The organism is Paenibacillus solanacearum, from assembly GCF_910593845.1.
Lineage (GTDB): Bacteria > Bacillota > Bacilli > Paenibacillales > NBRC-103111 > Paenibacillus_G > Paenibacillus_G solanacearum.
This window is the reverse complement of the sequence record NZ_CAJVAS010000010.1, coordinates 171,400-217,338: the sequence shown is the minus strand read 5'-3', so window position 1 is coordinate 217,338 and position 45,939 is coordinate 171,400. Positions and strand designations below refer to the sequence as shown.

Here is a 45,939-nt window from a genome sequence, read left to right as displayed (position 1 = left end):
GCGTGATTTGTAGTGTGCTGATATCTCTGTATCTCTAGAATACAAGAGAACCGCTCAAGGCGAACGGATTTCATTCCGTTTTGTGCCTTGAGCGAAGCGAAAGGAATGGAAATAATCATGAAGAGAACGATATCGAAAGGCCGCCTCTGGACGGCACGCGTCATGTACGGATTGGCCTTGCTGTTTATGCTGTTCGACAGCATCACCAAATTTATTAAACCGGCCCCCGTCGTCGAAGGAACGGTGCAGCTCGGATATGCGGAGCATCATCTCGTCGTGATCGGAGCGCTGGGGTTGATCGCCACGATTTTGTACGCGATTCCCCGGACCACGGTGCTTGGTGCGGTGCTGCTGACCGGATATTTCGGCGGTGCGATTGCGACCCATGTTCGCCTGGATAACCCGCTGTTTTCCCATGTGTTATTCCCGGTGTATATCGCCATCCTGGTATGGGGAGCCATCTGGCTGAAGGATGACAGCGTGCGCAAGCTCATTCCGCTGCGTCAGAAGGAAGATTGAGCCTCGCATGGGGAACATCATTTTGTATTTGCATAAGTCGCTGGACGGCGTCGTTTCCGATCCGCAGCGGTGGATGCGCTTCGGCGACGATATGTTGGAAGACGCCCTTGCGTACTACGATACGCTCGATACGGTCGTAGTCGGCGGCCATACGTACCGGTCCATGGCCGAATATTGGCAAGCTGCGGAGAAGACGTCCGTATCCCTGTTAGAGCGCGCGTTTGCGCGAAAAATAAACCGCATCAACAAAATCGTACTGACGCGTTCCCCGATGGAGCTCGTGTGGAATCATTCACAGCAGCTGCTCCTCAGCGACCGCGAAACGTTGATCCGGGACATGGAGAAGCTCAAACGGGAAAGCGGCGGCAAGCATATATCCGTGGAGAGCGGGATTCGAACGTGGCGCTTGTTTTTGCAAGCCGGGCTGTTCGACGAAATGCGGCTGTTCGTCCATCCGGTCATCGCTGGGCAAGGCGAGAAGCTGTTCAGCGGCTTAGAACCGGAGGTTTCCATGCGTCTTCAGAACAGGATCGACTTTGAGGGCGGTGTCGTCCTACTGCACTATCGCAGAGCATGAAACCGGAATGCAAAGAAAGGCTGAGGGGCTGTCACGGAGCGGCTTCGTGCACGCTTCGGGCAAGTACAAGAGAAGCTCGCTTCCTAAGAGACACTCTTATCGAAGCCTCAAAGCCTCGAAGCCTGAGGCCTTCACGATGCAGGTCCATTCGTGGTTTAGCAGAAGTTTTTCTTGCGAGCAGAACGTCTATTCATCGCTGTAGCGCTTTAATGAAATTAGACTTTCCTTATGCTAAAAAAGTCAAGGATACGCGATGCGTATCCTTGACTTTTTGGCGCGCCCCCGATTCCTTACAGCGAATCGGCGATAACGACCTCGACGCCTTTCAGCTGCTTCAAAAACTCCGGATTCGCTCCGGGATCGGTAATCAGCGTATCGATCTGGGACATCTCGGCAAACGTGGCGATCGACCGGCGGTTCAGCTTCGTATGATCCAATAGCGCGACGACTTTGCTGACATTCGAGACGATCGTCTTCTTCAGTTCGGCTTCGTATACGCTGAAATCGGTCAACCCTTCGGCAACGGTGAATCCGCGCGCGGAAGTGAAGAGAATATCGGCGTGAATTTGCGACAGCAGCCCTTTACCGAGCAGCCCTTCCAGCGAGCTCGAGCCGGGCCGCAGCACGCCGCCCACGACAATGACGCTGATATGCGGGTTGCGGGTCAATTCCTGCGCGGTGGCGAGGCCGTTCGTGACGACCGTCAAATAATCGTATTGAACCAGATGCTTGGCAAGCTCGAGCGAGGTGGAGCTGGCGTCCAGGATGATGCACTGGCCGTTCTGCACGAAGTTGGCCGCCGCCTTGCCGATCATCATCTTCTCCGTCTGATTGACCTGGCTGCGGGAATGGAACGTATATTCCTGCGTCGGAGGCTTGGGCAGCACCGCTCCGCCGTGCGTTCGTTCCAGCAGGCCGTCTTCCTCCAATATTTTGAGGTCGTTTCGGAGCGTACCCTCGGAAACGCCGAGCTCAAGCGATACATCTTTGACCAGGAGCTGCTTATGTTGATTCAATATGTGCATAATCCGGTTCCGGCGTTCAGGTGCTAACATCCATCGCATCTCCCATAACTGAATATTTATTAAAATTATAACAAAACAAAAATGGTCAATCAATAAAATAATACTGAATGCAGCGTAAATAAAACATTTTAAGTATCGTTTTTATTATAAAATAATGATAAATGAAAATAAATCACAATAAACATCAGTAAAAAGCAAAATATTTATTGACAAATACAGGGTCTGATGCAAAAATGGTAATAAATAACCGTACTGTCATACCAAGCGCCAGACACGGATTTATTATCGATCATTCAAGGAGGCAGCCTTATGAACCATGTTGAAATCCCAGAACGAATGAAAGCGATCGTCGCTTACGCTCCGGGCGATTACCGGCTGGAGGAGGTTGACGTGCCGCAGGCAGGGCCTGGCGAAATCGTCATCAAGGTGGAGGCTTGCGGCATTTGCGCCGGCGACATCAAGGCTTACGAAGGAGCACCCAGCTTCTGGGGCGATGCGACGCAGCCGGCGTATATTAAGGCGCCGATGATTCCGGGCCATGAATTTATCGGCCATATCGTGCAAATCGGCGAAGGCGTACAAGGCTTCCAGCTCGGAGAGCGGGTCATCTCCGAACAGATCGTGCCTTGCTGGGACTGCCGCTTTTGTAAGCGTGGTCAATACTGGATGTGCGAGAAGCATGACCTGTACGGATTTCAGAACAACGTGAACGGCGGCATGGCGGAATATATGAAATTTACGAAGGAAGCGATCAACTACAAGGTTCCGCCCGATCTTCCGCTGGAGCAAGCGATCTTGATCGAGCCGTACGCATGCTCTTTCCATGCCGTGCAGCGGGCGCAAATTCAGCTCGGCGACGTCGTCGTCCTGTCGGGTGCGGGAACGCTCGGTCTCGGGATGGTCGGCGCCGCCAAGATGGCAGGTCCAGGGAAGCTGATCGTGCTCGACTTGTTCGAAGATCGGCTGGAGCTGGCGAAGCAGTTCGGAGCGGATCTCGTGCTCAATCCGAAAGAAGTGGACGTCGTCGCCGAAGTCAAGCGGCTGACGGGCGGCTACGGCTGCGACATATATATAGAAGCGACAGGTCATCCGAAGTCGGTGGAGCAGGGACTCGCCATGATCCGCAAGCTCGGCCGATTCGTCGAATTCAGCGTATTCAAAGATCCGGTGACGGTGGACTGGAGCATTATTAGCGACCGGAAGGAGCTCGACGTTCTTGGTTCGCATCTGGGTCCTTATTGCTATCCGCTGGTCATCGATGGGATCGCCAGCGGGAAGCTGCCGACCGAGGGGGTCGTGACGCACCAGCTTCCGTTGGAAGATTACGTCAAAGGCTTCGAGCTTGTGAAGAAGGGCGTTAATTCTTTGAAGGTCATTCTGATTCCCTAGCGGCGAGGCTTGCCGTTAGGCGGCGGCGAAGCCGGACCGGATTGGGGAGCATGCATTCATCCGGGCTCGCGCGTCGCGGTTCGATACGCATGATCCGGGCGAGCAGCACATCGTTCATTTGTCCCGGTCCACCCGGCTGCGCAGTATCGCCTCATGGTTTACGTTTCAAGCTGATTTTCCCTATATTACCTGATGGAGGCTATCGAGATGAGAATAGCGATTGGGGCCGACGAGGCCGGTTATACATTGAAGGAAATCATTAAAAGCTACCTCGGCGACAAAGGCGTGGAATGCGAAGACTTCGGCCCATCCGACGGCAATGAGCAGATCGATTATCCCGATGTCGGGTTTGCGGTAGCGGAACAAATTATGCAAGGGCGGTTCGACAGAGGCATTCTCGTCTGCGGAACGGGAATCGGCATGACGATCACGGCGGACAAAGTGCCGGGCATTCGCGCTGCGCTTTGCCACGATACTTACTCGGCCGAACGTGCAAGGAAGAGCAACAATGCCCAAGTGCTGACGATGGGCGCCAGAGTGATCGGCCCGGAGCTGGCTAAGCATGTCGTGCAGGCATGGCTGGACGCGGAATTCGACGGGGGAGCCTCCGAGCGGAAGGTGCAGAAAATTATGGAAGGCGAACAGCGCCTGAATCAATCGAGGGGGCCGCAATCCGAGAACTCGTGTTCCTGAGCCGGACGAATCTATAACGAAGCTAAAGGCGGTAGCGGTATGAAACAACTGGCCTTGGAGTTTTTGCGCGTAACGCAGACGGCGGCGATCGCCGCCCTGCCGTGGGTAGGGCGGGGCCGCAAGCATGAAGCGGATGAAGCGGCGACGGCGGCGATGCGCCGGGTGCTGCGGCAAATTCAGATGGACGGCGTCGTCGTTATCGGCGAAGGCGAGATGGACGAAGCGCCGATGCTGTATATCGGGGAGAAGACGGGAACCGGGCAAGGACCGCAGATCGACATCGCCGTCGATCCGCTCGAAGGGACGAATCTCGTCGCCGGAGGGCAGAACAACTCGACGGCTGTCATTGCCGCCGCTCCTAGAGGCGCGCTGCTGCATGCGCCCGACATGTATATGGAGAAGCTTGCCGCAGGCGCGGGGGCCGGCGGCGTGATCGATATCGGCCTGCCTGTGGCCGATAATGTGCTTCGCGTCGCGGCCGCACTGGGCAAACCGCTGCGGGAGATGACGGTTTCGGTGCAATCCCGGGAAAGGCATCAGGCGGCGATCGATGCGATCCGAGAGACCGGCGCGAAGGTGCGGCTGTTCGACGACGGCGATGTGACCTGCGCGATTGCCGCCGCCATGGAGGAGAGCGGCATCGACCTGTTCTACGGCATCGGCGGCGCGCCGGAGGGCGTCATCTCGGCCGTCGCCGTCAAATGTCTCGGCGGCGACATGCAGGCGCGTCTGCTGCCCGCAAGCGAGGCCGAACACGAGCGGTGCCTGCGGATGGGCTTATCCGATCCGTGCGGAAGGCTCACGCTGCAGGATATGGTCGCTTCCGACGAATGCGTGTTTGCCGCGACGGGAATTACGCCGGGACCGCTGCTGAGTGGCATTGCGCACGCTTCGGGCGGCAGGCTGCTGACGCATTCACTGCTGACGTCCGGTCCGAGCGGCGTTCACTTCATTCGTTCGATGCACGCAGGCAGTATGGCCGGATAAGCTATAGCTATGGCTCCGGAACGATGTGCGGCGTAAGCGGGCATGCTGTGAACGCGCCCCGCCGAAAAAGTGTGACCGGATAAGGAGGGAGCCGTGTCTGCTTTCCGGACCTATGTTCCAGATATAGACAAAAGGGGAGAAACATCCATGAGTTCCATTCGCTTAATCGTCAGCGATCTGGACGGAACGCTGCTGTCGGAAGACAACCGGCTGAACGATTCCGTGATCGACGCCGTACGCCGCTTTCGGGCGTCGGGCGGGCTGTTTACGATCGCGACCGGCCGGTTCGGGCCTAGCGCTCGTCCGATCGTCGACCGTCTGGATATCGATATTCCGTATATTTTGTGCAACGGCTGCGTCATTGCCGACCGCGACAAAATATGGGAGATGGCGCAGCTGACGCTGGAGGAAATCGCGCCGTTTCTGCGCGAGGCCGATCAGGCGGGCGTAACCGTCCTGCTGTTTGGCGAGGACGGCATCCGGACGCTGCGGTCGACGCCGGAGACGGCGTATTTCGAACAGCGGGAAGGGCTGCCTTGCGTACCGCTCAATCCCGGGGACGAAGCCTGGACGGAACGTCCGGTTCAGAAGGTCGTTCTGATCGGCGATATGAGCCAGATCAGGCCGTTATGGGATCGCTGCCGGAGCGGGTACGCGAGGGAGTATGCGGCCGTCCAGTCGGAGGATCATTTCTTCGAAATTATTCCGGCTCGACAGAGCAAAGGGGAAGCGCTCAAAAAGCTGATGGCGCATCTGGGCGTCGCGCCGTCGGAAGTCATGAGCATCGGCAACCAGCTGAACGATCTGGAGATGATTGAGGAGGCCGGCATCGGCGTCGCCGTAGCGAACAGTCACGATGAGCTGATACGGCACGCGTCGTACGTATGCCGCAACGGCTATGGAGAAGGCGTCGTGGAAGCAATGGAACGGTTCGCCGCCATCGGCGCCGGCTCGAAGGGAGGGAACACATATGTCGATTAGAGGCGTAGCGCACCGGGGCTACCCGAAGCGTTATCCGGAAAATACGCTCGTATCGTTCCAAGCGGCGGTCGAGCTGTCGTATTCGCATTTGGAGCTGGACGTTCAGCTCAGCAAGGACGGCGTTCCCGTCGTCATTCACGACACTTCCGTCGATCGGATGACGGATGGCAAAGGCCGGGTCAACGAGCTGACGCTGGCGGAGCTGAAGGAGCTGCGCATCGCCGGAACCGAGCCCATTCCAACGCTGGAAGAGGCGCTGCTGCTGCTCAAGGACCGGTTGATTGTCGATATCGAGCTGAAGCAGATGGGCAGCTTGTACCCTGGACTGGAGCGCGAAGTGCTGAATACGGTGAAGCGGCTCGATATGCGTGAGCAGACGTTTCTTACGTCATTCGACCATTATGCGCTGTCCCGGGTCAGAGAGCTCGACGACCGTATCGGGCTCGGCGTGATCAACAGCGGCGCGTCGCCGGCGTTGTTCCCGTTCATGAAGGAGATTCGCTGCCGGTATATTTCTGTCCATCATCCGTATATATCCGATGAGTTTCTGCAAATTTGCCGGCGCGAAGAAGCGGTGCTGATTCCGTACACCGTCGATCGAGAGAGCGATATGGCCCGCTTCAGCCGGTATCCCGAGCTGCTGATTTGCACCAATGAGCTGGAGAAGTGGGCGGCATTCGCGCAAGGCGGCTCATAACATTTTTCCCGCACGCGGGTTCGAAACCCGCTCTGTTACATACCGATCCATCCCGGCCCCCGGTAGAAGCGGCTTGCTTCCATCCGCCAAAGGCCGGATTTTTTTGCGTTAAAAAGAAAAATTACGCCACTTTTTTAAATAAATATGGAGAAATATTTCTTTTGGTGCTATACTTTTGACAGGCGCTCATACCATTTATTGTCATGGTCATGGTTAGCTAGTGTTTGATGGAGGAAGCGGAATGAGGAGAAAAATCGTCTATGTGCCGCTGGATGAGCGGCCTTGCAATGATGCGTTTCCCGCGCTGCTTGCCGAAGGAACCGATATTCATCTGGTTCGGCCGGAGGCCGGGCTGCTCGGGCTCAAGAAACGGCCGGCGCCGGTCGACGGGCTGTGGCAGTGGCTTCTGCATGAGGCGGCAGACGCCGACGGGGTAATATTGTCGCTCGATATGCTGCTGTACGGCGGCATCATTCCTTCGCGCCTGCATACGCAGTCGGCGGAAGCCTGCGCGGAAAGACTAGAAGGGCTGAAGCGTCTGAAAGCGCGCAATCCGCGGCTGACCGTATTCGCCTTTCAACTGATTATGCGCTGTCCGCGCTATTCGTCCAGCGATGAAGAGCCCGATTACTACGAGCATTGGGGAAAAGACATTTTCCGCACCGGGTACATTCGGCATAAGCTGGATGCCGGGGTGGCCTCGGAGGAGGAGCGCGCGGAGCTGGTTGAGATCGGCAAGCGGCTGCCGCAGCCGTACCTGGACGACTACTTGCGGCGGCGCGCCGTGAACCGCGAGGTGAACCGGCGGGCACTGAGCTTCGTACTGGACGGGACGATCGATTTCATGATCGTGCCGCAGGACGATTCGGCTCCTTACGGCTGGACCGCGATCGACCAGCAGATGGTGCGCTCGCGCATTCAGGAGCTGAATGTGGAGCTGCGCGCCTATATGTACCCGGGAGCGGACGAGGCGGGCTGCACCCTGCTCGCCCGCATGGCTAATCTGCTGCATCGCCGCGTGCCAGCCGTGTATCCTCGGTTTTCCAGCTTGCAGGGACCGTTTGTCACGCCGCTCTATGAAGACCGGCTTCTGTACGAAAGCCTGAAGTATCATATATTGGCCGCTGGCGGCATGCTGGCCGAAAGCGCGGTGGATGCCGACCTCGTGCTGCTCGTCAACACGCCCGGCCAGACGATGGCGGAAGCCGAAGTGCAATCGGCGCCGAACCCCGGCTATCATGTGCAGCGCAATATCGTGGAGCTGGCCGAGTATGCCCATTACGCGTTGGATAGGCTCGGCAAGCCGTGCGCGGTCGCCGATGTCGCGTATGCGAACGGGGCGGACCTGCAGCTTGTCAAGCTGCTGCGGCAGAAAGGACTGTTGTTCCGGCTTGCCGGCTACGCGGGCTGGAATACGAGCTCGAATACGATGGGCACCGTGCTCGCGCAAAGCATGTTATGCCTGATCTACGGCCATACGGCGAGGCATAACGATTTTCTCGCGCTTCGCTATACGGAGGACGCCGGGTATTGCGCGTACGTCCGGAGCAAGGTGACCGAAGGCGCTGTCAAGGAGCTCGGGCTCAGCTACTTTGGCGTGGACGGAACGAGAGGCCGGGTGGCGTCGATCGTGGCCGCCGAGCTGAGCCATTTCGTAAGGGAACATGTGGACGACGGGCGGCACCGCGTCGTCATCGAAGATTGCTGGCTGCCGTGGAACCGGATGTTTGAAGTCGGGTTAACCGTCCGTCTGGACACGTTGCCGCCCTTGCCGCCGGACCGGCAGGCGCAGGGAACGGGATAAAAGCGACATACAGGAGTGAAACCGAATGAACGATTCTTTATTTGAACAAATTCGGGCGGGGCTGATCGTATCGTGCCAGGCGCTGGAAGATGAGCCGCTGCACGGGGCTTCCGTGATGGCCAAGATGGCTCAAGCGGCCGCTGTGGGGGGCGCCGTGGCCATTCGCGCCAACGGAGCGGACGATGTGCGCGCGATTCGCCAGGCCGTCCTGCTGCCGGTGATCGGGCTTGTGAAGCGGGACTATCCGGATAGCGACATCTACATTACGCCGACCCGGCGGGAAGTCGACGAGCTGATCGAAGCGGGCGCTTCGATGATCGCTTTCGATGCGACGCGCCGGCCGCGGCCTTCCGGGGAAACGCTCGAGCGCCTCGTTATGTACATGCGCTCCCGCGGGGTAATGACGATGGCCGACGTCTCGACGCTGGAAGAAGCGGTCTATGCCGCTTCGCTCGGGGTCGATTGCGTCTCGACGACATTGTCCGGCTACACGCCGTATTCGCCGCAATCCCCGGAGCCGGACTTTCCATTCATCCGCGAAGCGGTCCGCGCGCTGTCCCTTCCCGTCATCGCCGAGGGGAAAATATGGGAGCCGTCGCAAGCGGCTCAGGCGTTGGAGGCCGGGGCATACGCTGTCGTTGTCGGCTCGGCGATTACGCGGCCGCAGCTCATTACGGAGCGCTACGCCTCCGAAGTCCGGAAAGCGGCGGCTGCGGCGCAGGCGGGGCAGACGCCTAGAGGATAGCCGGCCATGAAGCGCCGGCGCATTCGTGCAAGTACAGAGCAGGGCGCGGGCGGCGCCGGGAGGACTGCTCCCGCGCGGCCGCCGTGCACCCGGTCATGAAGGAGCGGGATCGGATGAAGGTGATCGGAATTGACATCGGGGGAACGTCGGTCAAGGGAGTCGTGTGCGACCGGGAAGGCCGCTCGCTGGCCGAAACGAGGCGTCCGACGGATGCAAGGGCAGGACGCGAAGCGATTCTGGCGTCCGTCGCGTCGACGGTAGAAGCGCTGCTCGGCGATCATCCCGAAGCAGCGGCAATCGGTATCGGCACGGCGGGCAGGGTGAATGCGGCCGACGGCATCGTCGTGTACGCCACCGACAATCTCCCCGGCTGGCAAGGAATGAATTTGAAGGCATGGGCGGAAGCGGCGTTCGGGCGCCCCGCCTTCGCCGATAACGATGCCAACGCCGCGCTGCTCGGCGAGTCATGGATCGGCGCCGCCCGCGGCCTGCGGGACGTTGTCATGCTGACGCTGGGCACCGGCGTCGGCGGAGCCAATATGGCCGGGGGCGAGCTCATCCGCGGCGCGAATTGGAGCGGGGGCGAGTGGGGCCATGCCGTGCTTGTGCCTGAAGGGACGGCATGCAACTGCGGGCGAAGCGGCTGCATCGAGCAGTATTTGTCGGGGACGGCGCTCGTCCGGCTCGCTTCGGAAGCAGCCGGCCGCCCCTATCCAAGCGGACTCGACGTCCTGAACGCCGCAGCCGCCGGAGAGCGCCCGGCCCAAGAGACCGTCGACCGGTTCGTCTTCCGTCTGGCGGTGGCCGCAGGCAATATCGCCAACGGCCTTGATCCGGAAGCGATCGTCATCGGGGGCGGCGTGGTCGACGCCCACCCATTGTGGTGGCCTGCGTTTCGCTCGGCGCTCGCGCACGCGGGAAGCCACGCCGACGTTAGGCCCGCGCAGCTTGGCAATCGGGCCGGCACGCTGGGTGCGGCGAAGCTGGCGCTGGACGGGCTGTCGGGAGGACCGGCTGCGTAGCCGCAGTCTGCTCACGGCCGAAGACGGTCGTAAGCCAATTCCGTCATGGATGTGCATTGACGAACCTTACCCGATATGTTATGGTACTACAAATGAGGCATTCCGTCCGGTGTTACGGGCGGGGTGCCTCACTGCTTACCGGCAGATTTTTACATTAAATGTATAAACTGCGGGCGTAAGCGACAACACATTTGGAGGCGAATACTATGATTCAAGTGAAGGAATTTGTCGATTCGGACAGCAGCCTGGCCGCGAACAAAGCGAATGAATTTTTGGCAACGATCAAGGAAGAGCAGTTCATCAGCATCAGCTACGGCACTTTGCTGAAAAGCAAGCCGGATAAAAGCGAATACCAACGAGGCGCCATTCTTATCGTATATAAAACACTGCATAATACTGGGGATTAGTCGAAAATGAAATTTCGTTTGCATCGCAGGGGCAGCGGAGGCCCGGAGTACGTGTACCGGATGTTTTTTCTTTATCTTTCGATCGCATCGGCGGCCGCTGCCTTATTACTGCTGATCGTATTCCTTCTTTTCAAATGAGCGCATGTCAAAAAGGAGAACCGTAAGGCGACGCGAAGCGTCCCTGGAACGGTTCTCCTTTTTCATTTGCAATGCGCAGCACGCTACACTTTGGCGAAGCCGCCGATATAAGCGAATTTGACCTCTTCGATGCGAACGTCGTGCCGGCCGACCGGCGTCTCGAGAATCATCCGCTCACCGGCCGTAGAGAACAGCAGTTGACTGCCGATCGGCGATAGAAACGAAATCCGGTTCTGATCGGGATCGATCTCGGTCGGGAACACGATGGTGAACGATTCCTCGTACCCGTCCTCCTCATAGACGAGCTTTGCCTTGCTGCCGAGCAGCGTAACGGAATGAAGCGACGCCAGCAGCTCGGAGTCGCTTTGCTCCAGCACCGTTTCAAGCATGCCCGCGTATTTGCGGATCAGTTTCTCCATGCCGGCGCGCTGCGAGCTGTGCTGCGGGAAGTATTGATGAATGAAGTCCGTATATTGTTCGTCAAAAAATATGAGCTGATTGATGAGATGCGAACGGGAACCGCTGACGATCCTAGGGTTCATAGTAGATATCCCCCCCGATTTGCTTTTCCATGCTCCGTTTGATGCGATCCATCGTTGTCATGCAAACGACCTCCTTAGAAAAATAAGCTCCCGCAGGAGCTTTCCAAACATTGTATCAGATTCGAATCGCTTATTCCATGCGTTTCCGGCAACGATTGCATAATCTGTGGCGACCGTTGGAACGCTATACAGAAAATACCTGCCGAGGTGCATTCATGCTATCTTTCCTCCGGTTTCCGAAGCGGCGCAGAGGCAAACTGAACGGCTCTCCCCCGAATGCTGCGGCGCCTGCGCCGATCGGCTGCGATCTGGCGATGCGGATCGGGTGGTTTCGGGTGACGTTCGACCACAGCGACGACTTCAAGCTTCATGAGGTTCAACTGCCGGGAGATATCGCCTGCGCGTTTCTGTATATCGACAACATCATCGATCAGACCATGCTCCAGGAGCAGGTCATCGCTCCGCTTCTGCTGGAGGAGCGGTTCGATTCCCCGGAGCGCCTCGTTTCGCATGTAGCGGATCAGGGGCAAATCCCCGTTACCGGCATGAGGACGGTAACGGACCTTCGTCTGGCGACCGACGCCTTGTTCGAAGGAACCGTCGTCATGCTTGTTCATAACGAGCCGCGCATGCTGCTGTTCCCGATGCGGAAGGTAGAGAAACGGCAGATCGCCGGATCGGAGAACGAGAATGTCATTCGCGGACCGAAGGCGGCATTTGTCGAAGATTTGGCGACGAACATGACGATGGTGCGAAGAATTTTGAAGCATCCCGATCTGAAGATGGAACATCGCCAATTCGGCACGTACACGAAGACGAACGTGACCGTGTGCTACATTGAAGGCATTTGCGAGAAGAAGCTGCTGGATGAAGTCAAGGAGCGTCTCTCGCGAATCGACATTGACGGTGTGTTCGGCAGCAGCTATATTGAGGATTTTATCGAGGACAATCCGTATTCGCCCTTTCCCCAGGTGCAGTACACGGAGCGGCCGGATACGTTCAGCGCCTCGCTGCTCGAAGGCCGGGTCGGCATTATGGTGGACGGCACGCCGATGCCGGTTCTCGTTCCGGTCACGCTGTACATGCTGCTGCAATCGGCCGAAGATTATTATCAGCGTTTCGTGGCGGCGACATGGATTAGGTGGATACGTTATTTATTTTTGCTGATCTCGTTTTTGCTGCCCTCCATCTATATCGCAGTGACCACCTTTCATCCGGAGATGCTTCCTCCGAACTTGCTGATCACCGTGGCTGCGGCGAGGGAGAATGTGCCGTTTCCCGCCATCGTCGAGGCGCTGATTATGGAGATTACGTTCGAGGCGTTAAGAGAAGCGGGCATTCGCATTCCGAAGCCGATCGGGCAAACGGTCTCCATCATCGGGGCGCTGGTCATCGGGCAGTCGGCGGTGCAAGCGGGGATCGTGTCCGCCCCGATGGTCATCGTCGTATCGATTACTGGCATCGCATCGTTTATTATTCCGCACTTCGACCTGGGGCTGACGTTTCGGCTGCTGCGATTTCCGGTGATGATTCTTGCCACCAGCTTCGGCCTCTACGGCATCATCATCGCCATTATTTTGATCTACGTCCATCTGGTTTCGCTGCGCTCGTTCGGCACCCCTTATTTGTCGCCGACTGCGCCGCTGGTGACCAGCGATTTGAAGGATGTGCTCGTTCGGGCTCCCCATTGGGCGATGAAGCACAGGCCGCTGCTCTACGGCACGACCAATCGGAAGAGACTCGACGCCCGCTCCAGACTGCCCATTCGACATGATGACGGAGACTGATTCTGATGCTTCTGCGCAAATTAACCTGGCGCCTGCTGCCAGCCTCGCTCTGCCTGCTGCTGCTTCCCGGCTGCTGGTCCCGGATCGAGATTAACGATAGAGCCTTTGTGACGGCGATGTATATGGACAAATCGGAGGAAGGGATCTACGAAGTGTCGCTCGGCTTTCCTTTGCCGAATCGGCTGTCGATCAGCGGCGGGGAAGCGGGCATTTCGACCGAAGGGGGCAACCCGTACACGATTGTGACCAAAACGGCGGAGAGCATTCCCGTCGCCATTCGGAAAATTCGCTCCGACCTGTCTCGGGAGCTGTCCTGGGGGCACTGCCGCGTCATTGTCGTGGGCGAGACCTTGGCGCGGCAAGGCTTGGACCCGCTGATGGAATTCGTTGCCCGTGAACCGAACTTTCATACCAAGAGTTACTTGATGGTCGCTCCCGGTCTGGCCAAAGACATCAGCAAGCTGACACCGGTCTTCGAGCGGTTTCCGAACGAGGTGCTGCGCGAGTTCGCCAGAAGAAGAGTGACGCTTGACACCAGCGTCAAAGATGTATTGGAGGCGGCGGTCAAGGGCGGAGATAGCGCAGCGGCTCTGCTCACGATCGGCGTGTCGGAGATGCTCAGCGAGAAGGGGAAGCGGGGCCCCTGGGTCGGTACGGACGGCGCCGCCTTGATTAGAGGCGGCCGAATGATCGGTAAGCTGAATGTGCAGGAGATGCGGGCAGGACTCTGGATTCAAGGCAAAATGAAAAATTCGGTCATCTCGCTGGACTCGCCGACCGACGGTAAGCCGATCAGCTTCATTATTTTGAGCTCCCATGCGAAAATCCGGCCGGTCTTTGCAAAAGGCAAGCTTCACTTCGAAATTACGATCGAAGCGGAGGACGATGTCATGTCGTCGGAATCGACGATCAATCTCATGGACCCGGATCAGGTCTCGAAGCTGGAGACGCTGCTGTCCGAGCAGCTCATCGAAAGAATCGAAAGAACGCTTAGGAAAACAAGGGACGAAGAAGTGGACGCATTCGGCTTAGGCTGGTACGTCGATTGGCGTTATCCCAAAGTATGGGAGCAGTACAGAACGGATTGGCGCCATATCTATAAGAACACGCCCGTCCATGTAACGGCTCATGTGGTGGTGAAGCGCACAGGCGTGGAGAGTAAATCAATTACTCGTCAGCGCCTGGAACAGAGGGAGATTACGGAATGATCGTCATTACACTTGTTTATGCGGCAATGGCGTGGCATGAATGGCTGTATTTGAGTCAGCGCAACCGGAAAAAAAGAACGTATTGGATCGTCGGGAGCTTTATTGCGGCCGCTTTCCTGTATACGTCGGCGGTATTTTGCTTCAAGGATTTCGCGAGTCCGAACCGGTTGATCGAATATGCGCTGCGTCCCGTGCTGAACATTATTCGCTAATAGGAGAGGGCGCTCGATGCAGCGAATTACCCAGCTACAGCTCGGATTGCTGATCATCATTTTTCATTTTACGACGATCGTCGGGTTTATTGTCCCCATGCTGGCCGAAGTCGCTTCCTATCAAGGGTGGCTCGCCTTGCTGACAGCCAATAGCGCCGGACTGGCGGTGACCTATATTTCGATCGCGCTGGCGAGACGCCGCCCGGGCGAGTTTCTCGTTCATTACGGCAAGGCACTTGTCGGCCGCTGGCTGCATATTCCGCTGATGGTGTTGTTCGGCTTCTTCTTCTTGCATTTGACCAGCATAATCTTGCGGAATATTACCGATTTTCTCGTGCAAATTTATTTGCCGTCGACGCCGCCCTGGATGGTCAGCGCCATCTTTGCCTTCGTCATCTGCATCGGGGTCCGATCGGGAATGGAGGTCATCTTCCGCTGCGCGTCGGGCTTTTTCTTCATTATTTTCAGTGTTGCCTCGCTCAATCCGATCTTTGTGGGCAGAGAGCTGAATTTCGATCGGGCGATCGCCCTGATTACCCATCTCGAGCCGGGCCGGCTTGTCAGCGATACGTATCCGTACATCGGCATGTTCGGGGAAATGTTCGCCGTGCTGTTCATTTTCCCCTATTTGAGCCGGTCGGAGCGAACGTTCCGGACGCTGGTCTGGTCGTCGTTCACTTCGCTGCTGTTCATTGAGACGTATTTCATTATGTGCTTGCTGCTGCTCGGCGAGCATTTGACGTCACAAATGACGTATCCCGTGCTGGAAATGATCCGATTCATCCGGATCGGAGACTTTTTGGAAAATTTGGACCCGATTGTCGTAGCCATCTGGATTTCCGGACTGTTTATTAAACTCAGCTTTCTTCTCTATATTGCCGTGCTGATCGTATCGCAGCTGTTCGGCTTGAAGGATACGAGACCGTTCACCTTCTCGTTCGGCGCGATCATGCTGACGCTTTCCGTTCATGTCGTGGGCAATTCGACGGAACTGAACCATTTCATCATGTTCGTTTGGCCAGCGTATTCGCTGATCGTGGAGAGCTTGCCTGTGTTCTACTTGTTGATGTCCATGCTCAGGAACCGCCGTACGGCGCCTTCTTGATAGGGCAAGGGTCAGATTGCCACATCGCGACATTGTCACATCGTGCGGGAAGCGACTCCTCCCGGCGCTTGGTTAAGGCTCACGGCGGCAGAGGCCCGGGCGAGATCAATATCGGCCTATTGTATTGTCCAATGTTCATCTATACATCCGGCGGCGGCTTGGGTACAATGTAGGGCGTATGGACTGGCAAAGCTTTCCGGTCGTTATCGAGGGGAGAAGGGGATGGGATGATGAAGGTCGTATTGGCTGGACTAGGCGTAGCGGGCTTCGGCATGTACAAGAAATTAATCGGCAAAGGCGGTTTGAGCGTAGCCGTTGCAGAGCCGGACGCCGCGATGAAGAGCAAGCTGGAAGGGCACGACACGCCTTTTTATTTATCGTTTGAGGAAGCGCTTCAGGTGGAGAAGCCGGATTTCGTCGTGAACGTCACGCCGCCGATGGTGCATACGGCGATCAATAACCGGGCGTTCGACCTCCGGCTGCCGGTGCTGTGCGAGAAGCCGATCTCGTTCGACTACGGCGAATCGCAGCAAGTGGTTGAGCGGGCGATGCGGGAAGGCATCCCGTTCATGATCGCGGAAAACTACAGGAGATTTCCGTATGTGCGCAAGCTGAAGGCGCTGCTCGATGAGGGGATCATCGGACAGATGACGACGATCGATGTGCAGTTTTACCGGTATCATCATACCGAGCGCAAATATACGGTCAGCCTACTCGACGATATTGCGGTGCATCATCTCGATATGATCCGCTATTTGACGGGGTGCGAGGGCGCGCGCATTTTTGCCCGCAACTATAACCCGATCGGCAGCTGGAGCAGCGAGCCGGCGGACATCAACCTGCATTTTTTCCTGGAGCTGGATGGCGGCATCACGGTCGGCTATACCGGTTCGATCACGTCGAGAGGGCCATCCACCGAGTGGGGAGCGGATTGGCGGATCGAGGGAACCGAAGGCGTCGTTCAAGTGACCGGCAAGCAGTTTGCCGTATATCGGAAGGACGGCAGCGAGCCGGTGGTCTATAGCGATTTCAGCGGTCTACGGGTGACCGATACGCTGACGGAGTTTTTAAACAGTCTGGAAGAAGGCCGGGAGAGCGAATCGAGCGGCCGGGATTATTTGAAGACGCAGGCACTCGTTCATTACGCCAATGAATCGAGCCTCAGCGGCCGGGTCGCCGACATCGTGCTGCCCAAGTGGTAGGCTGTGCCGGGGAACAGGCGCAGTGCCGCCTGGTTATGCTTCGGTTTCCGTCGTTTTCTCCGCGAATGATCCGCTTCTATTAGTCCAAGGCTTGGCGGTTCTGAGCTTCCATCGAAGCCGCTTATGTTGAAATCGTTTGCTTCTCCATTCTGAACGGACTGCTCGCTGCCGCTTCGTCCTGTTCGGGGATGAGGGAACATCGCTCCGCAATGCCCGATACGGTACGTCCATTCGCTCGCGGTCGCAGCTTCGTCTGGTGCTGGGCCGTCTGCCGGCTGTTAGCTGCAGAGCCGCTTCGAAAAGAATCGCTTGACTCTGACCTAAGGGGAGCCTTTATCGTCAATGTTGAAAGGAGGCAATCCGCTTGCTGTATACGGTAAAAGACGTTTCGGAGCTGTCCGGCGTCACGATCAAGACGCTGCATCATTACCATAAGATCGGCCTTCTGCTGCCTTGCGAGATCAGCGAAGCCGGGTACCGGTTGTATGGACGGAAGGAACTGGAGCGTCTGCAGCATATTTTGTTTTACCGGGAGCTGGATTTTCCGCTGGAGAAGATCAAGCGGCTGCTGGAGGGCGCGGACGACCGTTCCCGGCTGTTGGAGGAGCAAAAAAGCGAGATGACGGCGCGCAAGCACAGGCTGGAGCGCCTCCTTCAAACGATGGACGAGGCGCTGGCGTGCGCCGCGAAAGGAGAAGCGATGGATACGAAGAACATGTTCAGCGGGTTTCAAAGCGAGGAAGAATGGAAAGCGGCGCTGGAGGAGCAGAACAGGCACCTGAAGCAGACTTACGATTACGACATGCTCGAGGAAAACGCGATCAACGTGGAAGAGATGAACGAGAAGGCCAGAGAAGCGATGCAATTTATGAAAGGCATGGCCGATGCGCTCGTCAGCGGAGTCCGGTATGACCATGAGGAGGTCCGGCTGCTGATCCGCGATCATTTGCAGTATATGAACGGTGGCGGAACAGCGCTTACGGCTTCCGAGTTTGCGGCGCAAACGCGTTTCTTCTTGGGCGACGAATTTCACCGGTCGATGCTGGAGTCGCAGCAAACCGGGCTCGCGTACTATATGTGCTTCGCGGCCGAAGCGTTTGCCGCCGGGTAAGCGTGGAAAGGGGCCGATCTGGCCCCTCTTTCCCGTATACTGAACATATCTTTTCGAAAGCCTGGCTTGTCATGACAAGGGCAGGGCAATGAACGAAGAAATGAGGAATGTTTATGAGAATCGACTCGCATCAGCATTTTTGGCGGCTGGACCGCGGCGATTACGACTGGATCACGCCGGAGATGACGGCGATATACCGCGACTTTTTGCCGCAAGACTTGGAAGCGCATCTGGATGCGAACGGCATCGACAAGTCGATTGTCGTGCAGGCTGCGCCGACGCTCGGCGATACCGAATTTATGCTCGGGCTGGCGGACCGATCGGACCGCATCGCCGGCGTCGTCGGGTGGATCGATCTGGCTGGGGCCGACTATCGGCAGCAGCTCGAGACGTTTCGGAGTCATCCGAAGTTTGCCGGCTTCCGGGTCATGATTCAGGAGCTGGAGCGGGCTGAAGACGTGCTGGAACCGGCATTCGTGGAAGCGCTGCGTTACGCTGCCGCGGAGGATGTGCCGGTCGATCTGCTGCTGCGCTCAGGCCAGCTTCCCGCCGTACTGCAACTGCTGGAACAGGTGCCGGGGCTGCGCGGCGTCATCGACCATCTGGCCAAGCCGGAGATCGCCAGCGGGCAATGGGATCCTTGGAGCCCGCAAATGGTCCAAGCGGCGTCGCATAAGAACATCTACTGCAAGCTGTCGGGGATGGTTACGGAGGCTGACGCCCGAAGCTGGAAGCCGGAACAGTTCGTCCGCTACGTGCGGCACATCGTTCAGGCGTTCGGTCCGGACCGCGTCATGTTCGGCAGCGATTGGCCGGTTTGCTTGCTGGCCGCAAGCTATGATCAGGTCGTGGACGTTTTTGCGCAAGCGCTGCCGGAGGAGCTGAGCGAAGCCGATAAAGCGAATATATACGGGGGCAACGCGCTCCGATTTTACAAGCTGGAATCATCCGTTCTTTAATGGGCGTTACGTGTTCTGCCGTCATCCCGAGCACCGGGAGGCGGTATTTTTTTAACCTAAATGAATAAACGGAAGAAAACAAAAATAAATATACAAAAACAAAGACGGGTGTTATGATGTGAATAAGCCATAATCATATAAATCCAACATATCGGGAGGAAACAGAAGTGGTTGCACATTTGTGGGATAACGAAAAGGCGGCTCAGGCGGGCCAAGGGTTGGGGGAGCTCGTATACCGTTCCAATCTGCTCGGCACCGACCGTTCCGTCGCGAACTGGGGCGGCGGGAATACATCGATGAAGACGGTGGAGACCGACTTCAGAGGCCGCGAAGTGGAAGTGATGTGGGTGAAGGGGAGCGGCTCCGATCTGGCGACGATGAAGGCCGGCAATTTCACCGGGCTGCGGATGGAAGACATTCGCCCGCTGATCGAGCGTGAATCGATGTCCGACGAAGAGATGGTGGCATACTTGTCCCACTGCATGATCGACGCCAAGCATCCGCGCGCTTCCATCGAGACGCTGCTGCATGCATTTTTGCCGTTCAAGCACGTCGATCACACGCATCCCGACGCGATTATCAGCCTGTGCTGCGCGGATAACGGCAAAGCGCTGGCGAAGGAAATTTACGGCGACCGCTTCGTCTGGGTGCCTTACGTACGTCCCGGCTTTACGCTCTCCAAGATGATCGCCGAAGGCGTGAAGAGCAATCCGAAGGCCGAGCTCGTGCTCATGGAGAAGCACGGTCTTGTCACTTGGGCGGATAACTCGCATGATTGCTACTTGAAAACGCTTGCGATTATCCAGGAGGCGGAATCGTTCATTGAAGCCCGCGTCAATGAAGGCGCGCTGTACGGCGGTGCGAAATACGAAGCGCTGTCCAAGGAAGAGCGCCTCGATGTATTGGCGCAAATGATGCCGGTAGCCCGGGGCGCGGTAAGCGAAGGCAAGAAGATGCTTGTGACGTTCGACGATGCGGACGACGTGCTGAAGTTCGTGAATAGTCAGAATGCGGCCGTGCTGTCGCAGGTCGGCGCCGCTTGCCCCGATCATCTCGTACATACGAAGATGAAGCCGCTGTTCGTGAACTGGGATCCGGCCGCCAAGGACGTCGATGCGCTGGTGCAGGCGCTGAAGGACGGCATCGCCTCCTATAAAGAAGAGTACCGGGCGTATTTCGAGCGCAACCAAAACGACGGCGACCAAATGTTCGAAGCGTCCCCGCGCGTCATTCTCATTCCGGGCATCGGGATGCTGAACACCGGCAAAAGCTGGGCGATGGCGCAGGTCAGCGGCGCGCTGTATCACCGGGCGATTGCCGTCATGCGCGGCGCGACGGCGCTGGGGCAGTTCGTATCGCTCAGCGAGAACGAATCGTACAACGTCGAGTACTGGCCGCTCGAGCTTTACAAGCTGACGCTGGCTCCGGCGGAAGCGGAATTTTCGCGCAAGGTCGCGTTCGTGACCGGCGGAGCGGGCGGCATCGGGAGCGCGACGGTACGCCAGTTCCTGAAGGACGGCGGGCATGTCGTCATCGCCGACCTGAACGTCGAGGGCGCGCAGAAGCTGGCTGCTGAGTTGAACGCGCAATACGGCGACATGCGGGCGCTGGCCGTCAAAATCGACGTGACGAAGGAAGAAGAGGTCGTTGAGGCGTTCCGGGAAACGGTGCTCGCTTACGGCGGCGTCGATATCGTCGTGAACAACGCGGGGTTGGCCACATCGAGCCCGTTCGACGAAACGTCGCTGAAGGAATGGAACCTGAATATGAATGTGCTCGGCACAGGCTATTTCCTCGTGGCGCGCGAAGCGTTCCGCATCATGAAGAAGCAAGCCGTCGGCGGCAATATGGTATTCGTCGGCTCTAAAAATTCAGTGTACGCCGGGAAAAACGCATCGGCTTACAGCACGGCCAAGGCGGCCGAAGTGCATTTGGCCCGCTGCATTGCGGCCGAAGGCGGCGAATACGGCATCCGCGTCAATTCGGTATTGCCGGATGCGATTTTGCAAGGCTCGCAAATTTGGAATTCCAACTGGCGCAACGAGCGGGCGGCCGCTTACGGCATCCAGCCCGATCAATTGGAAGAGTATTACCGCAAGCGGACGACGCTGCTCGTCAACATTTACCCGCAGGACATCGCTGACGCCATCGCGTTCTTCGCTTCGTCGAAGTCGGAGAAAACGACGGGCTGCATGCTGACGGTGGACGGCGGCGTGCCGGCGGCGTTTACAAGGTAACCATCGGAAGGAGCTGACGCTCGGATGAGCGAATTACAAAAAGGTCACCGCCTGTGGTACATTCCGGACGGATACATTCCGCCGGAAAGCACGGGCTCGCTGGAAAGCCATGAATCGATTTGTGTGCTCAACTGCCATCAAGAAGAAGCTCAGCTATGGATTACGATATACTTTGAGGATCGTCCGCCGATCGAACGCATCGAAGTGCGGCTGGAAGGCCGGAGAACGAAGCATATTCGCACCTCCGGTCTTGCCAAGGACGGGGAGCGCATCCCGGCAGGGGTGCCTTACGCGATGGAAGTGGAGAGCAGCGTTCCGGTCATCGTGCAGTACAGCCGGCTGGACACGACGCAGGCGGCCAACGCGCTGATGTCGGTCATCGGCTATCCGCTGGTTCAACAATAAACAAGTAAAGGGTGAAGGTACAATGAGCTATAACGACCGCGCATATGCATTGTTTGAGGAACGGCAAAACGAAAGAGGCATTCGTCTGGACGAAGTGAAGGCGAAGCTGAAAGCGTTGAAGGTGGAGACGCCTTCGTGGGGATACGGCGATTCCGGCACGCGCTTCAAGGTGTTCAAGCAGGCGGGCGTTCCGCGCAACGCGTTCGAGAAGTTCGAGGATGCGGCCCAGGTGCATAAATTGACTGGCATTTGTCCTTCCGTAGCGATACATATTCCTTGGGATAAGGTCGACGATTACAGCAAGCTGCAGCAGCATGCGGCCGAGCTCGGCGTATCGATCGGCGCGGTCAACCCGAACTTGTTCCAGGAAGACGAGTATATATTCGGCAGCGTGACGAACTCCGACCCGGCGATTCGCCGCAAAGCGACCGACCATTTGCTCGAGTGCGTGGACATCGCGAAGACTGTCGGGTCGCGCGACCTGAGCCTTTGGTTCGCCGACGGCTCGAACTACCCGGGACAGGTGGACATCCGCAAGCGCAAAGCGTGGATGCTGGAAGCGCTCACGGAAATGTACCGCGCCCTGGACCCGAACATGCGGATGCTGATCGAATACAAGTTTTTCGAGCCGGCGTTTTACCATACCGATCTCGCCGATTGGGGCATGTCCTTCAATATGGCGAACAAACTGGGGCCGCAAGCGCAGGTGCTCGTCGATACGGGTCACCATGCGCAGGGCACGAACGTGGAGCATATCGTCGCTTACTTGCTGGATGAGCAAAAGCTCGGCGGCTTCCATTTCAACAGCCGCAAGTACGCCGACGACGATCTGATCGTCGGGGCGCACAACCCGTATGAACTGTTCCTTATTTTCTATCAAATTCTCGATGCGGCGGCGGATGCGGATGCCGGCGTGCGCGCCACGGCGGATCAGATCGCCTATATGATCGACCAGAGCCATGCGATCGAGTTGAAAATTCCGGCGATGCTCCGCTCGGTGCTGAACGTGCAGACGCAGTATGCGAAGGCGCTGCTCATCAACTTCGATGAAGTTCGCGACGCGCAGGAGAAGCAGGATGTGCTGGCCGCCGAACAGGCGGTACGCGAAGCGTATGAGCAGGACGTCACGCCGCTGCTGCTCGCCCTCCGCGAGGAGATGGGCGTACCGGCCGATCCGATGAAGGCGTATTTGCAAAGCGATTACGGCAGCGGCATCTTGGCTCGCGGCAAGGGCGGTGCAAGCTGGTGAGCCGGAAGGTACTGGCGTTTGACCTTGGCGCAAGCAGCGGGCGCGCGATCGTCGGCCTGCTGGAGCCGGGCGACGACGGCGGTCTGCCGAAGCTGACGGTGGAGGAAGTGCACCGCTTCCCGAACGACCCGGTGCAGGTCGGCAAGCACCTGCATTGGGACATCCTGCGCCTGCTGCACGAGATCAAGCAGGGCCTCCTGAAGGCGGGACATCTCGGCCATGAAGTCGAGAGTCTGGGCATCGACTCGTGGGCCGTCGACTTCGGGCTGCTCGGCCGAAGCGGGGAGCTGCTCGGCAACCCGTACCATTACCGCGACCACCATACCGACGGCGTTATGGAGCAGGTCGGCGAGCAGCTCGGTCGCGAGCGCATTTTTCAAGCGACGGGCATTCAGTTTCTGCCTTTCAATACCATGTACCAGCTGGCGGCGCTCAAGCAAAGCGGTTCCGTGCTGCTGGAGCAGGCGGATAAGCTGCTGATGATCCCGGATCTGCTGCGCTACTTCCTGACCGGGGAGATGCGCAGCGAGGCGACGAACGCATCGACAACGCAGCTGCTGAACCCGCTCACCGGCGAATGGGATCGCGGGCTGCTGGCCGCGCTCGGCATTCCCGAACGGCTGCTGCTCCCGCCGACGGCGCCCGGCACACCGGCCGGCCGGTTGTCGGCGGACGTGTGCGCCGAGCTCGGCGCGCCGCCGCTTCCGGTCATCGCCGTCGGCGAGCACGACACCGCTTCCGCTGTCGTCGCCGTCCCGGCCGACGGCCCGGATTTCGCCTATCTCAGCTGCGGCACATGGTCGCTGCTTGGCACGGAGCTGCCGCAGCCGGTGCTGACGGAGCAGGCGCTGGCGTGGAACTTCACGAACGAGGGCGGCGTGAACGGCACGCACCGGCTGCTCAAGAACATTATGGGGCTGTGGCTCGTCCAGGAATGCAAGCGCGCCTGGGACAAAGCGGGCCGCAGCCTGTCGTTCCCGCAGCTCGTGGCGGCGGCGGAGCAGGCCGAACCGTTCCGCAGCCTCATTGACCCGGACGACGAGTCGTTTCTGAACCCGGTCAGCATGCCGGATGCGATCCGCGACTACTGCGGACGAACCGGACAGCCGGCGCCGGAGAGCGAAGGACAGATGATTCGCTGCGTGCTGGAAAGCTTGGCGCTGAAATACCGGCTCGTGCTGGAACGGACGGAGACGCTGTCCGGCAAACGGTTTGCCGGGCTGCATATGGTCGGCGGCGGCATTCACAACGAGCTGCTGTGCCGTTTTACCGCCGGTGCCATCGGCCGCCCCGTCTGGGCGGGACCGGCCGAAGGTAGTGCGCTCGGCAATATTGTTGTACAATATATGGCGCTGGGTCATATTCGGGATATGCAGGAAGCGCGAAGCATTATCCGACGATCGTTTCCGCTCAGGACGTATGCGCCGGAGGAGACGGCGGTGTGGCAGCGCGTGTATGAAACGTTCGGCCGCATCATCGGGGAGTCATAGGCCCAGGTCACCGGACGGCAGGCAAGCAGGTTCGGCGATTGGTTAAGAAACGAATTTTGGAAGCGGGGTTAGCTGTATGCTGGTGGCGGAGAGATGGCATAAAATCGTAAGTCTGGTCAATGAGCGGGGAAGCATCCGGGTAACGGAGCTGAGCGATATATTCCAGGTGACGGAGGAGACGATCCGGCGGGATTTGGATAAACTGGAGGGCGAAGGCAAGCTGCTGCGCAGCCATGGCGGCGCCATCAGCTTGAAGCCGGAGCAGGTGCAGGAAGTGCCCTACCCGGAGCGCGAAACGACCAACATGGAACAGAAGCGCCTGATCGCCGCCGAAGCGGTCCGTCACATTCAGGAAAATGACCGGATTATTCTCGATGCCAGCTCTACCGCGTGGTATATGGCGCAAACACTGCCTGACGTGCCGCTCACAGTGCTGACCAATTCGATCAAGGTGGCAATGGAGCTGAGCGGCAAGGAGAGGGTGCAGGTCATCTCCACCGGCGGCTTGCTCTCCCCGCGTTCGCTGTCGTACGTCGGACCGCTGGCGGAACGATCGCTGCGCACGTACCATGTCGACAAAGCGTTCATCTCCTGTAAAGGGCTTCACGCGCAGCGCGGATTGAGCGAGTCGAATGAGATGCAGGCGCTGATCAAGCAAAAAATGATCGAAATCGCCGATCAAGTTTTCGTGCTGGCGGACTTTAGCAAGTTCGGGCAGCAATCGTTCGCGCATGTCGGCGATTGGGCGCATATTCATGCGGTCATTACGGACGGCGCGGCCGACGAACGCGAGCTGGCGCTGCTGCGGGAGCAATCCGTCCGCATCATTCAAGCGTAAGGCGGGCAGTTAAGAAAAGCTTCTGATCGATGCGTATCGGTTGAAGAATACGTTATAACAAAGCCTCCGGTTCCACTTTCGCGAGTGGAGCCGGAGGCTCTTTGCTGCTCTGCGTATGGATTCGGCATACCGCATGCCGAATGCTGGAGCGCCAGGGGCGGGACGAGCTGCGCTGCGTCTGGCGCGCCGTTCTTATTTTGCGGCGGCGGCAGCCCGCTTCCCTCTCGGCATCCGCAGGGTGAGCAGCAGCATCAGTACGCCGAGTATGGCGCAAATCCATGCCATGCTGTGCAGATGCGAGGTCGTGATGTTTTTGCCGAACAGGGCGGCCAGCAGGCTGGACGACAAAATCGTGCCGATGAAGCGCGATGTCATGAACAGGCCCGAAGCGATGCCGGTCTCTTCCCTGGAGACGAAATCGTACAGCGCGGTCTGCATCCCCAGGTTATTGAAGCCGTTGGCGATGCCGAGCACGCACAGTACGAGGAAAATCGTCACGACGCTTGCCTGATCCCGGATGATCAGCAGCAGCAGCGTCCCGAGGACGACCGCGGACGTACCGACGAGCAGCGAAGGCTTGGAGCCGCTCCGGTCGATCCAGCGGCCGACGAGCGGCGTGACGACGACGCTGAACCCGGCGATCGACAGCATGACGAGCCCGGTCTGCTGCGGGTCCATTTGCTGCACTCGCTGCAAGTAGGAAGGCATGCCGAACATGATGGAATAGAAAACCGCGTTCGTCAAAATGAATTGAACGTAAATGAGCGAAACGTTGACGTTTTTCCGCAGAAACACGACGTCGATGAACGGCTTGCTTTTTCGAAGCTCAAACTTGTACAGAACGACGGTCAGCGCCACGCTGACGGCCAGCTTCCACCAGCTGATTCCGTCCTCGAACGACAGGAAGAACAGCAGCCACATGAAGATCGTTGCCGAGAACAGCAGCACGCCCCACCAGTCCATATCCGCCATGCTGCCGGATGTTTTCGGGTCGCGGGGGAACAGCTTCCAGGCCAGTACGAAAGAACCGGCGATGAACGGGAAGTTAAACAGGAAGATAAGCGGCCAGTCGCCGTAATGAAGCAAAAAACCGCCGAGCGAAGGGCCGAAGGCGGCCGAGGTGCTGGAAAATATTGATAAAATGCCCAGCGCTCTCGCCTGATTCGAAGTGATCCGGCTGCGGATCATCCCCATACCGGAAGGGAAGATCGCGGAGCTGCCTACCGCTTGAATGATGCGAAAGCCGATAAGCCATCCGAAGCTCGGAGACATCGGAGCGAGACAAGACGATACGGTAACAAGCAGCAGTCCGAGCATAAATACGCGCTTGCGGCCGAACAGGTCGCTCCATTTGCCCATGACCGGTTGTCCTATCGCACTGGCCAAATAGTATGTAGAGATCAGCCAGGATACATCGGCGAAGGTAAGATGAAAATCTTCCTGCAACCGGGTTAACGCAACGGAAATCATCGTTGTATTGAGCGGATTGAGCAATGTGCCCAAAGCTACCGCGGTAATGAGCAGCAGCTCGTTTTTGTGCATGCGGGCCGGTTCGTTCGCCAAGAATGTCACCTCTTTCTTTTAAAAAAGAGTAACACTATACGATTAGTATGACAACTATTTTTTTCGACCGATTTGATTGTAAAAAACGCATGCAAAAACCGCCGCCCCCTATGGTACGAAGAGCGGGCGGCGACGTGACTTATCTCATTCCTGCGTGTCCTCGTCGAATACGCAATCTTCCGGAAGAGCCGCTGCCGAAGGGCTCTTCTCTTTCTCCGAAGCGGAAGCCGCTTCATTCACCGCATCCGCTTGATTCGCTCCGGCGACGACATAAGCGTCGCTCAACTGCTCATGCGTCTCGGCTAGCCCCCGGGATGCTTCGCTGCCGCTCTTGTAATCGGTAATATCGTAGCGATTGTCCGCGATTTGTTCAAAGCTTTGATTCAGTGCTTTGGCTGCTTGCTTATCGCTCATAGCGACGGCCTCCTTTCCTGTGAACTGTGTCTGCGTATTGTACTACTGAATTGTACTATTGAACCTCGCGCCGGTTCGGAATCAGTCCGGTAAGCCCGAGCAAACCGAGCAGACCAAGCCAACCCCAGTCGGTGGAGGCGTTGCTTCGAGGTTCGGTTGCATACGGCGTAATGACCCGGTTGCTGTTATACGTCGACCCGTTCCAGTTTTGCGCCCGGAACGCGCCGCCGCGGACCGCATTCGCCCCGTAGCTTGGAACCGGTGCGTCGTCATTTGTATTGTACGCACCGAAAAGGCTCGTACTGCCATAGCCCGTCGTCGTCGTTGTGCTCGTGAAGCCATGGTTGCCGCTAATATAGCTGGAGGAGCCTGCATTAATCGATGCGGACCCGGCGCTGGTCACGCCGTTCGCTCCGGCTGTGGGGGATGATGGATTGCCGCTTTCCGCCGAGACAGGCGTTGCCGCGATGACGGATGACAATAGGAATGCGGACAGCAGCAGCTTGCATGGTTTGTTCATGGTAAGCCTCCTTTTCGTTGTTGGAACAGCCTGAAGGCAATGCTCTTCTTGTTTTGACTTTTTTCCGGCCGTCCTATGCATGTTGGCGTATGGCGGATTGATGGGATCAATGGCGATTATTTGCCTGTGATGGGTTATGGGCTAAGGTAAACCGCTTTCGCGCATAGCTCTGGGCCGCCCGTCGAATAATAACGGCATAACCGATCACAGGGAGGCAGCTATGAAACGCATATGGATTATGGGGCTGACGGCAGCGTTCTTATGCCTGAACGCGGTACCCGTTCAGGCCCAGCTTCCGGAGCCGACTTACAGCGAATCTGCGGTGCCGCAGCCGCAGGCGGTGCATCCCGATGCGTCCCGCGATTCATTGGCAGGAACGCAAGCGGAGGATGGCGTCTACCGGGAAGCCGCCTACCGCTCCGGCCGCCGTACGTATACCGGAGGCAGAACGGCCCCAGGGGCGGGTGCGAGAACGGGTACGCCGGCCGGCAATGTCCGAACGGCGCCAGGCACAGGGCCGGCCAATCCCGCGTCGCCTTATCCGAACCGTGGTACCGGACTGGGCGGCTTATTCGGGGGCTTTGCTGCGGGTGCATTGCTCGGGAGCTTGTTCAATCCGTTCGGTCTATTCGGCGGCGCAGGATACGGAACGGCGTACGGCGGGGGAATGTCTTTCCTGAGCTTGATCGTGTGGGGCGTTGTCATCTATTTTGTCATCCGGTTATTTCGCAGGGCGCGGCATAAATCATAGGCTGCCGCATCGCGGCCGCGAGCCGTTATCCGTTCTCAATATTAAGGAGGAGTAATCATGTCCAGAAGAAGACCGGTCGTTCCCGGCGCAGGCCGAGGGCTGGATCAGTTCAAGGCGGAAGTGATGAAAAGGGAAGGATACGCCTTTAACGCGGAAAGACCCGATCAAGTAAAATACGAGGTGGCGCGCACGCTGGGCATCCCGCTTCAGGCACCGGGCGCCAACGGTCAGTTGACGACCGAACAAGCCGGGAAAGTAGGCGGCCGCATCGGCGGAACGATGGTGCGGGAAATGATTCGAATGGCGCAAGAGCAGCTTGCCCAAGGACCGCGTCGCAGGTAAAGCAGGGAGCGGCAGCGAGCACGGGAAGCAAGAAGAAACCCCGGCGCCGGAGACTGACGGCATGCCGGGGTTATTCACATTACAGTTCGGTTCGTTGTGCGTCATACTCGTTCGCATATTCGTCAAGCGACTTGACTTTCCCGTGCGGTCGTTGCGTTTGCTTGCGAATTTTCCACGCGTTCTCTTCGCGGCGCTTTGAATGGCTCATCGAGATTGCACTCCTTTTCCGAATGTGAATGGTGTTGCTCCTATAGCATGGCAGCCGCGCGCAGTTTTTATGCCCGAACGAAAGCCGCCAGATTTTTTAAGGTACTGTGGAAAATACTAATCATTCAGACCCTTCCCATCGAGAATGTGCTGCCTGTATTTTTCAACCCGCGATTCTCGCGTTTTGGATTGTTTGGGCTCGGAGAAATGATGGATGTATGCTCTCTGTCGTCCCGGCGTCAATGCTTCAAAGGCCGCCTTCAAGGCAGGGGCTTCATCGAGCTTTATTTGAAATTCTACGGGAATGCTGAATTCCTCCGTCTTCTTGAAATTCACTTCCAACCCGGCTTTCTCCACTTCCATGGCTTCATGAATATACGCTTTCAAGATGGCTTCCATTTCAATGATTTGCTGCACATGGGTGAACCGGATCTGGCGCGCCGCTTGGACATTTTCCGTTTGTTGAATGAGAATCCCGTGAGTATCCCGCAGCAAGGCGCCTTTATGAAACAAAAGCGCACAATACTCTTTAAATCCATGGATCAGTACAATATTTTTTTGCTCAAGCGTGTAGCAAGGATGCATCCACTTAAAATCCTCGGTCAGCCCGCAGTCGAGCACGATACTTCTCAGCTTCACGAATTCTTCCTTCCATGTCTTGGCTTTATTTAGAAATCCATCAACCTTGGGATTCAATCCGCTCTTTGTCACCGTAACACTCCTCTTCCGATTTTTAAAAACTAGTATACACTTTTATTCGACGCTATAGTTGTCAATCCTTGCGATCAAGACAGCGGTCACAATGACATCTAGAAGGAAAACGGGGGCGCAATCGTTGAAATGTATGGTAAGATGTTAGGTAGAGTACCATTTCTATTTCGATTAGTGGAGGCGCTTACTTATGGACCAACAATTGCAGCAAGAGGGATACTTTGGAGAGTTTGGCGGCAGCTTCGTCCCGCCGGAATTGCAGGAAGTGTTGAGTTATTTGAGTGAGCAATTTTATAAGTTTAGAGATGATCCGGACTTTAAAGAAGAGCTCAGCTATTACTTGCGCGAATATGTTGGCCGCGAGAATCCGCTAACTTATGCGGAGCGGCTGACCAAAGCTTGGGGAGGGCCGAAAATATACTTAAAGCGCGAGGATCTGAATCATACCGGAGCGCATAAGATCAACAATGCGATTGGCCAGATTCTTCTCGCGAAGCGAATGGGAGCCAAGCGGATTATCGCGGAGACCGGTGCTGGACAGCACGGTGTTGCTACGGCAACGGCCTGCGCTATGTTTAATATGGAATGCGTCATCTACATGGGAGCTGAAGATACGCGCCGGCAGGCGCTTAACGTGTTCCGGATGGAGCTGCTCGGCGCGACAGTTGTACCGGTACATAAAGGCCAAGGACGGCTGAAGGATGCGGTAGATGAGGCGCTGGGCGATCTGGTTCGCAATTATAAAAATACGTTTTATTTGCTCGGTTCTGCTGTGGGTCCGCATCCGTTTCCGACGATGGTCAAGCACTTTCAGGCAATTATTAGTGAAGAATCGAAGCGGCAGATTATCGAGAAAGAAGGCCGTTTGCCGGATGCGGTAGTAGCCTGCGTAGGCGGCGGCAGCAATGCGATCGGGGCATTTGCCCACTACATCGACGAGCCGAGTGTTCGCTTGATCGGCGTCGAGCCTGATCAAGCGCCAACCTTAACCGAAGGCGTCCCAAGCATCATTCACGGCTTCAAGTGTTTGGTGCTGCTGGACGAGGAAGGACAGCCGAAGAAGACCTATTCAATCGCTGCGGGTCTTGACTATCCGGGCATTGGACCGGAGCATAGCGACCTGAAAGTGAAGGGCCGGGCCGAGTATGCGGCGGTCAGCAATGAGGAAGTGCTGGAAGCCTTCCAGGAACTGTCCCGCACGGAGGGGATTATCCCTGCTTTAGAGAGCGCACATGCGGTGGCCTACGCGAAAAAGCTGTCGTCTACGATGAGTAAGGATCAAATTATTATCGTTAATCTGTCTGGCCGCGGGGATAAGGATGTCGAACAAGTGTATCAAATGCTCAAATAAAAGTAACGGATGCATCGCGTATTACAATACATTAGAAATTGAAGGGCGCCCATTTGGCGCTCTTTGTTTCGGTTCATAGATGATTGGGATGCTCGAACAAGAGTGGCTTTTTTAGTGCTTTACCCTTAACCTTAACTTAACTGAACTTGATCTATCATGGGTCAAACAAATAGGATAGGGGCGACAAAATTGAAAATATTGGTAGTTGAAGATGATCTGTCGATGCAGAAGTCGATTTGCATGGGTTTGCGAAAATTCAGCTATGCAGTCGATGCGGCATCGGACGGCGAAGAGGCGTTGCGAATGGTCGAAATCCACGAATATGACGCGCTTGTGCTGGACTGGAATCTGCCTAGAATCGATGGGATCGATGTCCTAAGAGAGATCCGTAAGAATAACCAAGACATCAAAATTCTGATTCTGTCGGCACGTTCCGAGGTAGAGGACAAAATTTTTGGTTTGGACACCGGAGCGAACGATTATATGGCGAAACCCTTTCATTTCAAGGAGCTGGAGGCTAGACTGCGGGCGCTGCTCCGCCGGAGATTCACCCAGACGGATACGCGAATGTCACATGGCGAGCTGCTGATCGACACTGCGTTAAAGACCGCGTACGTTAAGGGCAACCTAATGGAATTGACGAAGAAAGAATACGGCATTCTGGAGTACCTGATGCTTAACAAAGATAAAGTCGTCAGTGCGGAAGAAATCATGGAGCACCTGTGGGACAGCAGCTTCGACGGGTTCTCGAACTCGCTCAAGGTTCATATCAATTCTCTCAAAAAGAAGTTGGCGGCGCTCTTGGGTGAACAGGAAGTGATCAAGAACCGGAGAGGGCTTGGATATTACATAGCGGAGGTGCCGCTAGATGCGTATTAATTCCCTTCCGCTGCGTGTGCGGCTAACTTTATTAATGGCGATGATACTCTCCATCGCATGCTTCTCGCTCATGGCCGCTTTAATCTATACAGCTCGCATCGTTTATGTCGCCCCGCAGCTTGTTCCTAAAGTCAGTACCTCAGAAGAAATGGGGAGAGAGCCCCTTCCAGTAACCATACCGTCTGTGCCTCCAATACCGTCTGCACCTCCCATACCCTCCGTGCCGCCTGTCTTGATTGAGCAGCAGATTAACTTCGCCTCTACTGGCTTCCTGTGTGTAATCTTGATCATCGCTAGCGGAAGCGTCCTTACCTACAGGGTAGCAGGAGGAGCGCTAAAGCCTGTCACAGACTTAAGCAAGGAGATCGAAGAGATCGATGAAAATAATCTGTACAGGCAGGTTCAGGTTCCCCCGTCCAAGGACGAGGTATCGAGGTTGTCCATATCGTTTAATCGAATGATACGGAAATTAGAAAAATCTTTCACAGCTCATAAACACTTTACAGCCAATGCGGCTCATGAACTCAAAACACCGATCGCCGCTATGCTCGCCAGGATTGAGGTGGTACAGCTGGGTGGCCCGCCATCACTTGAAGAATATAAGGAAGCACTGCAGGATACGCAGTGCAATGCGGAGCGACTTAACATCCTGGTTCACGACCTGCTCCGAATGAATGCGGACTTGAATGTGGCCGCCTGTGTGACATTCTCAGCGAAGGAGCTGTTCCAGTCGATCTTAAGTGAGCTTGCTGCGGAGGTTCAAAGCAAGGATATCGATATCGAAGTCCACCTTGAGGATATACCAGTCTATGGAGAGAGGAATCTGTTGCACCGGGCATTCTCCAACATTCTTCATAATGCCATCAAGTATAACAAGCCGAATGGGAGCATTCAAATCACTGGCACACGCCATCCGGATACAACGCGGATTACCATAGCCGATACGGGTATTGGGATCCCGGAGGATCAGACGGACAAAATCTTTGAACCTTTCTACTGCGTGGACAAGTCGCGTTCCAGAGAGCTGGGGGGCAACGGACTGGGGCTGTCCATCACCAAGGCGGTCATCGACAAGCATAGTGGCTCAATACAAGTCCAGAGCGCAATGGGTATGGGCACCACATTCGAGGTTCAACTGCCTAACGCCTCCACCGTTTATTGAAGCGGTTTCTGCCGTACTTGCGTCGGGCCGTTTTTTGCCGAGCTTAACCTAGAATTAACCTTTCCTCCTGTATAGTCATGGTATATCCATGTATTGGGGGAGACGAGATATGAGAAAAATCATTTCAATCGTTCTGATGATGATTGTACTTGCGACGGGGATTGGATTGGAGCGGCAACTTTTGCGTCCGCCTGTGCCGCCATCCGAATCCGGTGCTGATTATCCGGCATACGAGCGGATGTTGACGAATCTAAAGGCGATGACGGTCGAGGCGCATCCACCCGGATCGAAGGAACTGGAGTCGGTACGAGCCTATCTGTTGGAGCAAATACGAGCAATGGGCTTGGAACCGAAGGTCGAGAAAGTAACTTACACGATCACGGACGTGATGGCGGACATGTTTGAGCGCAGTGGCGTACCCGACTTTGAGAATTTGCCGCCGCTTGCTAACGGACTTTCTCACGAGGATAACTTCAAGAATGGCATTCGTACACGGGCCCATTTTGACGAGAATGATAAATTGATTCTGCAAAATATATTGGTGAAGCTGGACGCCCCCGCAACAGATCGTGGCATCCTGTTTTCGGCCCATTACGACACCAAACCGACGACCCCTGGTGCGGCAGACGACATGGTCTCGGTTACCGCCCTTCTGGAAGCCATGCGCGAGCAGGCGAGGAACCCGAATTTGCAATCGGACCTTTATTTTCTATTCACGGATGGTGAGGAATTAGGGACGCTGGGAGCGAAGGAATTCGTTCGATCGCACACGGAGCTTCTCGGTAATATCGATCTGGTCGTCAACTTCGAAGCGCGCGGCAATCGCGGCGGGCTGCTGATGTTTGAGACTTCTGACGACAATCTGGATGCGGTGCGCTACTTTCAATCTGCAAGCTCTCGTCCGCTAGCTTTTTCGTTCACGACCGGGTTATACCTCCGGATGCCCAATGGGACGGATTTGACCCGTTATTTGGAGGCAGGCTACTCTGGCCTAAATTTCGCGGCAGTTGAGGGGATTGAGAGTTACCATGAAAAATCGGATAACTTTGAAAATTTGGATCGTAGTACGGCATACCATTTTCTGATGTCCGCCTTGGAAATGGCTGATCATGCCGCACGGGTTCCATTTAAAGATGGAAGAAAACAGGATAGCCTCTACTTTTCCTTATTGCCCGGCTATTTAGTGATCATGAGCAAAGCCGAGTCTTATGCCCTGTCAGCCGCAGCCGCCGGGTTCGCCCTATGGTATATGATCTTTCAGATTCGAACGGGCAGCTTACGGTTCCGCACAATGATTGCCGAATTGGGCCGGCTGCTCGGATGGATGGCCGGAGCGGCGGTATTGAGCTGGGGAGTCGTATCGGGGGTAACACAATTGCTGAACCTGTCCGAGTCGACGAATAATGATGCCGTGTTCTTAAGTATCGTTTTCGCTGTGGGCGCGTGCGCTCTCGCTGTGGCGATCATTCGAGATAGCAAGCTGTCGCTGCACGAAGCCCTTGCCGGTCTTCTGCCCTTTCTCTTGCTGCTGATTGTAGGTAGCGCCGTTTTGTTCCAAGATATTAGCTATTTGTTCTCGCTTGGCACCATGGGGATTCTAGTTGTTGCCTTACTGGATCGGTACCGAATCGGAAGATGGATTTCGTCAGTCGTGGTCGGCACAGTAATCGTTTTTCTGTATGCGCCTGTATGTTGGTTATTCTATGTACTGTTCATGCTGCCTTTCACCCCGGTAGTGACTGCGATAAGCGTCATTCCCATTTCGATCGCTTCCGCTTTGTTGGCGACAGTATCGAAAGATCCTTCCTCGGAACGAAACCGTCCTGGAGTACAGCAACCCGATAAACACTGATGTTACTTTCGGGAAACCATGAAATGATTTTAGAGGGTCGTTCTATCTGTCTTTTTTTCGGAGAGCGGCTCTGTACAAAAACAGGTTGCCGAATATTAGAAAAACGATTGCAAATAATAAGACACCGGTATGAAGCATAAGTCACAAAGGAAGAGGATTTGGAGTGAAAAACAAAGAGTTGAACAGGGGCCTCAAAGCGCGCCATATTCAGATGATAGCTTTGGGAGGCACGATCGGTGTAGGTTTATTTATGGGCTCTGCCAGCACGATAAAATGGACGGGTCCATCCGTTATGCTTGCTTATGCGGTTGTAGGGATTTTTATATTTTTCATCATGCGCGCAATGGGGGAAATGCAGTACGTAGAACCGAGTACGGGGTCATTCGCTACCTTCGGATATAAGTACATTCATCCTTTGGCAGGCTATATAACGGCTTGGAGCAACTGGTTTCAATGGGTCGTTGTCGGGATGTCGGAAATCATCGCGATTGGCACATATATGAAATACTGGTTTCCCGATTTGCCTGCTTGGATACCGGGTATAATCGCAATGGTGCTTCTCGGCGCCGCCAATTTACTGTCGGTTAAATCATTCGGCGAATTTGAGTTTTGGTTCGCCATGATTAAAATTGTAACCATCGTATTCATGATCGTTATAGGATTGAGTCTCATTTTCTTTGGGATAGGCAACGGGGGTAACGCGATCGGATTTTCGAACCTGTGGCAGCATGGGGGCTTCTTCACGGGGGGCTGGACAGGCTTTTTCTTTGCGCTTTCCTTGGTCATTGGGGCTTACCAAGGTGTCGAACTGATCGGGATTACAGCCGGTGAGGCGGCAAATCCGCAAAAAACGTTAATGCGTGCGACCCAAGGTATCATTTGGCGTATTTTGATCTTCTATATTGGCGCCATATTTGTCATTGTGACCGTCTATCCCTGGAATCAGCTGAACGCGATTGGCAGTCCGTTCGTAGCGACGTTTGCCCAAATCGGTATTCCGGCAGCGGCGGGGATCATCAACTTCGTCGTCATCACGTCTGCCATGTCCGGTTGCAACAGCGGAATTTATAGCGCCGGGCGCATGCTCTATACGTTAGGGGTAAACGGACAGGCGCCCAAAATATTTACGAAAATATCCCGTACCGGCATCCCTTTGCTGGGAACGATTGGCGTGCTCGTCGGACTGGGCATTGGCGTGATTTTAAGCTATATTACACCGGAAAATCTGTTTGTGTATGTATACAGCGCCAGCGTACTTCCCGGTATGGTACCGTGGTTTGTTATTTTGATCAGTCAAATGAAATTCAGAAAACGAAAGGGAGCTGGGCTGGATCATCATCCGTTTAAAATGCCTCTTACCCCATTGACCAATTATGCAACCATTGTTTTCCTGCTCATCGTATTGGTCGGTATGTGGATCAATGATGATACCCGCATCTCCCTAATGGCCGGACTTGTGTTCTTAGGCATGGTTGTGATCAGTTTTTATGCTACGGGCGTTGGCAAAGCCGCTCCTGTGAGTACCGAAGCAGATGATGAACTAACGAACGAATCGGGCTATAAATAATGGAGCCCAATGAAGTGAAGCTTGTAAATGGACTGCCTTCGATCTTTTAGTAACGTTATTTATTGAAATCAAAGAAAGATACGATATAATATTTTTGTAATGAACCGAGATTGCCATTTGCAAAGTGGAAATGGAGTGCATTAATATTCTGAAATTATCCTTGGACGATCCGGATACTTTATTTGCGGTGGCCCATGCTATTGCCTCCAAAGTGAGGATCGATATCATTCGTTTGTTAGATACTCAGAAACTGAATATCGTTGATATCGCCCACAAGCTCAATTTGCCAGTCTCCACAGTAGCCCTTAATATACGCGTATTGGAGACTGCTGGGCTTGTCATCACAGAGACGCTGCCTGCCAAACGGGGAACTATGAAAATATGTTCCCGAAACCTTGAAATGATCCAGCTTAAGCTAAAACAGTCGGAGCAGTACAAAACAAATACGAACAGTTATGTAATAGAGATGCCGATTGGCCAATTCTGTGATAGTGACGTGTATCCTACTTGCGGTTTACTGAACAGCAACGGTATTTTATATCCGTCGGAGGAACCTGCGGTTTTTTATGATCCACAATGCATTACGGCAAGTCTTCTCTGGTTTCGCAAAGGGTATGTTGAGTATAAATTCCCGTCCCTACTTCCGCTAAAGGCGACAATTAAATCGATACAGTTCTCAATGGAGTTGTGTTCAGAAGCACCAGGATTCAATCACAATTGGCCTTCGGATATTACCGCCTGGATCAATGGCGTTGAGATTGGGACTTGGACCTGCCCGGGAGATTTTGGGGACCGCAAGGGAAAGTTAAATCCTGCGTGGATTATCGAAAACCATACTCAATATGGACTGTTGAAAACGTGGAAGGTCGACGATCGGGGAACGTATCTGGACGACGTAAGGGTGTCCGACGTCACGCTGGGAGAACTAAATTTGGAAATTAAGAAGCAAATTCGGTTCCGGATCGGCGTCAAACACAATGCAAGAAATATCGGCGGCATGAATCTGTTCGGCAAACAATTCGGCGACACCGAGCAGGATATCATTATGCGAATAATGTACACGTAAAACGGATTTTTTTGCTATTACACGTTTACAAAAAGAAGACATTTGTCCTCCGATGGTAATGGACGAATGTCTTTTTTGTTATCTTAAATCCTTATAAAACGTACTGCGGCACAACTCAAGATTGCAGAGAAAACATATAGGATACTACGTACCTAATATTTTGTATTACATGAATATTGAAACACAATGACATTTTTGTTTAATTTGTTTTAATATTTTGGTAAAAAAGTATTGAATGAATGGGTTTTCAATGATAAACTTTATTTCAGACATAAATAATGTAACAAACATAAAAAGTGTAATAAAATTTTAACCTTGAGAAGGGGAGGTCTTATCAATTGTATAAAAAATTATTCAAGATCGTGATTACTTCTGCTTTGACGCTAGGTTCGGCAGTCGGCTGCAGCAATAACACCAACTCAATAAACTCGGTTGGAAACGAAGTCAATACGTCCAAAAGTACGCAGCCAGTGACGTTAACGCTCTATTCAATGCCTGCATTCGATCAAGATGAAATTCAGAAAAACATTATCGATCCGGTGACAAAGAGGTTTCCTTATATTTCATTTGAAGTGTTGCAATCGGATGGACCTAATCAGGAAGCGACATTCCAAAAGTTTATGTCCTCAGGGACCGTTCCTGATATTACAATGACCAACTATGATACGATTCGAATACTGCAGGATATGAAGGTTTCGATGGACTTGTCGGAACTGCTCCAAAAGAACAACGTGGACTTAGCGAAATTCAACCCACAGGCGATTGATGCGCTGAAAATGTACAATAACGGCAAAGGGTTGGTAGCGCTTCCATATTTTCTGAATTTGCAGACCCTAATGTACAACAAAGATATATTCGACAAGTTCGGAGTTTCTTATCCCACAGACGGACTTTCATGGAACCAAGCCGTTGAGAAAGCAAAACCGGTAACTAGAATGGTTGACGGGATTCAATATCTGGGATTAAATCCGGGGCGTCCTTATGTGCTGTCCACCCAGCTTGACCAGCAGTGGGTCGATCTGAAGACAAACAAGCCGGCTGTCCAGACCGACGGCTGGAAGCAAACTTTCGATACGATGAAGCAAATCTACTCGATTCCAGGTAACCTGCCTTCAGTCAAAAATCAGTTTTGGGACATTAACCCGACGATGATGAATAAGAAGATTCAAGCAATGGCAATGGTGTGGTGGAACGGACTTCTTTTAAATGTAAACAAATTAAATAAAACCGGCGATACCTTGAATTGGGATATCGTTACAACACCCGTGTTCGAAAGCGCTCCCAAACAGGCGCCATTTTTGGATCAATTCGTTTGGTCTATCTCCTCGCAAAGCAAACACAAGGATGCAGCGTTCGATGTCATTCATTATCTCACATCGACGGAGATGCAAAAAAAGCTGGCGGAAAGCGGCTATATTCCATCACTTATCGAAGATAACGTCCGTCGAAGTCTTGGCGCCGAGAACACCGCATTACAAGGGAAGAACCTGCAGAGTCTATTCAAATCCACATATGCTAAGCCTATGGTTCCCGTGAATTTTAACGCTAACGCTCTGATGAACGCAACGTATGAGGATGTTATGTATAAGAACGAAGACGTTAATACCGCGCTACGAAAGCTGGATGAAGCGATGTTAAAGGCGAATGAAGAGAACAGGGCAAAGAATGCGCCTTAAATCCACGTTTCTCCCGGTATTTATACATTAGAAGAGGTGCAAACATGAGAAGAGCAACACAAGACTCGCCGAATATTTTATTGATTCAAACAGATCAGCAATCTGCTGAGACATTGGCGCTTTACGGAAATCGTTTGGTCCAGACGCCCAATCTGGATAAGCTTGCTGCCAGAGGTGTTACGTTCGAGCATGCTTATTGCAACTACCCTGCATGTTCACCGTCCCGATCATCGATGATGACAGGCCGATATGCTTCTACGATCGGCGTTCATGCCAATCATATGCTTATCAATCCCAATGAAACAACACTGCCGCAGGTTCTGAAAGAGAGCGGCTATCAGACAGCGATTATTGGGAAAAATCACGCTTTTATGGGACAGAAGGCTAAAAACTATTATTCGGATTCGGTGTCTAGTAATGCCAGTATTCTTCAAGACGTATTCGACTATATTCGACTTGCTGAGCACGGACATCTGGTTGATGGCTACAGACAGGATCCTGAGGTGATAGCTGCTCACGAGTGGGCCGTAAAGCACTGCTTCCGAGTGCCGCTCGGTCACGGTAGTAATCCCGCGCGTAAGGAGAAGTGCGGCACGCATCTGCTTGGAGACACCGCTATCGAGTATCTGGAAGAAAAGCGCATGACGGATCGGCCATTCTTCATGTGGCTGTCGTTTCCGGACCCGCACACCCCATATCAAGCTCCTGAGCCCTATGCCTCAATGTATATTCCCGAGGAGGTACCGCTCCCTCCAAAAGACAGCTTGGAGGGCAAGCCGGAGCGCCAAAAGGTTGCAAATATGATGGATGCGATGGATAGGGCTGATGACGATTTAATCCGGAAGGTAAGGGCTGTTCATTACGGAATGATCAGCTTTATTGATGATACGCTCGGACGGGTGTTTGCCAAGATGGGAGAGCTGGGCTTAATGGACAACACGGTTATCATCTTTACTTCCGATCACGGCGATTCGATGGGGGCGCACGGACTAATACAGAAGCATAATGCGTTCTACGATTCGTTCACTCGCGTGCCGTTCATCGTCTCACTGCCGGATTATAAGGGAGCCCAACGCAGCTCGCACATGGTCGAGCTTGTCGACGTCATGCCGACCCTGCTCGAGCTGGCAGGTATTCCGATTCCTTATGAGGTGCAGGGGAAAAGTTTGGGACCGTTTCTGTATGGTGATAAAGCATATGTCCCTAGAGATTATATTGTAATGGAAAGTGGAGAAGACGGCGAACCGATTCGAGTATCCGACATAACCGTTCGACCGGAGCATCCGCTCGACGACCGTTACTTCGTATGGTGTGCATATCGCGAGGCTTGGATGGGGAAGGGCAAGTGTATCCGCACTCATGACTGGAAGTTGAGTGTTTACGCAAACGGAGACGGAGAGCTTTATAATTTGCGCAGCGATCCAGACGAGCTCGTGAACCTGTTCGATCATGAAGAGTATGCATCCATTCGCAGCATACTTGAGCGCAAGCTAATCGTTTGGAGCATGGAGAAAGAAAACCGTATTCCCGAGAACCGCACGGTGAAGTTGCATTACGCCCAGATCAAGGAACAGGCACTTGCCAAAGATCAAGCATCCGTTTCCCACCAATAAGATCAAGCCTCCAATCGGCAATATGGCGGATTGCAACTCAGTCTTGCAAAAGGATTACGAAGGCGAGGAAAGCTAGAATGAAATTAGTTCAATGGATGCTAATCGTTTGCAGCTTATCCCTGGTTGTGATTCCAAACAATCAGAATGCTGTTGCAGATCCGGTCTATTACACTAACGTAAACTTTTCGAATATCAAATTCCACCCGTTGCTTAAATCAAAAATAGGTTTGGCAGGAGCGCTTCAAACAAGGCGCGTCAACGACAGCTTGTCATATATGGATGACATAAGACCGGCTTTCTATAACGGAGAAATTCGTTTCCCGAACACGGCGTGGCCATATCTGACACCTTATCCGATTGAGGAGCTGTCGGACGGAACGATTCAGGTACAAGACAATACGCTTCTAAGAAATTTACACCAAGGATTGAATGATCGAAACATTCAAATTATCCACCAGATCATAGGCGCCCCGAAGCAGTGGCATCCCTACGATGAAGCAGAGGCAGCAGGCGCTAAATTCCCGTTTCCAACGAATCTGGTTAAGTCGGCGGAGGCAATGAAACGATGGTCGCAGCAATATAACAGCTACCCAATAACCTGGACGATGTGGAACGAGCCTGAGCATAATTTAACCGGAGAACGAACCGATGAATCCGCTCAACACTTGCTTGATATTTACGAGGCGTACTACGAGCAGATGAAGCCTGTTAACAGTAAGGCATTATTTGGAATGGCGAATTTGATTCCATGGGGAGCGCAGTTACTTCCGGAATTAGGTGGGCAATCATACATTCAGACACTCATGAGCAAGTACTTTTCTCTTAGATCGACGAAGCCGAATGTGGAGTTAGATTATTTGACGATGAATAATTATGGGCCGAGAATATGGAACGACAGCTTGCTCGAGAACGCTCGCAACGCCCTTGGAACACAAGCCAACAAGACGCCGCTAATGCTTCTTCAGTACGGTCCTTATAATCCGGGCTCACAATGGGATTCAAACGCAGGACTAACCTCGGAGGCCGTTAAATCACTAACCGATCTTGACAAGTTTATGAAAATATCGGATTTACAGGCTGTCGGCTTCGCAGGTTGGATTGGACATCTATTGAGATGGCAAGGGAGCAACGTTCAGGAATTGCCGCTCTATAATATGCTGAAACTATATGCGCAGATGCCGGTGTGGAGAGTCAGCTCAGGCGGCAGTTTACCTTCAGGAGTCAAATCGTTTGCATCGGCGGATGAGCACCGTGCGTCCATCATGCTGTGGAACGATTCAATGACTCCCTATTCGATCAATGTTAATCTGAATAACATTCCCAATGAGATCCTGTCCAAACCGACGCCAACACTTTCCGTATACAAAATCGACGCCAACAATGGAAGCCCGCTTGAGAACGGAACGGCCGCGTTTGCTCCGATAGAGGAACAGGCAATGAGTTCAGCCAGCGTAACAAAGACCGTAACGATAAGCGGTCCTGGAATTACTTACATACAAATTGACAATGGTACGGGAGATGCGGTTTTGGACCGCGGTGGATTGACAAATGCATCTATCTTAAAAAAACATTTTTATAGCGACAGACTGAATGATACAAACGGCAATACGTATGTGAGGGAAAGCTATTGTGCTTACGATGCAGTTAGAGCGACAGCCTATGCCGGTGTTAACGGATCCTTAGGAAGAGCCGTGTGCGGTACAGAATACGAGGGCCTGCCCCATAAGCTGAACGTGGATGTGCTTACCGATAAATTTAGTCAAACCTTACTCTCTACCGACAGCATGTTCGGCATCCGGGTCGACTATATCGAGAATGGAGCTGCTGTTAAGAGTGTATTGTGGCATGGAGATGTGTTCAATTCAGCTCGTACGAAAAATTTACCTTGGGGTAAAGGAGGCACAGCAGCTGACCAAGAAATCATTAGGTCCCAGTTGAATAAAGGAAGCGTCGGGAACCGACAATTCGAGCTTGATTTGATACAGAATGCGCCCAGCTCCTGGGAGGCTAATGGAAGCAGAGCTATGATTTCATTCTGGATGGAATCTACCGGAGAAGGATCGCAGGCTAGATTTATGCTCTCATCCATTGATTGAATCGATTTCTTGCTGAGTTCGACTTCGACCTCCCATGACCTTGGCTAGCGTTCGAGATCGCACATGAGGGGATTCCTAATAAAAGCGACCTAGACAGGTCGCTTTTTCGATTCTTATCCATGATTATTTCCGCATTCAGAGGGAGCCATCGGGAAAAAAGGATAGCGGCTCTCATTGTGCGCTTCCCGTTTCCTCTGTATGACTGTATGATGGTTAAGGAAGGAACCGATGCCCTAGCCGGCATGATTGCCTGAATACATAGCAATGGAGAGGTTTGGCGGATGAAAGCTTTTCTTTGGAACGGATACTTATCGTACTTATTGATCGGTTTGGCACACGTCATTATGGGGTCGCTGCTGCCGGAAATGCTCGCCCATTACGGCAAAGATTACAGTGCGGGCGGACAGCTGGTGTCGCTTCAGTTTTTCGGCTTCCTGCTCGGCGTATTGTCGGGGCCGTGGTGGTCGGGGAAGCTGGGGAAGCGCGGCGCCTTATTTCTATGCCTCGGCTGTTTGAGCGCGGCGGAGCTTGTATTTTTCACGCTGCCGTCCTGGCCGGTCGTACTGACTGTTGCGCCGCTGGCCGGGTTCGGCTTCGGGATGGTCGAGACCATTATCGGCGCGCTGGTCATTCAATTTCTGGAAGGAAGCCGCAAGACGTTTGTGATGACGCGGCTGGAAGTTTTTTTCGGTCTGGGCGCGCTGGGGATGCCGCTGATCTCGTCGATATTTATTGCCGGCGGGTGGTGGCGGGGCGCATTCCTTAGTCTGGGCGTGTTGTCGTTTGCCATGGTCGTCCTCTGGGCGCTCTTGCCGCTCGGACGCATGCAGGCGATGATGCAAAAGACCGCCGCCGGCGAAGGTGCCGAGCTGCATTCTCCGCCCACGTTCAGGCATAAACCGATAGGGCTGTTCGCCATCTTCATCGCGGTGTTCGCGATCTATGTGGGCACGGAAATGAGCGTAGCCAATTTCCTGCCGTCCATCCTTGTGGCGAACGTTCAATTGCAGCCGGAAATTGCCGTGCTCGGCGGAACATGCTTCTGGGGAGCGATGGCGGTAGGCCGACTGTTTGCCGCTCATCTGGCGGAACGATTCGGCTATGCCGCCTACCTGCTGGCCAGCTGCGTCGGCGGCTGCGTGGTGCTCGCCTGCTTTGCGATGGTGCAGGGCGCTGCGGCCAGCTTTGCGCTGATTGCGCTGCTGGGGCTTGTCCTGTCCGGCGTGTTTTCGATTACGCTTATTTATGCGAACAGCTTCTTCAAGGGGCTGGAGGAGCGCGTGACCAGCATATTGATCGCATCCGGCGGCGTGGGCGGAGCGACCTTGCCGCTCTTGACGGGCTGGTGTCTGGACCGAATGACGATTCCGCAGTCCATCTGGCTGCTGGTGGCGTTCTATGCTTTGATGGTTGCGTTGGTCTTCTGGGCTTCCCGTTCGCGCAGCGCCAAAGCAGCGGCTGCCGGCCCCATAGCGGCGGAGCTGTCCGAAACGTAGAAGTCCGGAATGCTCAAATAAGCCTTCCGCAGCGCAGGGTTCCGTGCTGCCGAAGGCTTCGAGCTTGTCGCATTGCAGCGTCTATCGGTCCAAATGCAGCTCTTCCAGCGTATACTGGCCTTTCCATAGAAACTCCATATCGTAAGCCGTGGAATCGTGCAGAATTGCTTCTAGCAAAAAGGTACAGAAGGCAATCGTGAGGGAAGCGAAGAGCGTCAGCCACATCAAAAACTCGACAACCATACCACCCGCTCCTTTCGTTCATGTATCTGACACTATCATTCTATGAATGCGTTCACAAAATGATGATCAGATACGCGAAACAAATGCGTGAGCGGGAAAGGTTCGCCGAGTCCGCGGCTCAGTCCGTGTCCTTCAATATTTGATTGAAAATGCGGCTCAGATGCTGGACATCCTCCTTGGACAGCTTGCCGAAGTAGCTCTCGACCACCTTCTTGCGGTGAGCCCGGAGCGAGGCTAAAATTTCGCGTCCCTTGTCCGTCACGCGAAGGTATACAACGCGGCGGTCCGCTTCCGATCTCGCCCGTTCCGCGAAGCCGCCGGCGATCAGCTTATCCGCCAGCGACGTGATGGCGCCTGATGTAATCCACAGCATATCGGCCAGCTGCGAAACTTTCAGCGGTCCGTCGCATTCGAGCTTCTCCAATATAACCGCTTGCGAGGCGGTTACGCCTTGATCTTCGAATTTGGACCAGCTGGATTTCACTTTTCGAAATAATTGTCTAAACGTTTCTTCAAACTCATAGATGTCATCATCTGGATGCGGCATGCATTTCCCCTCCAACGTTTTTGGCCATAAATAGTATTACTGCTTACGACGCAATCGGTTTCGCAGTAAAATCAATTTTTCCCTATCCAAGCCTTCGCGCGCATGACACAATGAATACAAATCGATGCGATAAAAGGGGATGAGACGATTGACCTGCAACATTCGGAACGTCAGGCTGCCGGACGATTACCGGGCGATCGCGCGTGTGCTGAACAGTTATTTGTCCGAGCCGACGACGTCAGAGCGGCTGGAGGGAGAAGACGCCAAAATTCCCGCGCAGGGCAAGCTGTCAAGGGACGAGGCCGGGCGGTTAACCGGCTTCGACCGGCTGAAGCTGGTGGCGGAAGACGTCAAAGGAAACGTGGTCGGGTACGGCATTGCGTGGCGTGCGCCGTGGACGCCGGCAGGGGAGCTGCACCATACGCTCGTCGTGGAGCCGCAAGTGAGGAAACAGGGAGCCGGCGGCTTGTTGTACGAGCGAATGGCGGAGTGGGCGATGCAAATAGGAGCGTCGCATCTCAATTACGCGGTAAAGGATAACGACCCGGATGCGC

General features: G+C 54.6%; 45 protein-coding genes (1 of these 45 only partly in view). 36 read left to right on the top strand and 9 right to left on the bottom strand.

Going from position 1 to position 45,939, the window contains the following annotated elements; translation table 11 throughout:
• Positions 1 to 117: 117 nt before the first annotated feature.
• The gene (locus KXG62_RS14005) at positions 118 to 519 is read left to right on the top strand and encodes a DoxX family protein (protein ID WP_218092590.1); all 402 of its coding nucleotides are present in this window, start codon (positions 118 to 120) and stop codon (positions 517 to 519) included.
• Positions 520 to 526: 7 nt separating this feature from the next.
• The gene (locus tag KXG62_RS14000) at positions 527 to 1,096 is read left to right on the top strand and encodes a dihydrofolate reductase family protein (protein ID WP_218092589.1); all 570 of its coding nucleotides are present in this window, start codon (positions 527 to 529) and stop codon (positions 1,094 to 1,096) included.
• A gap of 290 nt (positions 1,097 to 1,386) precedes the next feature.
• Here the strand turns inward: KXG62_RS14000 and KXG62_RS13995 are convergent, their stop codons facing one another.
• Positions 1,387 to 2,151 (bottom strand): DeoR/GlpR family DNA-binding transcription regulator, encoded by a 765-nt coding sequence (locus KXG62_RS13995; RefSeq protein ID WP_218092588.1) that lies wholly within the window; start codon positions 2,149 to 2,151, stop codon positions 1,387 to 1,389.
• Between the two features lie 279 nt (positions 2,152 to 2,430).
• Between KXG62_RS13995 and KXG62_RS13990 the strand changes: the two genes are divergently transcribed.
• From KXG62_RS13990 to KXG62_RS13950, 9 genes are all read left to right on the top strand, one after another.
• Positions 2,431 to 3,510, top strand: a complete 1,080-nt coding sequence (locus tag KXG62_RS13990) for an MDR/zinc-dependent alcohol dehydrogenase-like family protein (RefSeq protein ID WP_218092587.1) — start codon at positions 2,431 to 2,433, stop codon at positions 3,508 to 3,510.
• Positions 3,511 to 3,717: 207 nt separating this feature from the next.
• Positions 3,718 to 4,203: a ribose 5-phosphate isomerase B gene (gene rpiB / locus KXG62_RS13985; protein ID WP_218092586.1), complete on the top strand. Its 486-nt coding sequence runs from the start codon at positions 3,718 to 3,720 to the stop codon at positions 4,201 to 4,203.
• 39 nt (positions 4,204 to 4,242) lie between these two features.
• Positions 4,243 to 5,190: a class II fructose-bisphosphatase gene (glpX, locus tag KXG62_RS13980; protein ID WP_218092585.1), complete on the top strand. Its 948-nt coding sequence runs from the start codon at positions 4,243 to 4,245 to the stop codon at positions 5,188 to 5,190.
• 147 nt (positions 5,191 to 5,337) lie between these two features.
• A complete protein-coding gene (locus KXG62_RS13975; RefSeq protein WP_218092584.1) occupies positions 5,338 to 6,171 on the top strand; it encodes an HAD family hydrolase in 834 nt (277 codons plus the stop codon).
• The gene (locus KXG62_RS13970) at positions 6,161 to 6,868 is read left to right on the top strand and encodes a glycerophosphodiester phosphodiesterase (protein WP_218092583.1); all 708 of its coding nucleotides are present in this window, start codon (positions 6,161 to 6,163) and stop codon (positions 6,866 to 6,868) included. Before KXG62_RS13975 ends, KXG62_RS13970 begins: the two co-directional genes overlap by 11 nt.
• Before the next feature lie 241 nt (positions 6,869 to 7,109).
• Positions 7,110 to 8,672, top strand: a complete 1,563-nt coding sequence (locus KXG62_RS13965; RefSeq protein WP_218092582.1) for a DUF4127 family protein — start codon at positions 7,110 to 7,112, stop codon at positions 8,670 to 8,672.
• Positions 8,673 to 8,697: 25 nt separating this feature from the next.
• On the top strand, positions 8,698 to 9,417 hold the full coding sequence (locus KXG62_RS13960; protein WP_218092581.1) for an N-acetylmannosamine-6-phosphate 2-epimerase: 720 nt from the start codon (positions 8,698 to 8,700) through the stop codon (positions 9,415 to 9,417).
• 113 nt (positions 9,418 to 9,530) lie between these two features.
• Complete coding sequence (locus tag KXG62_RS13955; protein ID WP_246627443.1) at positions 9,531 to 10,439, top strand: ROK family protein; 909 nt, start codon at positions 9,531 to 9,533, stop codon at positions 10,437 to 10,439.
• A 206-nt stretch (positions 10,440 to 10,645) separates the two neighbouring features.
• Positions 10,646 to 10,846: a sporulation protein Cse60 gene (locus tag KXG62_RS13950; RefSeq protein ID WP_218092579.1), complete on the top strand. Its 201-nt coding sequence runs from the start codon at positions 10,646 to 10,648 to the stop codon at positions 10,844 to 10,846.
• A 221-nt stretch (positions 10,847 to 11,067) separates the two neighbouring features.
• Here the strand turns inward: KXG62_RS13950 and KXG62_RS13945 are convergent, their stop codons facing one another.
• Positions 11,068 to 11,526 carry a GreA/GreB family elongation factor gene (locus KXG62_RS13945; protein WP_218092578.1) on the bottom strand — a complete coding sequence of 153 codons (459 nt, stop codon included), beginning with the start codon at positions 11,524 to 11,526 and terminating at the stop codon, positions 11,068 to 11,070.
• A gap of 215 nt (positions 11,527 to 11,741) precedes the next feature.
• Between KXG62_RS13945 and KXG62_RS13940 the strand changes: the two genes are divergently transcribed.
• From KXG62_RS13940 to KXG62_RS13885, 12 genes are all read left to right on the top strand, one after another.
• Positions 11,742 to 13,313: a spore germination protein gene (locus KXG62_RS13940; protein ID WP_246627442.1), complete on the top strand. Its 1,572-nt coding sequence runs from the start codon at positions 11,742 to 11,744 to the stop codon at positions 13,311 to 13,313.
• Between the two features lie 5 nt (positions 13,314 to 13,318).
• Positions 13,319 to 14,521, top strand: coding sequence for a Ger(x)C family spore germination protein (locus tag KXG62_RS13935; RefSeq protein WP_218092577.1), 1,203 nt, complete (start codon positions 13,319 to 13,321; stop codon positions 14,519 to 14,521).
• Positions 14,518 to 14,733, top strand: a complete 216-nt coding sequence (locus KXG62_RS13930) for a hypothetical protein (RefSeq protein ID WP_218092576.1) — start codon at positions 14,518 to 14,520, stop codon at positions 14,731 to 14,733. The genes KXG62_RS13935 and KXG62_RS13930 overlap by 4 nt, the downstream gene beginning before the upstream one ends.
• 16 nt (positions 14,734 to 14,749) lie before the next feature.
• Positions 14,750 to 15,838 (top strand): GerAB/ArcD/ProY family transporter, encoded by a 1,089-nt coding sequence (locus KXG62_RS13925; RefSeq protein ID WP_218092575.1) that lies wholly within the window; start codon positions 14,750 to 14,752, stop codon positions 15,836 to 15,838.
• A 227-nt stretch (positions 15,839 to 16,065) separates the two neighbouring features.
• A complete protein-coding gene (locus KXG62_RS13920) occupies positions 16,066 to 17,040 on the top strand; it encodes a Gfo/Idh/MocA family protein (RefSeq protein WP_246627441.1) in 975 nt (324 codons plus the stop codon).
• 364 nt (positions 17,041 to 17,404) lie between these two features.
• Positions 17,405 to 18,151, top strand: a complete 747-nt coding sequence (locus KXG62_RS13915; protein ID WP_218092574.1) for a MerR family transcriptional regulator — start codon at positions 17,405 to 17,407, stop codon at positions 18,149 to 18,151.
• A 113-nt stretch (positions 18,152 to 18,264) separates the two neighbouring features.
• Complete coding sequence (locus tag KXG62_RS13910; RefSeq protein ID WP_218092573.1) at positions 18,265 to 19,110, top strand: amidohydrolase family protein; 846 nt, start codon at positions 18,265 to 18,267, stop codon at positions 19,108 to 19,110.
• 167 nt (positions 19,111 to 19,277) lie between these two features.
• Positions 19,278 to 21,347, top strand: a complete 2,070-nt coding sequence (locus KXG62_RS13905; protein WP_218092572.1) for a bifunctional aldolase/short-chain dehydrogenase — start codon at positions 19,278 to 19,280, stop codon at positions 21,345 to 21,347.
• A 24-nt stretch (positions 21,348 to 21,371) separates the two neighbouring features.
• Entirely contained in the window at positions 21,372 to 21,752 is a 381-nt protein-coding gene (locus KXG62_RS13900; RefSeq protein WP_218092571.1) for a sensory rhodopsin transducer, read from the top strand.
• Positions 21,753 to 21,774: 22 nt separating this feature from the next.
• Positions 21,775 to 23,001, top strand: a complete 1,227-nt coding sequence (gene rhaI, locus KXG62_RS13895; RefSeq protein WP_218092570.1) for an L-rhamnose isomerase — start codon at positions 21,775 to 21,777, stop codon at positions 22,999 to 23,001.
• A complete protein-coding gene (gene rhaB / locus KXG62_RS13890; RefSeq protein WP_218092569.1) occupies positions 22,998 to 24,491 on the top strand; it encodes a rhamnulokinase in 1,494 nt (497 codons plus the stop codon). Before rhaI ends, rhaB begins: the two co-directional genes overlap by 4 nt.
• Positions 24,492 to 24,567: 76 nt before the next feature.
• Entirely contained in the window at positions 24,568 to 25,329 is a 762-nt protein-coding gene (locus KXG62_RS13885; RefSeq protein WP_218092568.1) for a DeoR/GlpR family DNA-binding transcription regulator, read from the top strand.
• Between the two features lie 192 nt (positions 25,330 to 25,521).
• Here the strand turns inward: KXG62_RS13885 and KXG62_RS13880 are convergent, their stop codons facing one another.
• The 3 genes from KXG62_RS13880 to KXG62_RS13870 form a co-directional block, all read right to left on the bottom strand.
• On the bottom strand, positions 25,522 to 26,892 hold the full coding sequence (locus tag KXG62_RS13880) for an MFS transporter (protein ID WP_218092567.1): 1,371 nt from the start codon (positions 26,890 to 26,892) through the stop codon (positions 25,522 to 25,524).
• A gap of 144 nt (positions 26,893 to 27,036) precedes the next feature.
• Positions 27,037 to 27,306 carry a YozQ family protein gene (locus KXG62_RS13875; protein ID WP_218092566.1) on the bottom strand — a complete coding sequence of 90 codons (270 nt, stop codon included), beginning with the start codon at positions 27,304 to 27,306 and terminating at the stop codon, positions 27,037 to 27,039.
• A 55-nt stretch (positions 27,307 to 27,361) separates the two neighbouring features.
• A complete protein-coding gene (locus tag KXG62_RS13870; RefSeq protein ID WP_218092565.1) occupies positions 27,362 to 27,826 on the bottom strand; it encodes a WGxxGxxG family protein in 465 nt (154 codons plus the stop codon).
• Between the two features lie 220 nt (positions 27,827 to 28,046).
• Between KXG62_RS13870 and KXG62_RS13865 the strand changes: the two genes are divergently transcribed.
• Together KXG62_RS13865 and KXG62_RS13860 are read left to right on the top strand one after the other, a co-directional pair.
• Entirely contained in the window at positions 28,047 to 28,577 is a 531-nt protein-coding gene (locus KXG62_RS13865; protein WP_218092564.1) for a hypothetical protein, read from the top strand.
• 57 nt (positions 28,578 to 28,634) lie between these two features.
• Positions 28,635 to 28,919 carry an alpha/beta-type small acid-soluble spore protein gene (locus KXG62_RS13860; RefSeq protein WP_218092563.1) on the top strand — a complete coding sequence of 95 codons (285 nt, stop codon included), beginning with the start codon at positions 28,635 to 28,637 and terminating at the stop codon, positions 28,917 to 28,919.
• 79 nt (positions 28,920 to 28,998) lie between these two features.
• On the opposite strand, the gene KXG62_RS34070 is transcribed toward KXG62_RS13860, so the two are convergent.
• Together KXG62_RS34070 and KXG62_RS13855 are read right to left on the bottom strand one after the other, a co-directional pair.
• The gene (locus KXG62_RS34070; protein WP_246627440.1) at positions 28,999 to 29,127 is read right to left on the bottom strand and encodes a DUF6254 family protein; all 129 of its coding nucleotides are present in this window, start codon (positions 29,125 to 29,127) and stop codon (positions 28,999 to 29,001) included.
• Positions 29,128 to 29,243: 116 nt separating this feature from the next.
• Entirely contained in the window at positions 29,244 to 29,837 is a 594-nt protein-coding gene (locus KXG62_RS13855; RefSeq protein WP_218092562.1) for a YdeI/OmpD-associated family protein, read from the bottom strand.
• A gap of 190 nt (positions 29,838 to 30,027) precedes the next feature.
• On the opposite strand from KXG62_RS13855, the gene trpB reads away from it, so the two are divergent.
• The 10 genes from trpB to KXG62_RS13805 all read left to right on the top strand — a co-directional run bounded on the left by trpB (position 30,028) and on the right by KXG62_RS13805 (position 44,595).
• Complete coding sequence (trpB, locus tag KXG62_RS13850; RefSeq protein ID WP_218092561.1) at positions 30,028 to 31,188, top strand: tryptophan synthase subunit beta; 1,161 nt, start codon at positions 30,028 to 30,030, stop codon at positions 31,186 to 31,188.
• A gap of 189 nt (positions 31,189 to 31,377) precedes the next feature.
• Positions 31,378 to 32,067, top strand: coding sequence for a response regulator transcription factor (locus KXG62_RS13845; RefSeq protein ID WP_218092560.1), 690 nt, complete (start codon positions 31,378 to 31,380; stop codon positions 32,065 to 32,067).
• Positions 32,057 to 33,229, top strand: a complete 1,173-nt coding sequence (locus tag KXG62_RS13840) for a sensor histidine kinase (protein WP_218092559.1) — start codon at positions 32,057 to 32,059, stop codon at positions 33,227 to 33,229. The genes KXG62_RS13845 and KXG62_RS13840 overlap by 11 nt, the downstream gene beginning before the upstream one ends.
• A 109-nt stretch (positions 33,230 to 33,338) precedes the next feature.
• On the top strand, positions 33,339 to 35,081 hold the full coding sequence (locus tag KXG62_RS13835) for a M20/M25/M40 family metallo-hydrolase (protein WP_218092558.1): 1,743 nt from the start codon (positions 33,339 to 33,341) through the stop codon (positions 35,079 to 35,081).
• A gap of 163 nt (positions 35,082 to 35,244) precedes the next feature.
• Positions 35,245 to 36,648, top strand: coding sequence for an amino acid permease (locus tag KXG62_RS13830; protein ID WP_218092557.1), 1,404 nt, complete (start codon positions 35,245 to 35,247; stop codon positions 36,646 to 36,648).
• Between the two features lie 130 nt (positions 36,649 to 36,778).
• On the top strand, positions 36,779 to 37,714 hold the full coding sequence (locus KXG62_RS13825) for an ArsR/SmtB family transcription factor (RefSeq protein WP_246627439.1): 936 nt from the start codon (positions 36,779 to 36,781) through the stop codon (positions 37,712 to 37,714).
• A 338-nt stretch (positions 37,715 to 38,052) separates the two neighbouring features.
• On the top strand, positions 38,053 to 39,390 hold the full coding sequence (locus KXG62_RS13820; RefSeq protein WP_218092556.1) for an ABC transporter substrate-binding protein: 1,338 nt from the start codon (positions 38,053 to 38,055) through the stop codon (positions 39,388 to 39,390).
• 44 nt (positions 39,391 to 39,434) lie between these two features.
• Positions 39,435 to 41,003, top strand: a complete 1,569-nt coding sequence (locus KXG62_RS13815) for a sulfatase family protein (protein ID WP_218092555.1) — start codon at positions 39,435 to 39,437, stop codon at positions 41,001 to 41,003.
• Between the two features lie 77 nt (positions 41,004 to 41,080).
• Positions 41,081 to 43,099, top strand: a complete 2,019-nt coding sequence (locus KXG62_RS13810; RefSeq protein ID WP_218092554.1) for a hypothetical protein — start codon at positions 41,081 to 41,083, stop codon at positions 43,097 to 43,099.
• Positions 43,100 to 43,380: 281 nt separating this feature from the next.
• Positions 43,381 to 44,595, top strand: a complete 1,215-nt coding sequence (locus tag KXG62_RS13805; protein ID WP_218092553.1) for an MFS transporter — start codon at positions 43,381 to 43,383, stop codon at positions 44,593 to 44,595.
• Between the two features lie 81 nt (positions 44,596 to 44,676).
• On the opposite strand, the gene KXG62_RS13800 is transcribed toward KXG62_RS13805, so the two are convergent.
• Positions 44,677 to 44,838 (bottom strand): hypothetical protein, encoded by a 162-nt coding sequence (locus tag KXG62_RS13800; protein ID WP_218092552.1) that lies wholly within the window; start codon positions 44,836 to 44,838, stop codon positions 44,677 to 44,679.
• 118 nt (positions 44,839 to 44,956) lie between these two features.
• Positions 44,957 to 45,385: a MarR family winged helix-turn-helix transcriptional regulator gene (locus tag KXG62_RS13795; protein WP_218092551.1), complete on the bottom strand. Its 429-nt coding sequence runs from the start codon at positions 45,383 to 45,385 to the stop codon at positions 44,957 to 44,959.
• A gap of 148 nt (positions 45,386 to 45,533) precedes the next feature.
• Here KXG62_RS13795 and KXG62_RS13790 point away from each other — a divergent pair, with 148 nt between their 5' ends.
• Positions 45,534 to 45,939: the 5' end (the start) of a GNAT family N-acetyltransferase gene (locus KXG62_RS13790; RefSeq protein WP_218092550.1), read on the top strand. Its footprint extends 599 nt past the window's final position; only the first 406 of its 1,005 coding nucleotides appear in the window; the start codon lies at positions 45,534 to 45,536; the stop codon falls past the right edge of the window.

Coding starts and splice junctions, on each gene's coding strand:
- KXG62_RS13870 (WP_218092565.1), bottom strand. CDS start 27,826: ATGAACAAACCATGCAAGCTGCTGCTGTCCGCATTCCTATTGTCATCC.
- KXG62_RS13970 (WP_218092583.1), top strand. CDS start 6,161: ATGTCGATTAGAGGCGTAGCGCACCGGGGCTACCCGAAGCGTTATCCG.
- KXG62_RS13835 (WP_218092558.1), top strand. CDS start 33,339: ATGAGAAAAATCATTTCAATCGTTCTGATGATGATTGTACTTGCGACG.
- KXG62_RS13865 (WP_218092564.1), top strand. CDS start 28,047: ATGAAACGCATATGGATTATGGGGCTGACGGCAGCGTTCTTATGCCTG.
- KXG62_RS34070 (WP_246627440.1), bottom strand. CDS start 29,127: ATGAGCCATTCAAAGCGCCGCGAAGAGAACGCGTGGAAAATTCGCAAG.
- KXG62_RS13960 (WP_218092581.1), top strand. CDS start 8,698: ATGAACGATTCTTTATTTGAACAAATTCGGGCGGGGCTGATCGTATCG.
- KXG62_RS13935 (WP_218092577.1), top strand. CDS start 13,319: ATGCTTCTGCGCAAATTAACCTGGCGCCTGCTGCCAGCCTCGCTCTGC.
- KXG62_RS13800 (WP_218092552.1), bottom strand. CDS start 44,838: ATGGTTGTCGAGTTTTTGATGTGGCTGACGCTCTTCGCTTCCCTCACG.
- KXG62_RS13910 (WP_218092573.1), top strand. CDS start 18,265: ATGAGAATCGACTCGCATCAGCATTTTTGGCGGCTGGACCGCGGCGAT.
- KXG62_RS13795 (WP_218092551.1), bottom strand. CDS start 45,385: ATGCCGCATCCAGATGATGACATCTATGAGTTTGAAGAAACGTTTAGA.
- rpiB (WP_218092586.1), top strand. CDS start 3,718: ATGAGAATAGCGATTGGGGCCGACGAGGCCGGTTATACATTGAAGGAA.
- KXG62_RS14005 (WP_218092590.1), top strand. CDS start 118: ATGAAGAGAACGATATCGAAAGGCCGCCTCTGGACGGCACGCGTCATG.
- KXG62_RS13875 (WP_218092566.1), bottom strand. CDS start 27,306: ATGAGCGATAAGCAAGCAGCCAAAGCACTGAATCAAAGCTTTGAACAA.
- KXG62_RS13950 (WP_218092579.1), top strand. CDS start 10,646: ATGATTCAAGTGAAGGAATTTGTCGATTCGGACAGCAGCCTGGCCGCG.
- KXG62_RS13810 (WP_218092554.1), top strand. CDS start 41,081: ATGAAATTAGTTCAATGGATGCTAATCGTTTGCAGCTTATCCCTGGTT.
- KXG62_RS13995 (WP_218092588.1), bottom strand. CDS start 2,151: ATGTTAGCACCTGAACGCCGGAACCGGATTATGCACATATTGAATCAA.
- KXG62_RS13840 (WP_218092559.1), top strand. CDS start 32,057: ATGCGTATTAATTCCCTTCCGCTGCGTGTGCGGCTAACTTTATTAATG.
- KXG62_RS13955 (WP_246627443.1), top strand. CDS start 9,531: ATGAAGGTGATCGGAATTGACATCGGGGGAACGTCGGTCAAGGGAGTC.
- glpX (WP_218092585.1), top strand. CDS start 4,243: ATGAAACAACTGGCCTTGGAGTTTTTGCGCGTAACGCAGACGGCGGCG.
- KXG62_RS13930 (WP_218092576.1), top strand. CDS start 14,518: ATGATCGTCATTACACTTGTTTATGCGGCAATGGCGTGGCATGAATGG.
- KXG62_RS13815 (WP_218092555.1), top strand. CDS start 39,435: ATGAGAAGAGCAACACAAGACTCGCCGAATATTTTATTGATTCAAACA.
- KXG62_RS13945 (WP_218092578.1), bottom strand. CDS start 11,526: ATGAACCCTAGGATCGTCAGCGGTTCCCGTTCGCATCTCATCAATCAG.
- KXG62_RS13965 (WP_218092582.1), top strand. CDS start 7,110: ATGAGGAGAAAAATCGTCTATGTGCCGCTGGATGAGCGGCCTTGCAAT.
- rhaI (WP_218092570.1), top strand. CDS start 21,775: ATGAGCTATAACGACCGCGCATATGCATTGTTTGAGGAACGGCAAAAC.
- KXG62_RS14000 (WP_218092589.1), top strand. CDS start 527: ATGGGGAACATCATTTTGTATTTGCATAAGTCGCTGGACGGCGTCGTT.
- KXG62_RS13975 (WP_218092584.1), top strand. CDS start 5,338: ATGAGTTCCATTCGCTTAATCGTCAGCGATCTGGACGGAACGCTGCTG.
- KXG62_RS13920 (WP_246627441.1), top strand. CDS start 16,066: ATGATGAAGGTCGTATTGGCTGGACTAGGCGTAGCGGGCTTCGGCATG.
- KXG62_RS13885 (WP_218092568.1), top strand. CDS start 24,568: ATGCTGGTGGCGGAGAGATGGCATAAAATCGTAAGTCTGGTCAATGAG.
- KXG62_RS13805 (WP_218092553.1), top strand. CDS start 43,381: ATGAAAGCTTTTCTTTGGAACGGATACTTATCGTACTTATTGATCGGT.
- KXG62_RS13900 (WP_218092571.1), top strand. CDS start 21,372: ATGAGCGAATTACAAAAAGGTCACCGCCTGTGGTACATTCCGGACGGA.
- KXG62_RS13825 (WP_246627439.1), top strand. CDS start 36,779: ATGGAGTGCATTAATATTCTGAAATTATCCTTGGACGATCCGGATACT.
- KXG62_RS13940 (WP_246627442.1), top strand. CDS start 11,742: ATGCTATCTTTCCTCCGGTTTCCGAAGCGGCGCAGAGGCAAACTGAAC.
- trpB (WP_218092561.1), top strand. CDS start 30,028: ATGGACCAACAATTGCAGCAAGAGGGATACTTTGGAGAGTTTGGCGGC.
- KXG62_RS13990 (WP_218092587.1), top strand. CDS start 2,431: ATGAACCATGTTGAAATCCCAGAACGAATGAAAGCGATCGTCGCTTAC.
- KXG62_RS13925 (WP_218092575.1), top strand. CDS start 14,750: ATGCAGCGAATTACCCAGCTACAGCTCGGATTGCTGATCATCATTTTT.
- KXG62_RS13860 (WP_218092563.1), top strand. CDS start 28,635: ATGTCCAGAAGAAGACCGGTCGTTCCCGGCGCAGGCCGAGGGCTGGAT.